This is a genomic window from Enterobacter sp. N18-03635 (genome assembly GCF_004006055.1).
In the GTDB taxonomy this organism is placed as follows: domain Bacteria; phylum Pseudomonadota; class Gammaproteobacteria; order Enterobacterales; family Enterobacteriaceae; genus Enterobacter; species Enterobacter vonholyi.
On record NZ_CP034769.1, the window covers coordinates 172,221 to 229,891 of the forward strand.

The 57,671-nt window shown below is 54.9% G+C and carries 48 protein-coding genes and 5 tRNA genes (2 of these 53 cut by a window edge); 34 read left to right on the plus strand and 19 right to left on the minus strand.

All coding sequences use genetic code 11. The annotated features are described in order from the left end of the window. The 4 genes from ELK40_RS01535 to ELK40_RS01550 all read right to left on the minus strand — a co-directional run. Positions 1-637, minus strand: partial view of a collagen-like triple helix repeat-containing protein gene (locus tag ELK40_RS01535; RefSeq protein ID WP_244599398.1) — the 5' portion only. The gene continues 200 nt to the left of window position 1, outside the view; 637 of the gene's 837 nt are visible here — the first part of the coding sequence; the start codon lies at positions 635-637; its stop codon lies off the left edge, out of view. 29 nt (positions 638-666) lie between these two features. After that, positions 667-987, minus strand: coding sequence for a hypothetical protein (locus ELK40_RS22670; RefSeq protein ID WP_164850609.1), 321 nt, complete (start codon positions 985-987; stop codon positions 667-669). A gap of 317 nt (positions 988-1,304) precedes the next feature. Further along, positions 1,305-2,561, minus strand: coding sequence for a valine--pyruvate transaminase (gene avtA, locus ELK40_RS01545; protein WP_127729163.1), 1,257 nt, complete (start codon positions 2,559-2,561; stop codon positions 1,305-1,307). A gap of 183 nt (positions 2,562-2,744) precedes the next feature. After that, positions 2,745-4,775 carry an alpha-amylase gene (locus tag ELK40_RS01550; protein WP_127729165.1) on the minus strand — a complete coding sequence of 677 codons (2,031 nt, stop codon included), beginning with the start codon at positions 4,773-4,775 and terminating at the stop codon, positions 2,745-2,747. 314 nt (positions 4,776-5,089) lie between these two features. Here ELK40_RS01550 and ELK40_RS01555 point away from each other — a divergent pair, with 314 nt between their 5' ends. Beyond that, positions 5,090-5,914: a protein bax gene (locus tag ELK40_RS01555; RefSeq protein WP_111964332.1), complete on the plus strand. Its 825-nt coding sequence runs from the start codon at positions 5,090-5,092 to the stop codon at positions 5,912-5,914. Between the two features lie 39 nt (positions 5,915-5,953). Here ELK40_RS01555 and xylR read toward each other — a convergent pair whose 3' ends face one another. From xylR to xylF, 4 genes are all read right to left on the minus strand, one after another. After that, complete coding sequence (gene xylR, locus ELK40_RS01560; RefSeq protein ID WP_021242460.1) at positions 5,954-7,132, minus strand: D-xylose utilization transcriptional activator XylR; 1,179 nt, start codon at positions 7,130-7,132, stop codon at positions 5,954-5,956. Positions 7,133-7,165: 33 nt separating this feature from the next. After that, complete coding sequence (xylH, locus tag ELK40_RS01565; protein WP_127729167.1) at positions 7,166-8,347, minus strand: xylose ABC transporter permease XylH; 1,182 nt, start codon at positions 8,345-8,347, stop codon at positions 7,166-7,168. After that, complete coding sequence (locus ELK40_RS01570; protein ID WP_127729170.1) at positions 8,325-9,866, minus strand: xylose ABC transporter ATP-binding protein; 1,542 nt, start codon at positions 9,864-9,866, stop codon at positions 8,325-8,327. Before ELK40_RS01570 ends, xylH begins: the two co-directional genes overlap by 23 nt. A gap of 72 nt (positions 9,867-9,938) precedes the next feature. After that, a complete protein-coding gene (xylF, locus tag ELK40_RS01575) occupies positions 9,939-10,931 on the minus strand; it encodes a D-xylose ABC transporter substrate-binding protein (RefSeq protein ID WP_111964335.1) in 993 nt (330 codons plus the stop codon). A gap of 371 nt (positions 10,932-11,302) precedes the next feature. Here xylF and xylA point away from each other — a divergent pair, with 371 nt between their 5' ends. The 4 genes from xylA (at position 11,303) to ELK40_RS01600 (ending at position 15,704) form a co-directional block, all read left to right on the plus strand. Continuing rightward, positions 11,303-12,625: a xylose isomerase gene (gene xylA, locus ELK40_RS01585; RefSeq protein WP_127732712.1), complete on the plus strand. Its 1,323-nt coding sequence runs from the start codon at positions 11,303-11,305 to the stop codon at positions 12,623-12,625. Between the two features lie 61 nt (positions 12,626-12,686). Then, a complete protein-coding gene (gene xylB / locus ELK40_RS01590) occupies positions 12,687-14,141 on the plus strand; it encodes a xylulokinase (RefSeq protein ID WP_127729172.1) in 1,455 nt (484 codons plus the stop codon). 103 nt (positions 14,142-14,244) lie between these two features. Continuing rightward, complete coding sequence (locus tag ELK40_RS01595; protein WP_127729174.1) at positions 14,245-14,784, plus strand: cysteine hydrolase family protein; 540 nt, start codon at positions 14,245-14,247, stop codon at positions 14,782-14,784. Next, on the plus strand, positions 14,784-15,704 hold the full coding sequence (locus ELK40_RS01600; protein WP_127729176.1) for a helix-turn-helix domain-containing protein: 921 nt from the start codon (positions 14,784-14,786) through the stop codon (positions 15,702-15,704). The genes ELK40_RS01595 and ELK40_RS01600 overlap by 1 nt, the downstream gene beginning before the upstream one ends. On the opposite strand, the gene ELK40_RS01605 is transcribed toward ELK40_RS01600, so the two are convergent. Next, a complete protein-coding gene (locus tag ELK40_RS01605) occupies positions 15,697-16,692 on the minus strand; it encodes an acyltransferase (RefSeq protein ID WP_127729178.1) in 996 nt (331 codons plus the stop codon). The genes ELK40_RS01600 and ELK40_RS01605 overlap by 8 nt on opposite strands. Before the next feature lie 182 nt (positions 16,693-16,874). Here ELK40_RS01605 and ELK40_RS01610 point away from each other — a divergent pair, with 182 nt between their 5' ends. The 4 genes from ELK40_RS01610 (at position 16,875) to ELK40_RS01625 (ending at position 22,180) form a co-directional block, all read left to right on the plus strand. After that, complete coding sequence (locus ELK40_RS01610) at positions 16,875-17,180, plus strand: YsaB family lipoprotein (RefSeq protein ID WP_127729180.1); 306 nt, start codon at positions 16,875-16,877, stop codon at positions 17,178-17,180. A gap of 160 nt (positions 17,181-17,340) precedes the next feature. Next, a complete protein-coding gene (gene glyQ / locus ELK40_RS01615) occupies positions 17,341-18,252 on the plus strand; it encodes a glycine--tRNA ligase subunit alpha (protein WP_003860141.1) in 912 nt (303 codons plus the stop codon). Between the two features lie 9 nt (positions 18,253-18,261). Further along, complete coding sequence (gene glyS / locus ELK40_RS01620; protein WP_050871341.1) at positions 18,262-20,331, plus strand: glycine--tRNA ligase subunit beta; 2,070 nt, start codon at positions 18,262-18,264, stop codon at positions 20,329-20,331. A 229-nt stretch (positions 20,332-20,560) separates the two neighbouring features. Continuing rightward, the gene (locus ELK40_RS01625; protein WP_127729182.1) at positions 20,561-22,180 is read left to right on the plus strand and encodes an ABC-F family ATP-binding cassette domain-containing protein; all 1,620 of its coding nucleotides are present in this window, start codon (positions 20,561-20,563) and stop codon (positions 22,178-22,180) included. A gap of 39 nt (positions 22,181-22,219) precedes the next feature. Here ELK40_RS01625 and ELK40_RS01630 read toward each other — a convergent pair whose 3' ends face one another. Then, positions 22,220-22,507, minus strand: a complete 288-nt coding sequence (locus tag ELK40_RS01630) for an HTH-type transcriptional regulator (RefSeq protein ID WP_111964342.1) — start codon at positions 22,505-22,507, stop codon at positions 22,220-22,222. A 331-nt stretch (positions 22,508-22,838) separates the two neighbouring features. Between ELK40_RS01630 and ELK40_RS01635 the strand changes: the two genes are divergently transcribed. Together ELK40_RS01635 and cspA are read left to right on the plus strand one after the other, a co-directional pair. Continuing rightward, positions 22,839-23,549, plus strand: coding sequence for a DUF3053 domain-containing protein (locus tag ELK40_RS01635; protein ID WP_014882044.1), 711 nt, complete (start codon positions 22,839-22,841; stop codon positions 23,547-23,549). 247 nt (positions 23,550-23,796) lie between these two features. Beyond that, positions 23,797-24,009: an RNA chaperone/antiterminator CspA gene (cspA, locus tag ELK40_RS01640; RefSeq protein ID WP_003860775.1), complete on the plus strand. Its 213-nt coding sequence runs from the start codon at positions 23,797-23,799 to the stop codon at positions 24,007-24,009. A 58-nt stretch (positions 24,010-24,067) separates the two neighbouring features. On the opposite strand, the gene ghrB is transcribed toward cspA, so the two are convergent. The 6 genes from ghrB to ELK40_RS01670 all read right to left on the minus strand — a co-directional run bounded on the left by ghrB (position 24,068) and on the right by ELK40_RS01670 (position 30,070). Continuing rightward, positions 24,068-25,042, minus strand: coding sequence for a glyoxylate/hydroxypyruvate reductase GhrB (gene ghrB, locus ELK40_RS01645; protein ID WP_115876665.1), 975 nt, complete (start codon positions 25,040-25,042; stop codon positions 24,068-24,070). Positions 25,043-25,068: 26 nt separating this feature from the next. Continuing rightward, positions 25,069-26,349 carry an MFS transporter gene (locus ELK40_RS01650; protein ID WP_127729184.1) on the minus strand — a complete coding sequence of 427 codons (1,281 nt, stop codon included), beginning with the start codon at positions 26,347-26,349 and terminating at the stop codon, positions 25,069-25,071. Positions 26,350-26,466: 117 nt separating this feature from the next. Beyond that, the gene (locus ELK40_RS01655; protein WP_127729186.1) at positions 26,467-27,405 is read right to left on the minus strand and encodes a sugar kinase; all 939 of its coding nucleotides are present in this window, start codon (positions 27,403-27,405) and stop codon (positions 26,467-26,469) included. Between the two features lie 3 nt (positions 27,406-27,408). Further along, positions 27,409-28,158, minus strand: coding sequence for a sugar phosphate isomerase/epimerase (locus tag ELK40_RS01660; protein WP_127729188.1), 750 nt, complete (start codon positions 28,156-28,158; stop codon positions 27,409-27,411). Positions 28,159-28,261: 103 nt separating this feature from the next. Beyond that, entirely contained in the window at positions 28,262-29,278 is a 1,017-nt protein-coding gene (locus ELK40_RS01665) for a LacI family DNA-binding transcriptional regulator (RefSeq protein ID WP_008502761.1), read from the minus strand. Positions 29,279-29,407: 129 nt separating this feature from the next. Continuing rightward, complete coding sequence (locus ELK40_RS01670) at positions 29,408-30,070, minus strand: OmpA family lipoprotein (protein WP_032650803.1); 663 nt, start codon at positions 30,068-30,070, stop codon at positions 29,408-29,410. A gap of 213 nt (positions 30,071-30,283) precedes the next feature. Here ELK40_RS01670 and ELK40_RS01675 point away from each other — a divergent pair, with 213 nt between their 5' ends. Further along, positions 30,284-32,563 (plus strand): molybdopterin guanine dinucleotide-containing S/N-oxide reductase, encoded by a 2,280-nt coding sequence (locus ELK40_RS01675; RefSeq protein WP_244599420.1) that lies wholly within the window; start codon positions 30,284-30,286, stop codon positions 32,561-32,563. On the opposite strand, the gene ELK40_RS01680 is transcribed toward ELK40_RS01675, so the two are convergent. Then, entirely contained in the window at positions 32,526-32,972 is a 447-nt protein-coding gene (locus tag ELK40_RS01680) for an N-acetyltransferase (protein WP_115876660.1), read from the minus strand. The two genes, ELK40_RS01675 and ELK40_RS01680, sit on opposite strands and share 38 nt — an antisense overlap. After that, a complete protein-coding gene (gene tag, locus ELK40_RS01685; protein ID WP_111964349.1) occupies positions 32,950-33,531 on the minus strand; it encodes a DNA-3-methyladenine glycosylase I in 582 nt (193 codons plus the stop codon). Before tag ends, ELK40_RS01680 begins: the two co-directional genes overlap by 23 nt. 161 nt (positions 33,532-33,692) lie before the next feature. Between tag and ELK40_RS01690 the strand changes: the two genes are divergently transcribed. The 9 genes from ELK40_RS01690 (at position 33,693) to dppF (ending at position 44,258) form a co-directional block, all read left to right on the plus strand. Then, entirely contained in the window at positions 33,693-34,391 is a 699-nt protein-coding gene (locus ELK40_RS01690; RefSeq protein WP_115876658.1) for an autotransporter domain-containing protein, read from the plus strand. Positions 34,392-34,629: 238 nt separating this feature from the next. Continuing rightward, positions 34,630-35,832 (plus strand): MFS transporter, encoded by a 1,203-nt coding sequence (locus ELK40_RS01695; protein ID WP_127729192.1) that lies wholly within the window; start codon positions 34,630-34,632, stop codon positions 35,830-35,832. A 239-nt stretch (positions 35,833-36,071) separates the two neighbouring features. Next, complete coding sequence (gene eptB / locus ELK40_RS01700; protein ID WP_127729194.1) at positions 36,072-37,766, plus strand: kdo(2)-lipid A phosphoethanolamine 7''-transferase; 1,695 nt, start codon at positions 36,072-36,074, stop codon at positions 37,764-37,766. A gap of 91 nt (positions 37,767-37,857) precedes the next feature. Beyond that, positions 37,858-37,934: transfer RNA gene (locus ELK40_RS01705), tRNA-Pro, on the plus strand. 620 nt (positions 37,935-38,554) lie between these two features. Beyond that, positions 38,555-40,162: a dipeptide ABC transporter periplasmic-binding protein DppA gene (dppA, locus tag ELK40_RS01710; RefSeq protein WP_111964353.1), complete on the plus strand. Its 1,608-nt coding sequence runs from the start codon at positions 38,555-38,557 to the stop codon at positions 40,160-40,162. Positions 40,163-40,322: 160 nt separating this feature from the next. Then, the gene (gene dppB, locus ELK40_RS01715) at positions 40,323-41,342 is read left to right on the plus strand and encodes a dipeptide ABC transporter permease DppB (protein ID WP_024909087.1); all 1,020 of its coding nucleotides are present in this window, start codon (positions 40,323-40,325) and stop codon (positions 41,340-41,342) included. A gap of 9 nt (positions 41,343-41,351) precedes the next feature. After that, positions 41,352-42,254, plus strand: coding sequence for a dipeptide ABC transporter permease DppC (gene dppC / locus ELK40_RS01720; RefSeq protein ID WP_111964354.1), 903 nt, complete (start codon positions 41,352-41,354; stop codon positions 42,252-42,254). A gap of 10 nt (positions 42,255-42,264) precedes the next feature. Further along, on the plus strand, positions 42,265-43,248 hold the full coding sequence (gene dppD, locus ELK40_RS01725) for a dipeptide ABC transporter ATP-binding protein (protein WP_008502772.1): 984 nt from the start codon (positions 42,265-42,267) through the stop codon (positions 43,246-43,248). Next, positions 43,245-44,258: a dipeptide ABC transporter ATP-binding subunit DppF gene (dppF, locus tag ELK40_RS01730; RefSeq protein WP_032644494.1), complete on the plus strand. Its 1,014-nt coding sequence runs from the start codon at positions 43,245-43,247 to the stop codon at positions 44,256-44,258. The genes dppD and dppF overlap by 4 nt, the downstream gene beginning before the upstream one ends. Positions 44,259-44,301: 43 nt before the next feature. Here the strand turns inward: dppF and coaA are convergent, their stop codons facing one another. Next, positions 44,302-45,252, minus strand: a complete 951-nt coding sequence (coaA, locus tag ELK40_RS01735) for a type I pantothenate kinase (RefSeq protein ID WP_063145380.1) — start codon at positions 45,250-45,252, stop codon at positions 44,302-44,304. A gap of 317 nt (positions 45,253-45,569) precedes the next feature. Here coaA and ELK40_RS01740 point away from each other — a divergent pair. The 13 genes from ELK40_RS01740 to rpoC all read left to right on the plus strand — a co-directional run. Then, positions 45,570-45,645 (plus strand) — tRNA-Thr (locus tag ELK40_RS01740). An 8-nt stretch (positions 45,646-45,653) separates the two neighbouring features. Continuing rightward, a tRNA-Tyr gene (locus ELK40_RS01745) sits at positions 45,654-45,738 on the plus strand. A gap of 117 nt (positions 45,739-45,855) precedes the next feature. Next, a tRNA-Gly gene (locus ELK40_RS01750) sits at positions 45,856-45,930 on the plus strand. Between the two features lie 6 nt (positions 45,931-45,936). Continuing rightward, a tRNA-Thr gene (locus ELK40_RS01755) sits at positions 45,937-46,012 on the plus strand. 118 nt (positions 46,013-46,130) lie between these two features. Next, the gene (tuf, locus tag ELK40_RS01760) at positions 46,131-47,315 is read left to right on the plus strand and encodes an elongation factor Tu (RefSeq protein WP_023309456.1); all 1,185 of its coding nucleotides are present in this window, start codon (positions 46,131-46,133) and stop codon (positions 47,313-47,315) included. A gap of 228 nt (positions 47,316-47,543) precedes the next feature. After that, positions 47,544-47,927, plus strand: a complete 384-nt coding sequence (gene secE / locus ELK40_RS01765; RefSeq protein ID WP_014068449.1) for a preprotein translocase subunit SecE — start codon at positions 47,544-47,546, stop codon at positions 47,925-47,927. A 1-nt stretch (position 47,928) separates the two neighbouring features. Next, a complete protein-coding gene (gene nusG, locus ELK40_RS01770) occupies positions 47,929-48,474 on the plus strand; it encodes a transcription termination/antitermination protein NusG (protein WP_002438628.1) in 546 nt (181 codons plus the stop codon). 156 nt (positions 48,475-48,630) lie between these two features. Continuing rightward, positions 48,631-49,059: a 50S ribosomal protein L11 gene (gene rplK / locus ELK40_RS01775; RefSeq protein ID WP_008503452.1), complete on the plus strand. Its 429-nt coding sequence runs from the start codon at positions 48,631-48,633 to the stop codon at positions 49,057-49,059. Positions 49,060-49,062: 3 nt separating this feature from the next. Next, positions 49,063-49,767 (plus strand): 50S ribosomal protein L1, encoded by a 705-nt coding sequence (gene rplA / locus ELK40_RS01780; RefSeq protein WP_006810530.1) that lies wholly within the window; start codon positions 49,063-49,065, stop codon positions 49,765-49,767. Positions 49,768-50,058: 291 nt separating this feature from the next. Then, positions 50,059-50,556, plus strand: a complete 498-nt coding sequence (gene rplJ / locus ELK40_RS01785) for a 50S ribosomal protein L10 (protein WP_003862338.1) — start codon at positions 50,059-50,061, stop codon at positions 50,554-50,556. A 66-nt stretch (positions 50,557-50,622) separates the two neighbouring features. Continuing rightward, the gene (gene rplL / locus ELK40_RS01790) at positions 50,623-50,988 is read left to right on the plus strand and encodes a 50S ribosomal protein L7/L12 (RefSeq protein ID WP_002445276.1); all 366 of its coding nucleotides are present in this window, start codon (positions 50,623-50,625) and stop codon (positions 50,986-50,988) included. Positions 50,989-51,307: 319 nt separating this feature from the next. Next, positions 51,308-55,336 carry a DNA-directed RNA polymerase subunit beta gene (gene rpoB / locus ELK40_RS01795; RefSeq protein ID WP_032644498.1) on the plus strand — a complete coding sequence of 1,343 codons (4,029 nt, stop codon included), beginning with the start codon at positions 51,308-51,310 and terminating at the stop codon, positions 55,334-55,336. 76 nt (positions 55,337-55,412) lie between these two features. Next, positions 55,413-57,671: the 5' portion of a DNA-directed RNA polymerase subunit beta' gene (gene rpoC, locus ELK40_RS01800; protein WP_023309968.1), read on the plus strand. Its footprint extends 1,965 nt past the window's final position; 2,259 of the gene's 4,224 nt are visible here — the first part of the coding sequence; the start codon lies at positions 55,413-55,415; the stop codon falls past the right edge of the window.

Genomic DNA, 57,671 nt, shown 5'->3' on the forward strand with positions numbered 1-57,671 from the left:
CTCCGGTGGTTGATGTGGGTTTCACTAGCGTACCGCTATCCGTGACCGTCTGGCCGACATTTTGAACGACCTGACCGACACCGCTAAGCCCGCTATTGCTGCTGCTAATGTTGGTCCCTACGCCGCTGACGGTGCCACCCACCTGGGTCAGCAGACCGTTGACCGGTGTGCCGAGACCCGTTGTGGTGCCTACGGTTTGCGTCACGCCTTGTACTCCGCCCAGCGTCTTGTTAGCCAGGGTCGTGGTATCGGTTGTTACCTGAGTGACTGCAGGGCTGCTTACCGTGTTGGTGAGACCCGTGCCGGTGTTACTGACCAGTTGCCCGGTACTGTTTACCACGCTGCCCGTCAGGCCCGTTACGCCGCTGACCGATGTTCCGGAAGTGGAACTCGCCAGGCCCGTGCCTACCGTTGAAACGGTATTGCCGAGGGAGGTGACCGACGTGGTCACGCCTTTAACCGTTGTACCCACACCGTTCGGGTTGTTTGGATCGCCAACGCCAGTCGTGACGCCTGTCCCCACGGTGGACACGGCACTGCCAACACCGCTGACGGTGGTTGAAACGGTTGATGTGACGGGATTATTTGTTGGAAGCTGGCTTCCGAGGCCATCCACAGTGGATCCGACGCTGGTCACGGTTTTACCTGCATCACCCAGTATCGTATTTACGCCTGAGGTAGTTGTTCCTCCACTGCCCCCTGAGCCTGAGCCTGAGCCTGAGCCTGAGCCTGAGCCTGAGCCAGAACCAGAACCAGAACCAGAACCCGTTCCGCCACCAGCGCCTGTCCCGGTACCCGAACCCGTTCCGTTGCTGCTCGAACCGCCATTGCTCGCGGTTGTGCCACTTCCATCATCTGAGCCGCTGCTGCTTCCCGTTGCAGGGTTATTTTTGGCCGTTGAGTGAGATCCGCCACCGCTTCCACTACAGGCAGAAAGAGAGAACGCGAGCAGTACCGCAACAGCAATAGCGCTGATGCGACTAACATTATTAGGTAGCATATGAATACTCCACGCAAAAGAACGCCGAGCGGCGTATTAGTGAGTATATGCAGTATTTTTAAATATGCATGAAAGTGGCTGAAGAAGGTATTTTTCTTCGGTGTAGGTGGTTATTTAAAATAACAATAAGTTAGGGTGTTTAATCAGTGCTTAATTATTGAGGGAGTAGTTAGTGGGCGTAAATTAAAGGAATATTCCTAAGAAAACTCAATGAGGATGATAAATGAAACGCTACAGGATATATCCTTATTGTAAGATTCAGATCGCGGAAAAATAAGGCTCTTCATTTGAAGAGCCTTATTATTTAACAATTGCCTTCGAGCCAGGCTTTTTCGATTTCTTCGGCGAGAATTTTAACCCCCGCTTCGATTTTTTCCGGGTCGGGGACGTAGTTCATGCGCATGCACTGATGGGTATGCGGCCACGGCTTATCCAGTCCCGGGAAGAAATAATCGCCCGGAACCATCAGCACCCCGCGCTTTTTAAGGCGCTGGTAGAGCAGTTCGGTAGTGATAGGCAAATCCTTAAACCACAGCCACAGGAAAATCGCTCCTTCAGGCTTGTGGATCAGGCAGCGTTCTTCCGGCAAATAGCGGCGAATTGTTGCGATTGTTTCCTGAACTCGCTGGTAATAGAAAGGCTTAATCACGTCATTCGACAGACGCAGCAGGTCCTTGCGTTTAATCATCTCGCACATCATCGCCGGGCCAATGCCGCCCGGTGAAAGGCTGATAATACCGTTCATATTGGTAATGGCGGTGATGATTTTTTCATTGGCGATGATGATGCCGCAGCGGCTGCCCGGCAGTCCCAGCTTAGAGAGGCTCATGCACAGGACAATGTTCGGGTTCCACAGCGGACGTGCTTCGCTGAAGATAATGCCCGGGAACGGTACGCCGTAGGCGTTATCGATTACCAGCGGAATGCCGTGCTGATTTGCCAGTGCATCCAGCTTCATCAGTTCGTCATCGGTGATCACATTGCCCGTTGGGTTAGTCGGGCGCGATACGCAGATCATGCCCGTCTCTTCACCAATATGCAGGTGTTCAAAATCGACGTGATATTTGAACTGGCCTTCCGGCAGCAGCTCGATGTTCGGGCGCGCGGAGACGAACAGATCCTCTTCCAGGCCGGAATCGGCATAGCCGATATACTCCGGCGCCAGCGGGAACAGCACTTTTTTGGTGGTGCCGTCGGCGCGACGCCCTGCGAACAGGTTAAACAAGTAGAAAAATGCGCTCTGGCTGCCGTTAGTCAGTGCAATATTCTGTGGTTCGATATCCCAGCCCAGCTCGTCACGCAGCATTTCGGCGAGGAGTGCCAGCAGTTCGGTTTTACCCTGCGGGCCGTCGTAATTGCAAAGCGCATCGGTTGCTTTGCCGCTTTCCAGCATCTGAGCGAGCAGGGTCTGGAAATAGGTATTCATCTCCGGGATTTGAGCCGGGTTTCCGCCGCCGAGCATGATTGCGCCCGGTGTGCGCAGCCCGTCGTTGAGGTCCTCCATCAGGCGAGTAATGCCTGAATGGCGGGTAAATTTGTCGCCGAAAAGTGAAAACGTCATAGCAGGTGATCTGTCGAGCTTATTTTGAAAGTGGGTAACCATAACGCTAGCACCGTGTTGGTGCAAATCGGGTAGTGTGGTCGGATTTGTTGTTTTATAGGGCGGGAGTGGGTTTGTGTAGTGAATAGTTCTGGAGCTCCTCCCCTCTCCCCATGGGGAGAGGGTTAGGGTGAGGGGTATGATCTACTGATTCCCCGCCCAGACGACCATCACCTTATCGCCATCATGTTCACGTACGAAGCCATACCCCTCTTTCAGCGACAGCGTGGTTTGTTTGCCTTCACCAATCGCCGGGTGGCGGGCGCGGAACTGACCCAGCGTTTGCCAGTGGGCGACGGTTAAGGCCTGCTTGCCCGTGACGTCCTGCCAGTTCATATCCGAGCGGGTGCCCTGCAGCGGGTCGGAGCCTGTCGGCCCGAATGGGCGCTCGGACTCATCCCCGTAATAGATTTGCACGCTGCCCGGTGCGAGCAGAAGCAGCTCCGCCGCGCGCGGGCCCCCTTCGCGGAACAGGCGCGTATCGTGGGATGAGAGATAGCTCAGCACGTTGAAGCTTTGCAGCTTCTCCGCCATCTGCTGCCAGGTGAGATCCATATCGGCCAGACAATCCACCGCTTTTGCCGCCTGCTCCTGATAATCAAAGTTAATCATCGCGTCAAAACCATGGCGGTAATAATCGCTCTGCATGACGCCGTGGCCCCAGGATTCCCCGGTCATCCAGAACGGTGCACTATCGAGCTTTTTATCCGGGTGAGCGCCTTTCCAGGCAGCCAGCGCCTGGCTTGCCTGGTCTTTCAGCTGTTGCCAGGCCGCAAGCTCAACGTGTTTTGCGGTATCCACCCGGAAACCGTCGATGCCGTAGTCACGCACCCACTGGCTGAGCCAGTGGGTCAGGTAGTCGCGCGGGGTATAGCCCGGAATAGCTTTCGCGTGGGTATCGGGCTTGTGTTGATAGAAATTGGGTAACCCGGAAGGGACGGTGGATTCCGTTTTCAGGTCGGGCAAGAACGCCAGCGACATCGTTAAATCGTCGAAGCCGGGATTATCGTAATCACCGATGTCGGTACGGATCCATTTCTTACCCCACCATTTTTCCCATGCGGCCTTGTCGCTGAAGTTGATGTAGTCGTTGAAGCTATGCCAGCTTTGTCCCGCGCCCGGCTTCCAGTCCGTCCAGCGTTCTCCCAGCGTCTTTTTCAGCTCGTCCCCCTGCAGGTACAGGGCTCCAAACTGATACTCCTGCATGTCTGCAAGCGTGGCATAGCCAGCGTGGTTCATAACGATATCGAACAGAATGCGGATCCCGCGCTTGTGCGCTTCGTCGACAAGATGGCGTAAATCATCTTCGGTGCCCATGTTGGCGTCGAGTTTTGTCCAGTCCTGGGTGTAGTAGCCGTGATAGGCGTAGTGAGGAAAATCTCCTTTGGTGCCACCGCCGACCCAGCCGTGGATCTGCTCAAGCGGGGAGCTTATCCAGAGCGCGTTCACTCCCAGCTGCTGCAGGTAGTCGAGCTTGCCGGCGAGTCCCTTGAGGTCACCACCGTGGAAGGTGCCAATCTCCTGCATGCCGTCTTTATGGCGACCGTAGCTGTTGTCGTTACCCGGGTCACCATTCGCATAGCGGTCGGTCAGCACAAAATAGACGGTGGCATTTTGCCAGCTAAACGGCGCAGGCCTGTCGGTTTCGGCGCGCTCAAGCAGCAGCAGGCCGTTACTGTTGACGGCTGGCTGCAGAGTGATGTTTCCATTCTGCACCGTCGCCGTCTGTTTACTGTAGTAGTCGCGCACGACGGAGCCTTCCGGGAAGGTATGGCTGACGTCCAGCGTCAGCGGCTTACCGTCCCACTTCGGACACTGACGGATGACGTTTGCAACCGGCTGTTCTGCGGCGCTCAGAATCGTCAGCAGCAGGGTGGGCGTGCCGGAGCGGGTATCAATCCGTATCTGGTATTCACCGTCGCGGAAAAGGCGCCACTGCGGCGGCGTGCCGTCACAGGGCTTGAGCGACAGCATCTCATTGAGTTTTATCGCGCCTGTAGGCTGCCAGCACGTCTTGTCAAAACTCAGCGTAAGAGGACGCGTACCCTTCGCAAGCTTTGCCTGGCTGGTGAAGACCCCGGTGCCTTCGGCGCTAAATGCGCTAAACCCTGGCGATGACCAGTCGGCATGCGCCAGTGCGGGTAACATCAGAAAGGCTAATGCGGTACGTTTCATTCCTTTTTCCTGTCGCGGCATTTTTGACCAGTGTGCCATCAGACAAGGGGCAAAAACTCATCCCCTGTCGCTTTCCGCCAGGAGGATGCGTGAGGATGAGTGATCTCGCGCAAAATTAGGCAGTTATCTGCGATAGCGCACACAGTTTTTGTGGAATGATGTTTTTATGAGCAAGTTTCAGGTGACATAGTTTCGGAATTGGACTATTTCTATACGTGCTCTTGAAGTCTATTTTTGATATGATTTGAGATTCCGCTCTCAAATTTGTGAAAAAAATAAGGTGTTAGGATGATTACATCCGACCAGGAGACCTAATGATATCGACTCCCATTCGACGATATGGGGCTGCGATACTCATGTTACTCACCACGGCATTTTCGGGTGAGGTGCTTGCGAAGACGCACACGGATACAACGAGTAAGAAAGCCCACGTAATAAAGACGACAAGTAGTAAGGTTAGCAGTAAACAAGAGTATTCTCGCAATAGTGCAAAGAGTAGTTCACTTCCTGATTTGCGAAAATACCCTTCCGGAACACCAAGGAAAAAAGCGTTTCTCCGGACGGTAATGCCTTACATCACGAGTCAAAATGCCGCGATTACTGCGGATCGTAACTGGCTGATTTCCAAACAGTACGATAGCCGCTGGTCGCCATCCGAGCGCGCGCGTCTGAAGGATATCACCAAGCGCTACAAGCTGAGCTGGAACGGTAACACGCGTCGTGTGCCGTGGAATGCTCTCCTTGAGCGTGTGGATATCATCCCAGGCAGTATGGTTGCGACCATGGCTGCAGCCGAAAGCGGCTGGGGGACTTCTAAGCTTGCGCGTAGCAACAACAACCTTTTCGGCATGAAATGCGTGAAAGGCCGTTGTACTAATGCGCCGGGCAAGGTGAAAGGCTATTCGCAGTTTGAATCCGTGAAAGATTCCGTTAGCGCCTATGTGGTGAATCTGAACACGCACCCGGCCTACTCATCGTTCCGGAAATCACGCGCTCAGCTGCGTAAAGCGGACCAGGAAGTGACGGCCAGTACGATGATCCACAAACTGAAAGGGTATTCGACGAAGGGACAGAGCTATAACAACTATCTGTTTGCTATGTACCAGGATAACCAGCGCTTAATCGCCGCCCATATGTAATCGCAAAAAAACGCCTTCCACTGGAAGGCGTTTTCTTTTCTAGATCAGCACCTCGCTGTGGCGATCCCGATACTCTTTCGGCGTGGTGTCATACTCTTTGCGAAACACCGAATAAAAATATTGCAGCGACGGGTAACCGCACATCTGCGAGATTTCGTTGATCGACAGCGATGTGGAGATGAGCAGGCTGCGTGCTTTCTCCAGCTTTTCAGCATGGATGACGGCATGAATAGTTTCGCCCACCTCTTCTTTAAAACGCTTCTCCAGATTCGAACGCGAAATACCCACCGAATCCAGCACCTGATCGACCTTAATCCCTTTGCAGGCGTGGTTGCGAATATAGTGCATGGCCTGAATAACGGCCGGGTCGCTTAAGGAGCGATAATCGGTTGAACGACGTTCTACGACGCGAACAGGAGGCACCAGCAGGCGCTGAAGTGGCAGTGATTCTTTATCGAGCAGGCGATGCAGCAGCTTCGCCGCCTGATAGCCCATCTGACGAGTGCCCTGGGCAACGGAGGAAAGCGCCACGCGGGACAGATAGCGGGTCAGTTCTTCATTATCAATGCCAATCACGCACAGCTTTTCGGGCACCGGAATATGTAAGTGTTCGCAGACCTGCAGCACGTGGCGCGCACGCGCGTCCGTCACGGCAATGATACCGGTTTGCGGCGGCAGCGTTTGCAGCCAGTCAGCGAGGCGGTTTTGCGCGTGCTGCCAGTTTTCCGGCGCGGTTTCCAGCCCCTGATAGACCACGCCGCGATACTTCTCCTGCGCGACCAGCTGGCAAAACGCGTGTTCACGCTCAACGGCCCAGCGCTTGCCGCTGGTGGCGGGTAGGCCGTAAAACGCAAAGCGGTGGACGCCTTTCTCTTTTAAATGGAGAAACGCGGCCTCGACCAGGGCATGGTTATCGGTGGCAATATAGTGAACCGGAGGATAGTGTTCGGGCGAATGGTAGGAGCCGCCGACGCCCACAATCGGAACGTCGACGTCGGTCAGCAACTGTTCGATGACGGGGTCGTCATAGTCGGCGATGACGCCATCGCCCAGCCAGTCTTTGATGTTCTCCAGACGGGTGCGGAAATCTTCTTCAATAAAAATATCCCATTCGGATTGCGACGCCTGCAAATATTCACCCACTCCTTCCACCACCTGACGGTCGTAGGCTTTGTTGGCATTGAATAACAACGTAATGCGGTGACGCTTTTCAAACATGGCTCACTTCCTAATTAAGTCACAATACCGTTATCAGGCCCGTCGCTTGGTGGCCGAATCCATCCAGACTGCCAGTAAAAGAATTGCCCCCTTGACGATATACTGCCAAAACGTCGGGACGTCCATCATACTCATCCCGTTATCCAACGACGCCATAATAAATGCCCCCATGACCGCGCCCGCCACGCTACCGATACCCCCTGCGAGGCTGGTACCGCCAATGACGCAGGCGGCGATAGCATCCAGCTCGGCGATGTTCCCGGCGGAGGGAGAGCCGGCGCCCAGACGCGAGCTGAGGATCAGCCCGGCGATAGCGACCATCAGGCCGTTAATGGCGAAGACCGCGAGTTTGGTGCGTTCGACGTTAATACCTGAAAGCCGAGCAGCCTCAAGGTTGCCGCCGATGGCATAAATACGGCGGCCAAACGCGGTGCGCGTCGCCATAAACATACCGCCCAACAGTAAAAGTGCCAGCAGCAGGACGGGTGTCGGGACACCGCGATAGTCGTTTAAAAGCCAGATGGCGCCCAGCACAATGACCGCCGTGAGCGCCTGACGCCCCACCACCGACGTTGACGCCGGAGAAGCGAGCCCCAACGCCTGACGGCGCATGCGTCCACGCCACTGCCATGCGACAAACGCCAGCAATCCCACCACGCCGATGGTAAAGCCCACGCTATCTGAGAGGTAACTCTGGCCAATCTGCGACATGGCTGCACTGGTCGGGGAGACGGTGGTGCCGTTAGTGATGCCGATTAAGATCCCGCGGAAGGCCAGCATCCCCGCCAGGGTGACAATGAACGACGGCACTTTACGATAGGCTACCCACCAGCCGTTCCAGGCCCCCAGAACCAGACCCAGCACCAGCGTGACCGCTACGGTCAGCGGCAGAGGCCAGCCGAGCCATACGTCAAAAATCGCCGCCACGCCGCCGAGAAGTCCCATCATCGACCCGACCGACAGATCGATCTCCGCGGAGATAATCACGAACACCATGCCCACGGCCAGGATGCCGGTGATGGCGGTCTGGCGGAGCAGGTTGGAGACGTTTCGCGCGCTTAAGTACGAGCCATCGGTCATCCAGGTAAAGAACAGCATGATGACGATAATGGCCGCGATCATTACGAAGACCTGCAGGTTCAGCGCTTTTAGCCCTGCGAACGCACCGGGCGTCGGAACGGCGACTTTGATATCAGACGGATTGCTTTTCGACATGACGTTCGCTCCTTAAAGCGGCTTCCATCACCTGCTCCTGCGTCAGGTTCTGGTTAATCAGGTTGGCTTTCAGTTTCCCCTCATGCATGACCAGCACGCGGTCGCTCAGGCCGAGCACTTCGGGTAACTCAGACGAAATGACAATGACGGCAATCCCTTGCTGTACAAGCTGATTAATCAGTTTGTAGATTTCATATTTGGCACCGATATCAATCCCGCGCGTCGGTTCATCAAGGATTAATATGCGTGGATTGAGCAGCAGGCAGCGCGCCAGAATGGCTTTTTGCTGGTTGCCGCCGCTCAGGCGACCAATCGCCAGTTCCGGAGAGGAGGTTTTGACCTTCAGACGGGCGAGTGACTGGAGGATGCACTGTTGCTCTGCGGCATCGTCCAGGCTGCTCAGCGTGCCGGAGAAGCGATCGAGCGCCGCCAGCGTAATGTTTTTTCCCACCGCCATGACCGGCACGATGCCGTCTTTTTTGCGATCTTCCGGCACCATGGCAATGCCGCGGGCGATCGCCTGCTGGCAGTTGTCGATTTTCACCGGCTGGCCGTCGATATAAATCGTGCCCTCCCAGCGCCCCGGCCACACGCCAAAAAGACACTGTACGGCCTCCGTGCGCCCGGCGCCGACTAACCCGGCAATACCGAGAATTTCGCCGCTGTGCAGAGAAAACGAGACGTTATTGACGCGCCTGATGTGGCGGTTAACGGGGTGCCACGCGGTCAGGTTTTCCACGCGCAGCACTTCATCACCTTTGGTGTGAGGCTCATTCGGGTAGAGCGCCGTCAGCTCGCGCCCTACCATCATGGTGATGATGTCATCTTCGCTCATCCCGGCGGCTTCACGCGTGCCGATGTGCTGCCCGTCGCGGATCACGCAGATGGTATCCGAAATGGCTTTAACCTCGTTCAGCTTGTGTGAAATGTAGATGCAGGCGATGCCGTGGTTTTGCAGATCGCGGATGATATTGAGCAGAACCGCGGTTTCCTGTTCGGTGAGCGAGGCTGTAGGCTCATCGAGGATCAGCAGCCTGACCTGTTTATTGAGCGCTTTCGCTATTTCGACCAACTGCTGTTGCCCAAGGCCCAGGTCGCCCACGCGGGTATCCGGTGAAATGCTGAGGCTCACCTGCGCCAGCAGCTTTTCACAGCGGAGCGTCATGGTGTCGTAATCCAGCACGCCGTGGCGGGAAATTTCGGCCCCGAGGAAAATGTTCTCCAGCACGGTGAGATGCTTCACCAGCGCCAGCTCCTGGTGGATGATGGCGATGCCTTTACGTTCGGTATCACGAATGTGTGTCGCCTGGATAACTTCACCGGCAAAGACGATTTCGCCTTCGTAGCTGCCGTGCGGGTAGATCCCGCACAGCACTTTCATCAGCGTCGACTTGCCCGAGCCGTTCTCGCCACACAGCGAAACCACTTCGCCGGGGTTCAACCGGAGGCTGACGTTATCGACGGCTTTCACCGTGCCGAAGCGCTTGGTGATGCTTTTCATTTCAAGTAAATAAGGCATAACTGCTCCACATAACCCGAGGGAAGAACAGTACAACGTGATGCGCCCCCGCAAAGCAGGGGACGCGCCGGATTACAGTTCGCTCTTCTTGTGGAAGCCGTCTTTAATGACGGTGGCGTCAATGTTCTCTTTATTGACTTCAATAGGGGTGAGCAGGCGAGCCGGAACGTCTTTCAGCCCGTTATTTAGCGTTGCGTCTGCTTTAGGCTGCTTGCCATTGCCCAGTTCCACGGCGATTTCCGCCGCCGTATTGGCAAGCTCGGTAATCGGTTTGTAGACCGTCATGGTTTGGGTGCCTGCGATGATGCGTTTTACGCCAGCCAGATCGGCATCCTGTCCTGAAATGGCGACTTTACCTGCCAGCCCCTGTGCACTCAGGGCCTGGATAGCACCGCCTGCGGTGGCATCGTTGGAGGCCACAACCGCATCAATTTTGTTGTTGTTGGCCGTCAGCGCGTTTTCCATAATCTTCAGCGCGTTTTCTGGCAGCCAGCCGTCGGCCCACTGATCGCCGACCACTTTAATTTTCCCGTTGTCGATGTACGGCTTAAGGACTTTCATTTGCCCTTCGCGGAACAGCTTGGCGTTGTTATCCACCGGCGAGCCGCCCATCAGGAAATAATTGCCCTGAGGCACTTTGTCGATCAGGCTTTGCGCCTGTAATTCCCCGACTTTTTCATTGTCGAACGAAATATAATAATCAATGTCCGCATTATTAATCATGCGGTCATAGGCCAGGACTTTAATGCCTTCCTGTTTGGCTTCTTTCACCACGTTACTTAATACCTGGCCGTTATAGGGGATAATGACCAGCACATCGACGCCACGGTTAATCATATTCTCAATCTGCGACATTTGTGTTTCTTCGTTGCCGTTAGCCGACTGAACAAACACGCTGGCGCCGAGGGATTCTGCTTTTTTAACAAAAATATCGCGATCTTTTTGCCAGCGCTCCAGGCGCAGGTCGTCAATCGCCATGCCAATTTTGACCTCTTTGGCATGTCCTGCAAAGCTTGCAAGGAGGAGCGTAGTGCAGAGCGTTAGAGTCAGGTTCTTTATCTTCATAATTATTAGGCCTTTTTGTAGGGGTATATGTTGCTGAGATAAAAGAAACATTCACTGCTGGGACGCAGCAAATTTTTAACGCGGAAAGGCGGGCTGGCAATTACAGATTTTTATCTTCGCATTATGATATTTGGTTTATTTCTGAATTTATGACCGTGATCGGATTTTAAAATACGTAACGTCTTAATTACATTTGATTCTGGAATATGCGCCGAAAAATAGTTTGTCTGCGCATTATTTTGCGAGCCAGCGCACAGTTGTGCATTCTCTCAATAGCAGTGTGAAATAACGTAATTGAGCAACCCAAAATGTCTATTCACTATTACTCCTGTATCAACGACTCGCCGCATACCCTGATTATGGAGCTCAATATGCAAGCTTATTTCGACCAACTCGATCGTGTTCGTTACGAAGGCCCGAAAACGACCAATCCTTTAGCATTTCGTCACTACAACCCGGATGAGCTGGTGCTGGGTAAGCGCATGGAAGATCATCTGCGCTTTGCCGCCTGTTACTGGCATACCTTCTGCTGGAATGGCGCCGATATGTTCGGCGTGGGCTCCTTTGATCGCCCATGGCAGCAGCCGGGTGAGGCCATCGAACTGGCAAAGCGCAAAGCCGACGTTGCGTTTGAGTTCTTCCACAAACTGAACGTGCCGTACTACTGCTTCCATGACGTCGACGTGTCGCCGGAAGGCGCATCGCTGAAAGAGTATCTGAACAACTTTGCACAGATGGTGGATGTACTGGCAGCAAAACAGCAGCAAAGCGGCGTAAAGCTGCTCTGGGGCACGGCAAACTGCTTCACTAACCCACGCTACGGCGCGGGTGCGGCAACCAACCCGGATCCGGAAGTGTTTAGCTGGGCGGCCACGCAGGTGGTGACGGCAATGAATGCCACGCATCAGCTGGGCGGCGAAAACTATGTTCTGTGGGGAGGCCGTGAAGGCTATGAAACCCTGCTCAACACCGACCTGCGTCAGGAGCGCGAGCAGATTGGCCGCTTTATGCAGATGGTTGTCGACCACAAGCACAAAATTGGCTTCCGCGGCACGCTGTTGATTGAGCCGAAGCCGCAGGAACCAACGAAGCATCAGTATGACTACGACGTGGCGACGGTGTATGGCTTCCTGAAGCAGTTCGGTCTGGAAAAAGAGATCAAAGTGAACATTGAGGCCAACCACGCCACGCTGGCGGGCCATTCTTTCCACCACGAGATCGCGTCTGCGATTGCGCTGGGCATCTTCGGCTCTGTCGATGCGAACCGTGGCGATGCGCAGCTGGGCTGGGACACCGATCAGTTCCCGAACAGCGTGGAAGAGAATGCGCTGGTGATGTACGAGATCGTTAAAGCGGGCGGTTTCACCACCGGTGGCCTGAACTTTGACGCCAAAGTGCGTCGCCAGAGCACCGACAAATACGATCTGTTCTACGGCCACATTGGCGCGATGGACACCATGGCGCTGGCGCTGAAGGTGGCGGCACGTATGATTGAAGACGGCGAGCTGGATAAACGCGTGGCGAAGCGCTACAGCGGCTGGAACAGTGAACTGGGCCAGCAAATTTTGAAAGGGCAGTTATCGCTTGCGGACATCGCGAAGTACGCTGAACAACATCAGCTGGCGCCGCAGCACCAGAGCGGGCACCAGGAACTGCTGGAAAATCTGGTTAATCACTACCTGTTCGATAAATAACAGCATCCAGGCCCGGTACGCGGAAGCGCCACCGGGCATTTCTGTCAAAGGAGTCACCGCAATGTATATCGGGATTGATCTGGGCACATCGGGTGTGAAAGCCATCCTGTTAAGCGAGCAGGGCGAGGTGTTAGCAATGCAGACAGAAAAGCTGCAGGTTTCACGTCCGCATCCGCTGTGGTCGGAACAGGACCCGGAGCAGTGGTGGCAGGCAACGGATCGTGCAATCAAAGCTTTAGGCGAGCAGCATAGCCTGCGCGACGTTAAAGCGCTGGGGATTGCCGGGCAAATGCACGGTGCTACGCTGCTGGACAGCGAGCATCGCGTGTTGCGACCCGCCATTCTCTGGAACGATGGCCGCTGTGCGGAAGAGTGCGCGCTTCTTGAGGCGCATGTACCCACGTCTCGTGAAATTACCGGCAACCTGATGATGCCCGGCTTTACTGCGCCCAAACTGCTGTGGGTGCAGCGACACGAGCCGGAGATTTTCCGTCAGGTGGCGAAAGTTCTGCTGCCGAAAGACTATCTGCGCTTTCGTATGACGGGCGATTTTGCTTCCGACATGTCCGATGCTGCAGGCACGATGTGGCTCGACGTGGCGAAACGCGACTGGAGCGAGGCGATGCTGGATGCTTGCCATCTAACCCGGGAACACATGCCCGCGCTGTTCGAAGGTAGCGAGGTAACAGGCATGTTGCTGCCGGACGTTGCGGAACGCTGGAATATGTCTGCCGTGCCGGTGGTTGCCGGGGGTGGTGACAATGCCGCAGGGGCCGTGGGCGTCGGCATGGTTGAGGCGGGTCAGGCGATGCTTTCGCTTGGAACCTCTGGCGTCTATTTTGCCGTCAGCGATGGGTATCGTAGTAATCCTGAAAGCGCTGTGCACAGTTTCTGTCATGCGCTGCCTGGGAAATGGCATTTAATGTCGGTGATGCTGAGCGCTGCGTCCTGCCTGGACTGGGCGGCGAAGCTGACCGGGATGGCCGATGTTCCTGCGTTGATTGCCGCAGCACAGCAGGCGGATGAAAATGCCGGTACCGTCTGGTTTTTACCGTATCTTTCCGGCGAACGTACGCCGCACAACAACCCGGAAGCGAAAGGGGTGTTTTTTGGCTTAACCCATCAGCATGGTCCGGCAGAACTGGCGCGTGCAGTTCTGGAAGGGGTGGGCTATGCGCTGGCCGACGGGATGGGCGTGGTGCACGACTGCGGCCTGAAACCGACGAGCGTCACCCTGATTGGAGGAGGTGCGCGAAGCCCTTACTGGCGACAAATGCTGTCGGATATCAGCGGGTTGCAGCTGGATTTCCGCACGGGAGGGGATGTTGGCCCCGCGCTCGGCGCCGCGCGTCTGGCGCAGATTGCTGTGAACCCGGAAAAACCGCTTTCACAACTGCTGCCGCAGCTTACCCTTGAGCAGGCGCATTTCCCGAACGCGGTGAACCATGCGCGGTACGCGGAAAGGCGCGCGGTATTCCGTAAAATCTACCAGCAGCTGCTGCCGCTGATGTCGTAAATATGCTTGTCCGGGAGAGGCACGAGGATGTCCTTTTTTGGTCTGTGCGTGCCTTCCTTTCCTTGCCAGTATGGTGTCACACCCACCGGCGAGGAGATTCATCATGTCACGTATTGCACTCATCAATATTGATACTCAGCAGTCCTTCCATCACCGCAATTACTGGCAGGAAAGCGAGATCCCTGCCTTTCAGCAGGCGATTCTGGGGCTGATTGAAGGCTGCCAGGCGCGCGATATTCCGGTCGTTGATATTTTCCATGTAGATGAAGACGGCCCCTTCACGCTGCAAAGCGGCTTTGTTAAACCTATGGCCTTTTTACGTCATCAGCCGGATGTGGTTTTTCAGAAACACGTCCATAATGCCTTCACGGATACCGGGCTTGACCGCTGGCTGCGCGAGCGTGATATCAACCAGCTGATTATCTGCGGCATTCGCACTGAACAATGCTGTGAAACCACCGCCCGGGTGGCATCCGATCTGGGTTATGCTGTGACCTTTGTAAGCGAGGCGACGCTGACGTTTCCCATGACGTACAAAGGGATAACCCTTAGCGCAGCGGAAATTCGCCACCGTACCGAAACGGTACTGTCCGGGCGTTTTGCCGAAATTAAAACGGTAGCGGAGACGCTGGAGTCACTGTAATGAGCATCGACGTCTGGTTCGTCATGTTGCCCGGGGTGCTGTCATTAGATATGACGGGCCCGGCAGAGACCTTTGTGCTGGCTGGCGACGCGTTTCGTCTGCATTACATTGGGCCGCAACCGGACGTTCCGACGTCGATAGGCCTGACGATGAGCGGCATTCAGCCGCTGCCGGAACGTCTCCCGGAAGGCAGCCTGCTGGTGCTGCCGGGGGTGAACGACTCCCGCTATCAGTTTTCGACACCACAGGCGTTACGGATACAGCACTGGCTGATGCGCCTGCAGCCGGCCATTCAGCGCCGGGATATCACGGTGATGTGCGTCTGTTCAGGGGCGCTGCTGGCGGCGAAATCGGGTTTGCTGAACAACCGGCAGTGTACAACCCACCATGACGTTATCAGCCGTTTACGCACCGCAGCCCCCTCGGCGACGATTAAAGAAAACCGCATATTTGTGCAGGATGAGAACATCTGGACCAGCGCGGGGATCACGTCGGGCATCGATCTGGCGCTGCATATGATTAACCGCCTGTGCGGTCCCGAAAAGGCGCTGAGTGTGGCGCGTGAGATGGTGGTCTGGTTCCGCCGTTCCGGTGACGATCCCCAGCTATCCCCGTGGCTGCGCTACCGCAATCATCTTCATCCGGCGATCCATCGGGCGCAGGATGCGCTCACCGCCGAGCCGCAAAAAGCGTGGCGCTTGCCTGACATCGCCGCGCTGGCGCACGTCAGCCCGCGCCATCTCACCCGGCTTTTCCAGACTCATTTAGGCATTAGCGTTCGCGATTATCTGGAGCAGCTGCGTCTGGCGGTGGCGGAACAGTGGCTATTGCAGGGGCGCGGCGTGGAGCAGGCTTCGCTGGCGGCAGGGTTTTCCTCCCCGCGCCAGTACCATCGCGCGCGGCAGCGCAGCGTTAGCTGACGAAGCGGCGAACGTCTATTTTTTGCAGCAGCATCGACAGCAGCAGGCTGATCGCCAACGTGGCGGCAAAAATCCAGACCATATCCAGCACCGGCCAGCTTTTTAGCTCAATGCCTCTCGTGCGCAGCGCGTGGATCACCAGCGCGTGAAAACCGTAAATCCCGAGAGAGTGTCGTGAAATGACGCTCAGTACGGGAAGGGGACGCGCATTCAGGGTGTTTTTGGCGAGCGTGAGCAGCGATACGGCACAGATAAAGACCATCGGCCCGCAGTAGAGATACCAGGTATCGGCAAAATTACCGCGCCACTGCAGCTCATGCAGCGTCCCGCGTGAAATCACCGCCACGCCAGCGATAAACAGCGCCCCGCAGAGCCAGCTCAGACCGCGTTTTTGCGTGTCCATCATCCCGATGGCGCGCCCCAGCATGCCGTAAAGCACGTAGTAAAAGGTATCGCCGTTGATATAGAGGTTCACCGGCAGCCACTCAAACCCGTCGATTTTCTGCGAAACCGTATTCGGGTTGGCGATGATGCCAATCACCACCATCAGGGCCAGGAGCATTTTCCCGCTGACGTTTTTCACCTGAATGAGCGGGGAGACCAGATAGATAACGATAATGGCGAAGAAGAACCACAGGTGGTAGAACACCGGTTTTTGCAGCACGTATTTCAGCGATAGTCCGGCGTTTATTGAGGTAAACAGGGTGATATAGAGCAGGGCAACGGCGCTGTAAAACCCCAGGCAGGCCGCAATGCGGATGAAGTGCCGCGGCTGCGCGCTGCGCTCGCCAAAAAAGAGAAAGCCGGAAATCATAAAGAACAGCGGCACGCTGACGCGCGACGCAGAGTTGAGAATATTGGCGATATCCCAGTTAACGGGGCTGATGCTGTGGGCATTCGTGACGTACCAGGTCGTCGTGTGGATCATGACCACCATCAGACACGCTATTCCTCGCAGGTTATCAATCCAGTTAATTTTTGACGGCATCAGTTCCTCGTATTCCCTGTAAATTGAGTGTGACTCCCATTGTCCAAAAGTCTTCGTTTGGAAAATTCTGAGTTTTATGCGCAGGCTTGCCGGGAGACCGCGAGATTCGCAGAATGGCAGTCCTTAATCTATAAAAGTGTTGATACTAAAAATAACAGCCGCTGACCGGGACGGTAATAAAAATGATGATGAAGCGTGTGGCGTCACTCTTTCTGCTGTTGATCCTGGCGGGATGCAGTGCGCCGCAAGAAGCACCAGTGCAAAAAGCCCAGCAGGGCAAAATGAGCCCGGAACGTTCGCTGAATATGGAGTCACTCTGCAAGGACCAGGCCGCACGCCGCTATAACTCGGACGTGCAGAACATCAACGTCACCGGGTTTGAGCGCTTTCAGGGCAGCTACGAGCTCAAGGGCTATACGGCGCGTAAAGAGGGCTTTGTCTGCTCGTTTGATGCGGACGGTCAGTTTTTACACCTCTCCATGCGCTAGCCTGCTCGTATAATCAGCAGCCAGACGCCGTCAGCGTTCTGGCCGGAAGGCTTATTTCCCAATTTTCCCTAAACAACCCCGTTTCGTACTGTATATCTTGCAGCCAGCGGGTATACTGGTCCCTTCCATTTAAAACCACACGTATCCAGCACGAAATACTATGCAAAAGTTTGATACCAAGACCTTCCAGGGCCTGATCCTGACCTTACAGGATTACTGGGCTCGTCAGGGCTGTACCATTGTTCAACCTTTGGACATGGAAGTCGGCGCCGGCACTTCACACCCGATGACCAGTCTGCGTGCGTTGGGGCCAGAGCCAATGGCGACCGCGTATGTGCAGCCTTCCCGTCGTCCGACCGATGGTCGTTACGGTGAGAACCCGAACCGTCTGCAGCATTACTATCAGTTCCAGGTGGTGATTAAGCCATCACCCGACAATATTCAGGAACTGTACCTCGGGTCGCTGAAAGAGCTGGGTATGGATCCAACCATCCACGACATCCGTTTCGTGGAAGATAACTGGGAGAACCCAACGCTGGGTGCCTGGGGTCTGGGTTGGGAAGTGTGGCTTAACGGTATGGAAGTGACCCAGTTCACTTACTTCCAGCAGGTGGGGGGTCTGGAATGTAAGCCGATCACCGGTGAAATCACCTACGGTCTGGAACGTCTGGCGATGTACATTCAGGGCGTAGACAGCGTTTACGACCTGGTCTGGAGCGACGGCCCGCTGGGTAAAACCACCTACGGCGACGTGTTCCATCAGAACGAAGTGGAGCAATCCACCTATAACTTCGAATACGCGGACGTGGACTTCCTGTTCACCTGCTTCGAGCAGTACGAGAAAGAAGCGCAGCAGCTGCTGGCGCTGGAGACTCCGCTGCCGCTGCCTGCCTACGAGCGTATTCTGAAGGCCGCCCACAGCTTCAACCTGCTGGACGCCCGCAAAGCCATCTCCGTGACTGAACGTCAGCGCTACATTCTGCGTATTCGTACCCTGACCAAAGCCGTTGCAGAAGCTTACTACGCGTCCCGTGAAGCCCTTGGCTTCCCGATGTGCAACCGAAACAAATAAGAGGCGGCCATGTCTGAGAAAACTTTCCTGGTGGAAATCGGCACCGAAGAGCTGCCACCAAAAGCCCTGCGCAGCCTGGCTGAATCTTTTGCTGCGAACGTGACCGCCGAGCTGGATAACGCTGGCCTGGCGCACGGTAAAATTGAGTGGTTTGCTGCACCGCGCCGTCTGGCGCTGAAAGTGGCAAATCTGGCTGCGTCTCAGCCGGATCGCGAAGTCGAAAAACGTGGCCCGGCGATTGCCCAGGCGTTTGACGCTGAAGGCAAGCCGAGCAAAGCGGCGGAAGGCTGGGCGCGCGGCTGCGGCATCACCGTCGATCAGGCCGAGCGTCTGACCACGGATAAAGGCGAATGGCTGTTGTACCGTGCGCATGTGAAAGGTGAAAGCGCAGAAGCGCTGCTGCCGGACATGATTGCCACGTCTCTGGCGAAGCTGCCTATTCCTAAGCTGATGCGCTGGGGCGCGTCTGATGTGCACTTTGTGCGTCCGGTTCACACCGTGACCCTGCTGCTGGGCGACACCGTTATTCCGGCTACCATTCTGGGCGTGGCGTCCGATCGCGTGATCCGCGGCCACCGCTTTATGGGCGAGCCAGAGTTCACCATCGACAATGCCGACCAGTACCCGCAGATCCTGCTGGAGCGCGGCAAGGTCATTGCTGACTACGAACAGCGTAAAGCCAAAATCAAAGCGGACGCGGAAGACGCGGCGCGCAAGATTGGCGGTAAAGCCGATCTGAGCGACAGCCTGCTGGAAGAAGTGACCTCGCTGGTGGAATGGCCGGTTGTGCTGACCGCGAAGTTTGAAGAGAAATTCCTGGCCGTTCCGGCTGAAGCGCTGGTGTACACCATGAAGGGTGACCAGAAGTACTTCCCGGTCTATGCCAACGACGGCAAGCTGCTGCCAAACTTTATCTTCGTGGCAAACATCGAATCGAAAGATCCGAGCCAGATTATATCCGGTAACGAAAAAGTAGTGCGTCCGCGTCTGGCGGATGCCGAGTTCTTCTTCAACACCGACCGCAAAAAGCGTCTGGAAGATAACCTGCCGCGCCTGCAGACCGTACTGTTCCAGCAGCAGCTGGGGACGCTGCGCGACAAGACCGACCGTATTGCGGAACTGTCCGGCTGGATTGCCCGTGAAATCGGTGCGGACGTCAACCACGCAACGCGTGCTGGCCTGCTGTCTAAATGCGACCTGATGACCAACATGGTGTTCGAATTTACCGACACCCAGGGCGTGATGGGTATGCATTACGCGCGTCACGATGGCGAAGCGGAAGACGTGGCCGTGGCCCTGAACGAGCAGTATCAGCCGCGCTTTGCGGGTGACGAACTGCCGTCCAACCCGGTTGCCTGTGCCGTGGCGATCGCCGATAAGATGGACACCCTGGCGGGTATCTTCGGTATCGGTCAGCATCCAAAAGGCGACAAAGATCCGTTTGCGCTGCGTCGTGCCGCGCTGGGCGTGCTGCGTATCATCGTTGAGAAGAACCTGAACCTGGATCTGCAGACCCTGACCGAAGAAGCGGTGCGTCTGTACGGCGACAAGCTGACCAACGCGAACGTGGTGGATGACGTGATCGACTTTATGCTCGGTCGTTTCCGCGCCTGGTATCAGGATGAAGGTTACACCGTCGACACCATTCAGGCGGTGCTGGCGCGTCGTCCGACCCGTCCGGCTGATTTCGATGCGCGTATGAAGGCGGTTTCCCACTTCCGTACGCTGGAAGCGGCATCTGCTCTGGCGGCGGCCAACAAGCGTGTATCCAACATTCTGGCGAAATCCGACGAGACGCTGAACGAGCGTGTGAACGCCGCGACGCTGAAAGAGCCGGAAGAGATCGCCCTGGCGATGCAGGTTGTGGTGCTGCGCGACAAGCTCGAGCCGGTCTTCGCGGAAGGTCGCTACCAGGAAGCGCTGGTGGAGCTGGCCGAGCTGCGTGACGTCATTGACGCCTTCTTCGAGAAAGTGATGGTGAACGTAGAAGATAAAGAGCTGCGTATTAACCGTCTCTCTATGCTCGAAAAACTGCGTGAGCTGTTCCTGCGCGTAGCGGATATTTCGCTGCTGCAGTAATGTGCCCGTTGTGACAAATGCTAAAAACCCGCTTCGGCGGGTTTTTTTATGGTGTGTTGCTGAAAATTTAACCTTGAAACCGTCAACACATTACCGCTATCCTTATCCCCGTTAACTTACTCGCGCTGGAGTGCCCCCCAAAAATGAACAAACACGACTGATGAATTTCGATCCTTGCTAAACGCCACCGCGTCGGCAGGGGATGTTTTGATTTCATTCAGGAGTGCTTATGGCTCATTTTGCGCAGTCCCCTTCTTTTATTCTGCATCAGGTTACCTGCCAGTTTCCGACGGGCGATACCCTTTTTGGCCCGCTGAATCTCACGCTGGAACCCTCTCTGTGCGCGCTGGTTGGCCGCAACGGCAGCGGAAAAACGCGTCTGCTGCGTCTGCTGGCGGGGCTGGACGAACCGGCTACCGGTCATATTGAACGCTTTGGCTCGCATGTCTTTGTGGCGCAGCAGCACGTTATTTCTTCGCAGACGACGCTGGCTGAACTTCTCGGATATGATGCGATTTTTACTGCGCGTAAGCGCATCGACAGCGGTGATTACCAGCCTGACGATCTGGCGTTGCTCGACGGCTACTGGGATGTAGCCGAGCGACTGAGCGAGGCGTTTATCAATGCGAAGCTCCCGGCGTTTGATCCGGATAAGCCTGCCCAGGAACTCAGCGGCGGCGAGCGCATCCGCGCCCTGCTGTGCGGGGCGTTTACGGCTGAAGCGGATTTCATGCTGCTGGACGAACCGACTAACCATCTGGATCGACAAGGTCGGGCGTGGTTCTACGACCAGTTGAGTCGCTATCAGGGCGGCGTGCTGGTGGCCTCTCATGACCGCGAACTTCTGGAGCAGGTGCCGCGTATTCTTGAGCTGAGCGCCTCGGGTCTGCGCAGCTACGGCGGAAATTATGCGGATTATCAAGCCCAGCGCGATGCCGAACAGCAGGCTGCCCGCGCGGCGCTGGAACATGCGGCAACCGAGCGCAAACGCACCCGCGCGCGCATGCAAAAAGAGCATGATGACAGCCAGCGGCGGTCGGCAAAGACGTTACGCACCGTCGATACCCTGAATATCGCATCGTTTGAGCGTGTCAAATACAAAGGCGCGGCAAAGGAGCGGATCGGCTCATGGAAAAAACAGCACAGCGAGCAAAATGAAGCCCTGAACGCCGCGGTAAACAAGGCGCGTGAACGCGTTGAAGAAGATAACCCGGTCATGTTCACCCTGCCGGGAAGTCAGGTCCCGGAAGGGAAACAGGTACTGGTTCTGGAGGATCTGGTGTTGCCGCATGTGCCTGTCCCACCCATCACATGGCGTATGGACGGACCGATGCGCGTGGCGTTAAAGGGACCGAACGGCTGTGGGAAATCGACGTTGTTAAAAACCATCCTCGGCGAGGTTACTCCCCGTTCGGGTGCCTGTAAGGTATCCGTCAGCTGTGCTTATCTCGACCAGCATCTGTCGCAACTCGATCTCACGCAGTCGGTCATGACGCATCTCAATTTGAGTCATACCCCTCTGGAAGAGGGGGTATTGCGAACCCGTTTAGCACAGCTTCAACTGGGGGCCGACAAAGTGAAGCTCCCATTGGCGGCGCTCAGCGGCGGCGAGCGTCTTAAGGCTGCCCTGGCCTGCGCGCTGTGGCGTGCGGAGGCCACGCAGCTTCTTCTGCTGGATGAACCGACCAACCATCTGGATCTGGCTTCAGTCCAGGCCATTGAAGCGGCGCTGGCCGGTTTCCCTGGAGCTCTGCTGGTGGTATCACACGATGAGGTTTTTTTAAGAGGCCTGGCGTTAACGCATGAGCTGGTATGGGAAGAGGCGGGTTGGCGTTGTGATAGCCTGTAAAACACAAGCCCCCGCAACGGCGGGGGCATTCAATCTTCACTACGCTATCTGTTTGCTGAGTGCAGGGTTGGCCTGAATCAGGCGCATCAGCCGTAACTCGGTTGGGGTGGGTTTCTCACGTTTTGACTCCCACTCCTGCACCATAGCCACGCTGACACCCATCGCTCTGGCGAATTCTTCGGTTTTCAGTCCTGTCCCTTTGCGCAATTGCTCGTATTCTGTAAAGGGATTGGATTTTTGTTGCAGGGTAATCATCTGCGGTACATCTTTAAAAATGATCTGTTCCAGACTGCTCAGCAGTTCAAACTCAGGATCTTTATATTCCATTGAGGACTCCTCTTAAATCTCACATCGTGATCAAGAACATCAGAGAGCCAGTTAAGAATAGTCCCTAATACCAACCCAGGATCGTCACGGGTGTGATTAATTGTGCGGTAACGATCGCTGTATCCGATTCAGCAATATGGATAGTTATGCTAATTCCCTGATTAGTCATAGGTCGGCTTCGCCAGGTATTTTTTTGTAAATGATAAGAAATAAATCGGCAATAGCCGTTTTGCATGAAAAGAGTATCTTGCAAGGCTGACCTGGACTATCCTTGTCAGCGTCGGGCACGCGTGTGCCGGTGTGCGCTTTTTTGGGTGAAAGGAGTAATAAAATGGCGACAGGAAAGTCCTGCTCTCGCTGGTTTGCGCCTATTGCGGCGTTGTTGATGGTTGTTAGCCTGAGTGGGTGTTTTGATAAAGAAGGCGATCAGCGCAAAGCGTTTATCGATTTTCTGCAGAATACAGTGATGCGCAGCGGCGAGCGGTTGCCGACGCTGACTGCGGATCAGAAAAAACAGTTTGGTCCCTTCGTATCCGATTACGCCATTCTTTATGGTTATTCACAGCAGGTGAGCCAGGCGATGGATTCCGGTATCCGCCCGGTAGTGGATAGCGTGAACGCCATCCGCGTTCCACAGGATTATGTGACGCAGCGTGAACCACTGCGCCAGTCCAACGGTGCGCTTGGCGTGCTGAGCCAGCAGTTGCAAAATGCGAAAATGCAGGCTGACGCGTCACGTTCTGCGCTCAAGCAAGGTGACGATCTTAAACCGGTCTTCGACAAAGTGTATGAGAAAGTGGTGACCAAGCCTTCTGAAGCGCTGCAACCGCTGATTCCGGCTGCGCAAATCTTCACGCAGCAACTGGTTCAGGTGGGTGACTTTATCGCCCAGCAGGATACGCAGGTGAGCTTTGTTGCCAACGGTATTCAGTTCCCGACCTCGCAGCAGGCAAGCCAGTATAATACGCTGATTGGGCCGCTGGCCTCCCAGCATCAGGCCTTTAGCCAGGCCTGGAGTGCGGCAGTCACTGCCACAGAATAAACCGAAAAACCCCCGCTTCTGGCGGGGTTTTTTTATGCCTGTCGAAAATAACGCTTGTCATTCCTCTACCACATCGGTATAACTATTCCCGTCGGTTTGTTACACAGACCTAAAGCAGTTTAGTAAAGCAGTCCAGATTGTTATCCATAGATACCCTTCGTAGTGACCCTTCCTTCATCGCTTAAAAATCTGTAACGCAATCCATCAAGCCGGAAGGCACAATATATTTGTTAATAAGGTAATTTCTATGTCTGCTAAAATGACTGGTCTGGTAAAATGGTTCAACGCTGATAAAGGTTTCGGCTTCATCACTCCTGACGATGGCTCTAAAGACGTGTTCGTACACTTCTCTGCTATCCAGAACGATGGCTACAAATCTCTGGACGAAGGTCAGAAAGTGTCCTTCACCATCGAAAGCGGCGCTAAAGGCCCAGCAGCTGGTAACGTTGTAAGCCTGTAAGCTTCCAACCCAGTAGCAAAGAATTTAAAAACCCGCCTTCTGGCGGGTTTTTTCGTTTCTACCGTTGCACCTGCGGGTTCACGCAGTTTATCTCCACCTTTCCGCTAAGGGCGGCAATTAGATTATCGACCGCCGTGGCCGCCATATTGTAGCGCGTCTCATGGGTGGCTGAACCGATGTGGGGCAGGGCAACCACGTTAGGCAGCGAAAGCAGCGGCGAATCCACCGGCAGCGGCTCCTGCTCAAACACGTCCAGACCTGCTGCATGGATCTGACCGTTTTTAAGGGCCTCAATCAGCGCCTTCTCATCCACCACCGGACCACGACCCGCGTTGATGAAAATGGCTGACGTCTTCATTTTTTCAAACGCCTCTTTGCCAATCAGATGACGGGTTTCGTTCGTGAGCGGCAGAACCAGGCAGACAAAATCGGCTTCCTGCAGCAGGGTATCCAGCTCGCAGTAACGAGCGTTGAAGCGTTCTTCGGCTTCACCGTGATGGCGACGCGCGTTATACAGAATCGGCATGTTAAAACCAAAATGCGCGCGCTGCGCCAGCGCCAGCCCGATACGACCCATACCGACAATGCCCAGCGTCTTGCCGTGAACGTCCACGCCGAACCAGTCCGGACCAATGCTTTTTGTCCATTCGCCCGCTTTGACGCGCTCAGCTACTTCCACCACGCGACGGGCCGTGGTGAGCATCAGCGCCATCAGCGTATCGGCCACGGTTTCCGTCAGGGCATGTGGGGTATGCATCAGCAGGATCTTGCGGGCGTTAAGGGCATCCACGTCGAAGTTGTCGTAACCCACGGAAACGGTTGAGGTAGCACGAAGCTTCGGCATTTTTTCCAGCAGGGCGACATCCACTTTCTCGCTTGAACCCAGCAGGCCTTCGGCGCTGGCGAACGCGTCGGCGTGCTGTGCCACGGTTTCCGGGCTCAGGTTCTTCACCTGCGTGACGGTGAAGTGTTCTTCAAGGCGTTTCTGCAGATCTTCCGGCAGTGCTTTATACAAAATGACGGACGGCTTCATGCTAATCTCCGTTGATTTTTAAGGATTCAGGCGTGGCGAGCGCCGACAGGGTGTTGTTGATTATTAGCAGGCTTAACAATCAGAGTAAGCCACACGGAGGCGAAAAGCGCCACCCCCATAAAGATGTACGATGCGGACGGGCTGCCGGTGGCACCGTTCAGGTAGCCGACGAACCAGGAGCCGCAGAACGAGCCCAGCGCACCCATGCTGTTAATTAACGCCATTGCGCCACCCGCAACGTTACGCGGGAGCATCTCCGGGATGATGGCAAAGAACGGTCCGTAAGGGGCGTACATGGCCGCACCGGCAATCACCAGCAGGGTGTAAGAGGCCCAGAAATGGTTTGCGCCCACGGCCCAGGAGCCAATAAAGGCGAAGGCAGCAATCAGCAGCAGCGGCCAGACAAACAATTTACGGTTCTGCAGCTTGTCCGATGCCCAGGAGACGACGATCATGGCGATGGTTGCCGCCAGATATGGTACGGATGACAGCCAGCCTACTTCGACCATGCCGAGGTTCTCGCCGCCGCTGCGGATAATGGACGGCAGCCACAGCACAAAGCCGTACACGCCAATGCTCCAGGTAAAATACTGCGCGCAGAGCAGGAGCACGTTACGCGAGCGGAAGGCTTCGCCGTAGTTACGTACCGCCTTCAGGCCCTGCTGTTCTTTGTCCAGCTGCGCCTGCAGCGCCGCTTTCTCATCTTCAGAAAGCCATTTCGCCTGGGCTGGTTTATCTTTCACCAGCACCCACCAGCAGAAGGCCCAGATAATCGCCGGCACCCCTTCAATGATAAACATTTCGCGCCAGCCGAAGGACTGGATCAGGTAGCCGGACACCACTGACATCCACAGTACCGTTACCGGGTTACCGAGGATAAGGAAGGTATTCGCGCGCGAGCGTTCAGATTTGGTAAACCAGTTGCTGATGTAGATCAGCATCGCCGGCATAACCGCCGCCTCAACGACGCCGAGGATAAAGCGAATGGCGGCCAGGGCAGGAATATTGTTCACCATGCCGGTCAGTGACGCGCAGGCGCCCCACAGGATCAGACAGATGAAGATCAGCTTACGCACGCTGCGGCGTTCCGCATAAATCGCGCCGGGGATCTGGAAGAAGAAGTAGCCCAGGAAGAAAAGGGCACCCAGCAGGGAGGAGATACCTTTGGTGATGCCAAGGTCCTCTGTGATCCCTGCCGCAGACGCGAAGCTGAAGTTGGCACGGTCAAGGTACGCCAGGCTGTACGTGATAAACACGATTGGCATGATGTACCACCAGCGTTTTACTGCATTGGTCGAACTGTTCATAGGCTTGCCTCTGTTGTTGAGGTTGTTACCGCCGTTGTCTGTAGGGTACACGGTGGCTTAATTATTTGGTGCGGCTTGCTGCCCTCACCCTGGCCCTCTCCCACAGGGAGAGGGAATTTAAACGCCGAGCTGTGCTCGCGTTGGTAATCCTTCGCTGTCGCCCTGCACCTGAATGGCCAGCGAGCCAATCTTGTTGCCTCGCGCGACGGCCTGCGGCAGCGTTTTGCCTTCCAGCAGTGCGCTAATCACGCCCACGGCAAAGCCGTCGCCCGCGCCGACGGTGTCGACTACGTTCTCGACCTTCACCGCCGCGACCGCGCCCTGTTCGCCGTCGGCCGTTTTAAACCATGCGCCATCAGCACCGGTTTTCAGCACCACCGCTTTTACCCCTTTATTCAGATAGAAATCGGCAATGCCTTCCGGCGTGCTTTCGCCGGTGAGGATCATCCCTTCTTTCAGGCCTGGCAGAACCCAGTCCGCCCTGAACGCCAGACGGTTCAGTTTCTCCACCATTTCCGCTTCGCTTTTCCACAGCACCGGGCGCAGGTTGGGGTCGAACGATATGGTTTTCCCCTGGGCTTTCAGGGTGGCTGCCGCATGATCCAGCAGCTCATACGAGCTGGCAGACAGCGCGGCCGCCACGCCGCTCAGGTGCAGATGGCGCGCGGAGGCAAAGTAATCTGCGTGGTAATCCGCGACAGACAGGTGGCTTGCGGCCGATCCTTTACGGAAATACTCCACGATGGGATCGGTTCCATTTTCAACCTTAGATTTAAGCTGAAAGCCGGTAGGGAAGCGTCCGTCGAGGGTGACGCCTGCGGCATCAATCCCCTCTTTTTTCAGCGAATCGAGAACGAAATGGCCAAAGCTGTCATCCCCCACGCGGCTGACCCAGCCCACGTTCAGGCCAAGACGCGCCAGGCCGGTTGCGACGTTGAGTTCAGCGCCTGCGACGCGTTTAATAAAGTGCTCTACCGCGCTCAGCTCGCCCGTTTCGGTGGCGACAAACATCGCCATGGCCTCGCCGATCGTGATGACATCCAGCGTCTTGTTCATGGTTTACTCCTCGCGCAGCAGGTTGACGTAATGGCGGGTAACGGCGGTTAAATCCGCCCCTTCCAGCGGGAACTCGATACCGCGCGGGGCATCGGCAGGCAGCTGGCCGAGCAGATCCAGCCAGCGCGCATCGGCGCGGTCCGGCGCCACGGCGCGGAAGTTATCTTTGTGCGGCACGGCGGCCTTCACGTGGATATAGCTCACCGCAGGGGCCAGATGACGCGCGGCCTCTTCGGGGGAATCGCCAACCCATAGCCAGTTGCCCATGTCGAAGGTTAGCGTGACGGGTAAAGCCATTTCCCGACAGGCGGCCTGGAAGCGCTGCATGGGGGCGAGCTGCCCGCAGTCGGTCTGATCGTTCTCCACGACCAGCGCCATACCGCTTGCATTAAGCAGGCTACGCAAGTCGTCAAGAGGCTGCGCGTCGCGGAAATGGCCCAGGGAAACCTTCAGCCACAGGGCGTTCAGGGTGTTGGCTTCAGAAAGATAGCGGGGCAGGTCCGGGTTGAGGTTGCCGTCGGGCATAAACAGGGCGGCGGGGGCGGAGTAGCACGCCAGCAGGCCCAGCAGCTCAATGGATTCACCCAGCGCAGGCAGTGCCAGCAGCTCTTCGCTGTTGAACAGTTCCCGGCGGATCTCCACGCCGTCTGCCCCTGCGCCTGCAATAACGGGAAGCATCGCCCGCTGACCGCCTGCCTGTCGCACCTGTTCCGCACCGTACGCGGCGGTGACCACCATAATTTTCCTGCCCATCTTCGGACTCCATCGCAACATATCAATACTATTACGCTAGATGGAACCGGTTCCAAAGAAAAGGTCAGGATGTTGAATTTATGATCGCTATCACAAGGGAAATTTAACGCGCGGTGGAGCCACGAACGATCAGCTCGCCGGAGAAGACCTGCTCGCGAACGGCATCGCTGGTGCCTTCAATACGACGAACCACTTGTTCAACAGCAGCATAGCCAATTTGCCAGGTGGGCTGCTTGAGGGTGGTAATGCCTACGCCAGCCAGTTCCGCCCACTCCAGTTCATCAAACCCCAGCAGACCGATGTCGCTGCCCCAGTGGAGGCCAATGCGCTTGAGCGAGCGGGCGACCTGAAGCGTCAGCGCCCCGTTGGCCGAGATAACGGCTTTGCGCATCCCGCGATGGCGCGTGTGGAACTGACGCAGGGTGTTGTCGAGCTGCCCGGCTTCGTGAAGCGGCGTTTCGGCATTTTCGGCGATCACGCCGGGATATCGCTCCAGCGTGGCGCGAAATGCACTCAGGCGCTCGCGACGGGTATTGACCATCCCCAGCGGTTCACTCAGAAACAGAATAGCCTCGAAGCCCTGTTCAATGAGATGTTCGGTAGCGGTCGTGGCGGCCTGGGTGTTATCCAGCCCGACGACATCGCAGGCAAATTCAGGGATTTTACGGTCGATGAGGACCATAGGCAGAGAGGACTGCTGCAGGCGGTTTAACCCCTCTTCACGCATGCCTACCGCGTTGACCACAATCCCTTCCACCTGATAGCTGCGCAGCAGGTCGAGATAGTGCAGCTCCTGGTCGACTTCATTATTGGTATTACAGACCAGTGGCGTGAACCCCTTCTCGCGACAGGCGGCTTCGATACCGCTGAGCACGTTAACGGAGTAGGGATTAGTGATATCGGCGATGATAAGTCCGATAAGACGGGTGCGACCGCGTTTTAGCCCGCGCGCCATGAGGCTGGGACGGTAGTCGAGATCGGCAATGGCCTGTTCAATTCGCGCCAGCAACGCATCGGACAGCAGGTGTTTTTCACCGTTAAGGTAGCGCGAAATACTGGTTTTACCGGTTTTGGCGGCTTTCGCCACGTCGCTGATGGTGGCCCGGGCTGGTTTGCTCATCGCTGATTTCCCTGAATTTAGTGAGAATACCTTAGCGGGAAAATCAACGATGGCAAGTGGTTCATGCCGGGGTGTGCGGCTTGATGCCCTCACCCCGACCCTCTCCCACTGGGAGAGGAGGAAATGCAATTACTGAATCGGGCTCAACGTAATCTCAACGCGGCGGTTCTGCGCTTTGCCTTCCGCCGTGCTGTTGCTGGCGATAGGGTTGGCAGGGCCCATGCCGCTGGTGCGGATGCGGTTTGCTTCAACGCCCTGAGTGATGAGCGAGCTGGCCACGGCGTCGGCGCGCTGCTGGGACAGACGCATGTTCAGCTCCTGGCTGCCGGTGCTATCGGTATAGCCCATCACGTTCACGGCAGTCTTGTTGTACTCTTTCAGCACCATTGCCACGCCGGTGAGCGTGTTCGCACCTGCTGGTTTCAGCGTTGCGCTGCTGCTGTCGAAGGTCACGTTGTTCGGCATGTTCAGGATGATGTTATCGCCGCTGCGCGTCACGCTCACGCCGGTTCCCTTCATTTTGTCGCGCAGCTTCGCTTCCTGCACGTCCATGTAATAACCAACGCCGCCGCCCAGCGCCGCGCCCGCCGCTGCGCCAATCAGAGCGCCTTTGCCGCGGTCTTTCTTCGAGGAGGAGAGCGCCCCAACGCCTGCGCCGACCAGCGAGCCGATACCCGCGCCAATGCCGGATTTACCCGCTTCGCGTTCACCGGTGTAAGGGTTGGTTGTGCAGCCAGAAACAGCCAGGGCACCGCTCACCAGAGCGGCAATAACGAGTACGCGTTTTTTCATCTTCTTTCCTTAATCCTTTTTATTCTTTGCCACGGCGAGCGTGGCAGTTGATTATGACGTCCAGATACGGAGAAAATTCCGGATATAACTCTGAAATTTGTGACAAACCATAAACTGCCTCAGCAAAGAAGGCCGTAAAACCTGCACGCAACCAGGAGCGCACGCTTGAGCACCTCAACGAAAACCATTCTGACCGCCGCCCACTGGGGTCCGATGCTGGTCGAAACCGATGGCGAAAATGTTCTGTCGTCCCGCGGGGCACTGCCAACCCAACATCCCAACTCGTTACAGACCGTCGTTCGCGATCAGGTGCACAGCAAAACGCGCGTGCGCTGGCCGATGGTGCGTAAAGGTTTTCTGGCCTCGCCGGACAAGCCGCAGGGTATTCGCGGTCAGGATGAGTTTGTTCGCGTGAGCTGGGATGACGCGCTGGCGCTGATCCACGCCCAGCACAAGCGTATCCGCAACAGCTACGGTCCGTCGTCCATTTTCGCCGGGTCCTACGGCTGGCGTTCAAACGGCGTGCTGCACAAAGCCTCGACGCTGCTGCAGCGCTACATGAGCCTGGCGGGAGGCTATACCGGTCATCTGGGGGATTACTCCACCGGCGCGGCGCAGGCGATCATGCCGTACGTCGTGGGCGGGAACGAAGTGTACCAGCAGCAGACCAGCTGGCCGCTGGTGCTGGAGCATACCGATGTGGTCGTGCTGTGGAGCGCTAACCCCCTTAACACGCTGAAAATTGCATGGAATGCCAGCGACGAGCAGGGCATTGGGTATTTCGACGCGCTGCGCAAAAGCGGCAAGCGCATCATCTGCATTGACCCGATGCGTTCTGAAACCATGGATTTCTTTGGCGACAGCGCCGAGTGGGTTGCCCCGCATATGGGCACCGACGTGGCAATGATGCTGGGTATCGCCCATACGCTGGTGGAGAACGGCTGGCACGATGTTGAATTCCTGACGCGCTGTACCACCGGTTTCGATAAATTCGCCGACTACCTGACGGGTCAATCCGATGGGATTGCGAAAACGGCAGAGTGGGCGGCAAATATTTGTGGCGTTCCTGCGGAGAAAATCCGCGAACTGGCGGCGTTGTTCCATAAAAATACCACGATGTTAATGTCCGGCTGGGGAATGCAGCGCCAGCAGTTTGGCGAGCAAAAACACTGGATGCTGGTGACCCTTGCTGCGATGCTTGGGCAGATCGGTACGCCGGGCGGTGGTTTTGGTCTCTCCTATCACTTTGCTAACGGCGGCAACCCCACGCGTAAAGCGGCGGTGCTGGCGTCTCTGCAGGGCTCGGTGCAGGGCGGCGTGGATGCCGTGGATAAAATCCCGGTGGCGCGTATTGTTGAAGCCCTTGAAAACCCCGGTGGTTTTTATCAGCACAACGGTCTGGACCGCCATTTCCCGGACATTAAATTTGTCTGGTGGGCTGGCGGGTCGAACTTCACGCACCATCAGGATACCAACCGCCTGATCCGCGCCTGGCAAAAGCCGGAGCTGGTGGTGATTTCCGAGTGCTTCTGGACCGGTTCGGCTAAGCATGCAGATATCGTGCTGCCGGCGACCACCTCGTTTGAGCGTAACGATCTCACCATGACCGGTGACTACAGCAACCAGCATATGGTTTCGATGAAGCGCGTAGTGGCCCCGCGAGATGAAGCACGTGATGATTTTGATGTGTTTGCTGAACTGAGCGAACTGTGGGAAACGGGCGGCCGCGAGCGTTTTACCGAAGGGAAAAGCGATCTGCAATGGCTGGAGACCTTCTACCAGATTGCCGGACAGCGCGGCGCAGCGCAGGGCGTGACGCTTCCGCCATTCGCTGAGTTTTGGGAGGCGAACCAGATTGTCGAGATGCCGGAGAGCGAGCAGAACGCGAAGTTTGTCCGTTTTGCCGATTTCCGTCGCGACCCCGAGAACCACCCGCTGAAAACAGAGAGCGGAAAGATCGTGATTTACAGCGAGCGCATCGCCAGCTTTGGCTATGCCGACTGCCCGCCGCACCCTACCTGGCTCGAGCCGGATGAGTGGCACGGCAACGCCCAGCCGGAACAGCTACAGGTGTTGTCTGCGCATCCCGCGCACCGTCTGCACAGCCAGCTTAACTATACGTCCCTGCGCGAGCGGTATGCGGTCGCCGGGCGAGAGCCCATCACGCTGAATACCCATGATGCGAAAGCGCGCGGGATTGCCGACGGTGACGTGGTGCGCGTCTGGAACTCGCGCGGGCAGGTGCTGGCAGGGGCGGTGGTGAGCGACGGAATTAAACCGGGCGTGATCTGTATTCATCAGGGCGCATGGCCCGACCTTGAGCCCGCCGAGGGCGGTATCTGTAAAAACGGGGCGGTTAACGTGCTGACCAAAGATCTCCCCAGCTCGAAGCTGGGGAATGGTTGCGCAGGGAACACGGCGCTGGCCTGGGTCGAGAAATATGAGGGGCCCGAGCTTACCTTAACGGCGTTTGATCCGCCTGCCAGCTCATGATCCATGTCGGGTGCTGAGTATCATCCTGCCAGGCGCTGTCTTCAATGCGAAAGCCATGAGCATGATAGAAATTCACCGCCCGGACATTTTTCTGGTACACCTCCAGAGTTAAGTGCGGGAAGCGCTGTTGAACATGGTTCAGCAGCGCGCGCCCGATGCCTTTCCCGATGCATGACGGCGCCACAAACAGGGCGCCGACAAACTGAGACTGCATCACGCTGATAAATCCGTAAGGTTCGCCATCCTGTTCCCAAACCCAGGTTTCCGCCGACGGCAGGTAAACGTCCCGCACCATGGCCTCGTTCTCTTTCCAGTAACCCGGCTCGATAAACGGATGCGCTTCCGTGGTGCTTTCAAGCCACAGGCTCAAAAGCGGCGCGGTATTTTCATTTTGCCATTTGCGGATCATGATGGCCTCCCGGATGACAGAAGCAGCCGGTAACGTGGTCATTGACCAGGCCACAGGCCTGCATAAAGGCGTAGCAGATGGTGGAGCCGACAAACTTAAAGCCGCGTTTTTTCAGTGCTTTCGAGAGCGCATCCGAGGCCGGGGTGGAGGCCGGGATTTCCGCGAGCGTGGCGGCCTGAGTGAGTTGCGGTTTGTTGTTCACAAACGTCCAGACAAAATCTGAAAATGATTCGCCGTTTTGCTCCATCGCCAGGTAAGCGCGTGCGTTGCCGATGATGGCCTGGATCTTACCGCGATGGCGGATGATGCCGGCGTCCTGCACCAGCCGCTCCACGTCCTCATCGGTCATCGCAGCGACGGCGACAGGATCGAACTGATGGAAAGCGTTGCGGTAATTTTCACGTTTTTTCAGTACCGTAATCCATGATAACCCCGCCTGCTGGCCCTCCAGGCAGATCATCTCGAAGAGCTTTTTGCCATCCCTTTCCGGCACGCCCCATTCCCGATCGTGATAGTCGATATAAAGCTGATCCTGGCTTACCCAACCGCAACGTTCCATCCGTCATCTCCCTTATTGATACTGATTTCGCAAAATTTCGTTCTGACTGGCTTGACGTGTTTACTATAAAGACAATAGTTAATACAGGGCCATATGCTCTCTAAGCTCTTCCTGAATAACGACAAATATCGCCGAATTCGGCTCTCTCTGGGGTCGCGTTGATGATGATAAAAAAAATCAGTGGTCGCCATGCTGCTTCTGGCCTGGTGGGAATTTCAGCCTGCCTGTTCTTTTGTAATACAGCGTCTGCCTGGCAACAGGAATATATCGTTTCAGACGCCCAGAATAATACGGCGGAACGCTATACATGGGACGCGGATCACCAACCGCGTTATGAGGATATTCTGGCTGAGCGTATTCAGTCTTCGCAGAACGCGCCGGGACTGGCCCTGAATATACCGTCTGGCAGAACGACGGAGGGGGCAATGAGCGTGGGCTGGAATTTTCCCGTTTCAGCACGCATCACCACCGGCCCGGTGGTGGCATGGCGGTACGACGGCACGACTCCCATGATGATCAACGAGTTTGGTGATAGCGCGTCGACGCAAGCAATCACCGACCCGCTCTGGCATGCCAGCGTCAGCACGCTGGGGTGGCGCGTGAATACCCAGTATGGCGATCTCCGTCCGTGGGCGCAGATTAGCTATAACCAGCAGTTTGGTGAAAACCAGTGGAAATCGCAGTTTGGCATGCCGCAAACGCCAGCCCCTGCCCAAAACGGTAGCTGGATGGATGTAACCGTGGGAACGGATATTCCCTTTAACACGCGTATGGCGGCCTATGCGTCGCTGGCTCAGGGGGAGCACACCACCACCGGTGAGGAGTTTTTATACACACTCGGCGTCAGCGCAAATTTCTAGAGTTGTTACTTTTTTAAACGTTACGGTAACATCTCGAATACAATAACCACGGGCTTTACAGCGATAGCAGATACTAACATGCTATCGCTTTATTCCCGTGCCAGGTCATTCATTCCCGATTCCAGGCATTTCATTCCGTTCCGCCTGCATTTCATGCCGTTTTACCCCAGGTGTTTTAAGGTTTTGTTTATCGTTGTCCTCAGCGAACTTCCTTAATTTCTCTTGCAGGACAACTGCCATGAACACATCAACCTATAACCGCACGCGCTGGCTCACGCTCTTTGGCACCATCGTCACTCAGTTTGCATTGGGGTCGGTCTATACCTGGAGCCTGTTCAACAGCGCGCTTTCCGACAAACTCGGCGCGCCGGTCAGCCAGGTCGCGTTCTCCTTTGGTTTGCTGAGCCTGGGTCTGGCGATTTCATCTTCCGTCGCGGGTAAGCTGCAGGAGCGTTTTGGCGTGAAGCGCGTGACCATGGCGTCCGGCATCCTGCTGGGTCTGGGCTTTTTCCTGACGGCGCACTCCAGCAACCTGATGATGTTGTGGCTGAGCGCCGGCGTGCTGGTGGGTCTGGCCGATGGCGCAGGTTACCTGCTGACCCTGTCGAACTGCGTGAAGTGGTTCCCGGAGCGTAAAGGTTTAATCTCCGCGTTTGCCATCGGCTCTTATGGCCTGGGCAGCCTCGGGTTCAAATTTATCGATGCCCATTTGCTGGCGTCCGTCGGCCTCGAAAAAACCTTTATGATCTGGGGCGCAATCGTGCTGGTGATGATTTTGTTCGGCGCCACGCTGATGAACGATGCGCCGCAGCAGGAGGTTAAATCCGTGAACGGCGTGGTGGAGAACGACTTCACCCTCGCGCAGTCCATGCGTAAGCCACAGTACTGGATGCTGGCGGTAATGTTCCTGACTGCCTGCATGAGCGGTCTGTATGTTATCGGCGTGGCGAAGGATATCGCGCAGGGCATGGTGAAGCTGGATGCGGCCACGGCGGCGAACGCGGTGACGGTCATCTCCATTGCCAACCTCTCCGGTCGTCTGGTGCTCGGTATTCTGTCTGACAAAATTGCCCGCATCCGCGTGATTACGATTGGGCAGGTGGTCTCGCTGGTCGGTATGGCGGCGCTGCTGTTCGCTCCGCTGAATGAAGCTACCTTCTTTGCGGCGATTGCCTGCGTGGCCTTTAACTTCGGCGGCACCATTACCGTCTTCCCGTCACTGGTGAGCGAGTTCTTTGGCCTGAACAATCTGGCGAAAAACTATGGGGTTATCTATCTGGGCTTCGGGATCGGCAGTATCTGCGGCTCGCTGATTGCCTCCCTGTTCGGCGGGTTCTACGTGACCTTCTGCGTAATATTTGCCCTGCTGATTATCTCGCTGGCGCTCTCAACCACGATTCGCCAGCCGCAGCGCGAAGTATTCAAAGAAGTGCATGCGTAAGCGGTATGAAAGAGGCCTCTGTGGCCTCTTTTGTCTTTATGCGAGACGCTTCCCGTCTCGATATTTTGTAAAAATTTACACCGATCACACTCTCTGCTGCCACTTTTCTCTCCCGCTGTGGTCTACTTACCGCGCTTGTAGACGTTTCTCATAACGCTTCCTTACGCATTTACTTACTCTGTCCGCTTTCTCTTTGAGATTCGACGGGTCTTTATACCCCTTCCCCCAGGGTTGTTTGCATGAAATACATTAGGTCTCTTACCCAGCAAAGATTGTGTCTGATGCTGGCTGTCTATATCGGATTATTTCTGAATGGCGCGGTACTGTTCAGAAGAGTGGAAGGTTATTTCGAAAACCTTACCGTAAGTAATTGTATTTTTGCCGCAATTGAAGTGTTCGGCTCCGTCCTCGCTACATTCTTCCTCTTACGCCTGCTGTCCCTTTTTGGCCGACGTACCTGGCAAATTTTGGCCTCGCTGGTGGTGATTATTTCTGCCGCCGCAAGCTATTACATGACCTTTATGAACGTGGTCATTGGGTACGGTATCGTTGCCTCGGTGATGACCACGGATATCGATCTCTCGAAAGAGGTGGTAGGGAAAGGCTTCATCGTCTGGACGGTTTTAACCTGTCTGATCCCGCTGTTCTTTATCTGGAACAATACGTGCCGCTATACGCTGTTACGCCAGCTGCGCACGCGTGGACAGCGGATCCGCAATATCGTCGTCGTCCTGCTGGCCGGTCTGCTGGTATGGGCGCCTATCCGCCTGATGGAAACGCAGCAAAAACGCGTTGAAAAAGCGACGGGCGTGGATATGCCAAGCTATGGCGGCGTGGTGGCAAACTCCTATTTGCCGTCTAACTGGCTGTCAGCGTTAGGTCTGTATGCCTGGGCGCAGGCGGATGAATCCGGTGATGTTAAGTCGCTGATCAATCCACTGAAAAAATTCACCTACCAGCCGCCAGCCGACGGGCTTGATGATACGTACGTCGTTTTTGTCATTGGTGAAACGACGCGCTGGGATCATATGGGCATTCTCGGCTATAACCGGGATACCACGCCAAAGCTGGCGCAGGAGAAGAACCTGGTGGCTTACCGGGGTTACTCCTGCGATACCGCGACCAAGCTTTCGCTGCGCTGTATGTTTGTTCGCGAAGGCGGTGCAAGCGATAACCCGCAGCGCACGCTGAAAGAGCAAAACGTTTTTGCCGTGCTGAAGCAGCTTGGATTTAGCTCAGACCTGTTCGCCATGCAAAGTGAGATGTGGTTCTACACCAACACGCTGGCAGATAACATCGCTTACCGTGAGCAGATTGGCGCCGAACCGCGTAACCGCGGTAAAAACGTCGACGACATGCTGCTGCTGGAAGAGATGTCGCAGTCCCTCAAGAACCATCCGCAGGGTAAGCATCTGGTTATTCTGCATACCAAAGGGTCGCATTACAGCTATTACCAGCGATACACGCGTGATTTCGCGAAGTGGCAGCCTGAGTGCGTGGGCATTAATAAAGACTGCAGCAAGCAGGAGTTGATCAACGCCTACGACAACTCAGTGCTGTACGTGGATACCTTCCTGAGTCGGGTGATCGATCAGCTGCGCGATAAGAAAGCGATTGTGATTTATGCGGCAGACCACGGTGAATCCATCAACGAGAAAGAGCATCTGCACGGTACGCCGCGCAAGCTGGCACCGCCTGAACAGTTCCGTGTGCCGATGATCATGTGGATGTCGGATAAGTACCTGGAAAACCCGGAGAAGGCGAAGATGTTTGCTCAGCTGAAGAAAGAAGCGGAGATGAAGGTGCCGCGTCGTCACGTTGAGCTGTACGACACCATTATGGGTTGTCTCGGCTATACCTCACCGAACGGTGGGATTAACGAAAACAACAACTGGTGTAAACTCCCTGCTAACAGCGTAAAAACCGCGCAGTAGCTGCTCTGGCGAGAATATCGCCATTTGAATGGCTTTTTGAAAATAAGGGATTGACGGGGGCGCACCTCAGCAGTAAGATGCGCTCCGCATTCGGCGAGTAGCGCAGCTTGGTAGCGCAACTGGTTTGGGACCAGTGGGTCGGAGGTTCGAATCCTCTCTCGCCGACCACATTCTGAAAAGGGCTAACCGCAAGGTTAGCCCTTTTTGCATTATGACCTTATCCCGTCAGAGTATCCAAAACGCCCCTTAGGTCCGCTTCTTCCTGCCTGTTAACGATTTTGTGACATAATCCATTGTATTTTTTTATATATAGATTGATCTTTTTTCGCGTTGCTTATGGATAACCTCAGCATTTTTCGCTGTGCGTTTTAGCGTTCATGGAATTTAGTGCTCAGATAATCACCATTCTGCAAGAAAATTTACCCATTCTGAATAAAAGTTAATCACTGATTGTTGCGAAATATGAAGAGACTTGTGCTGCAGGATAGCGAGTAGCATAAATTTCCCTGCTGAAAACTGGCATACATAGTTTTTTTAATCTTTGTTTGCGGTTTCTCACACTCAGCGTAAATCCCCGTCACCTGTATTGACGTTTTCACATTCTGTTGACAGATTGTAGGGCATGAGGGGCATTTCAGGGACGATCTGCGCTGCAACTCAAACGCTCTTCTGAAAGGATTCTCCATCCCTTTAAAGCCTTCGGGCATCACCGACCGGACCGGGTAAAAAATAAATAAAGGTCTGGCGGCGTAACACAACAAAGCAAAACATCACATTGGAGCAGAATAATGAGTATTTCCTTGAAGAAGTCAGGGATGCTGAAGCTTGGTCTGAGCCTGGTGGCTATGACCGTGGCAGCAAGCGTACAGGCAAAAACCCTGGTTTACTGTTCTGAAGGCTCGCCGGAAGGCTTTAACCCACAGCTCTTTACCTCTGGTACGACTTACGACGCAAGCTCTGTACCGATCTATAACCGTCTGGTTGAATTTAAAACCGGTACCACGGAAGTGATTCCGGGGCTGGCAGAGAAGTGGGACGTCAGCGAAGACGGCAAAACCTATACCTTCCACCTGCGCAAAGGCGTGAAGTGGCAGGACAGCAAAGAATTCAAACCAACGCGCGACTTTAACGCCGACGACGTTGTATTCTCCTTCGATCGTCAGAAAAACGCGCAGAACCCGTACCACAAAGTGTCTGGCGGCAGCTATGAATACTTCGAAGGGATGGGCCTGCCGGATCTGATTTCTGAAGTGAAAAAAGTGGACGACAATACCGTTCAGTTCGTGCTGACGCGTCCGGAAGCGCCATTCCTGGCTGACCTGGCTATGGACTTTGCTTCAATTCTGTCCAAAGAGTATGCGGACAACATGCTGAAAGCCGGTACGCCGGAAAAAGTCGACCTGAACCCAATCGGTACCGGTCCATTCCAGCTGCTGCAGTACCAGAAAGACTCCCGCATTCTGTACAAAGCGTTCGAAGGCTACTGGGGCACCAAGCCGCAGATCGACCGTCTGGTCTTCTCCATTACGCCTGATGCATCAGTGCGTTATGCAAAACTGCAGAAAAACGAATGCCAGGTTATGCCATACCCGAACCCGGCTGACATTGCCCGCATGAAGCAGGACAAGAACATCAACCTGCTGGAGCAGGCTGGCCTGAACGTGGGCTATCTCTCCTTCAACACCGAGAAGAAACCGTTTGATGACGTGAAAGTGCGTCAGGCGCTGACCTACGCGGTGAACAAAGAAGCGATCATCAAGGCGGTTTACCAGGGCGCTGGCGTTGCAGCCAAAAACCTGATCCCACCAACCATGTGGGGCTATAACGACGACGTTAAAGACTACAGCTACGATCCTGAGAAAGCGAAAGCGCTGCTGAAAGAAGCGGGCCAGGATAAAGGCTTCACCGTCGAGCTGTGGGCGATGCCGGTACAGCGTCCGTACAACCCGAACGCACGCCGCATGGCAGAAATGGTTCAGGCTGACTGGGCTAAGATTGGCGTTCAGGCCAAGATTGTGACCTACGAGTGGGGCGAGTACCTGAAGCGCGCTAAAGCGGGTGAGCACCAGGCGGTAATGATGGGCTGGACCGGTGATAACGGGGATCCGGACAACTTCTTCGCTACCCTGTTCAGCTGCGCGGCGGCGAAAGACGGTTCTAACTACTCTCGCTGGTGCTACAAGCCGTTTGAAGACCTGATCCAGCCGGCGCGTGCGACCGACGATCACAACAAACGTATTGAACTGTACAAGCAGGCTCAGGTTGTTATGCACGATCAGGCTCCGGCGCTGATTGTTGCTCACTCCACCGTGTACGAGCCAGTGCGTAAAGAAGTGAAGGGCTACGTGGTTGATCCACTGGGCAAACACCACTTCGAGAACGTATCTGTTGAATAATAAGTAGGGTGTTTTCCCTCTCCCTCCGGGAGAGGGCAGGGGTGAGGGGCGTGCATGCATCCCCTCACCCTCATCTTCTCTCAAGGGAGAAGAAATTTACATTTGTGAGCAATACAGACGTCACGCCACTGGTCGTGCGTCATCAGAGAGAATCCGGGTTATGTTGCAGTTCATCCTCCGACGTCTGGGACTTGTTATCCCCACGTTTATCGGTATCACCCTTCTCACTTTTGCCTTCGTCCATATGATCCCCGGCGACCCGGTAATGATTATGGCGGGCGAGCGTGGTATTTCCCCTGAGCGCCATGCACAGCTGCTGGCTGAACTCGGTCTCGATAAGCCGATGTGGCAGCAGTATCTCCACTATATCTGGGGCGTGCTGCACGGTGATTTAGGGATTTCGCTGAAAAGCCGTCTTCCGGTGTGGGACGAGTTCGTGCCGCGTTTTAAAGCGACGCTGGAGCTTGGCGTCTGCGCCATGATTTTCGCCACTGCGGTAGGTATCCCGGTTGGGGTGCTGGCAGCCGTTAAGCGTGGCTCTATTTTTGACCATACCGCCGTGGGCCTGGCGCTGACCGGCTACTCCATGCCTATCTTCTGGTGGGGCATGATGCTGATCATGCTGGTCTCGGTGCAGCTTAACCTGACCCCGGTCTCCGGGCGCGTTAGCGATATGGTCTTCCTGGATGATACCAACCCGCTCACCGGCTTTATGCTGATTGATACGGCTATCTGGGGAGAAGAGGGCAACTTCATGGATGCCGTCGCGCACATGATCCTGCCTGCGATGGTGCTGGGCACCATTCCTCTGGCGGTGATCGTGCGTATGACCCGTTCATCGATGCTGGAAGTGCTGGGTGAGGATTATATCCGCACCGCGCGCGCCAAGGGCCTGACGCGTATGCGCGTCATCATTGTTCACGCGCTGCGTAATGCCATGCTGCCGGTGGTGACCGTTATCGGTCTCCAGGTGGGGACGTTGCTGGCGGGGGCGATTCTGACCGAAACCATCTTCTCCTGGCCGGGTCTTGGACGCTGGCTGATTGACGCGCTGCAACGCCGTGACTATCCGGTTGTGCAGGGCGGTGTACTGCTGGTCGCGACGATGATTATCCTCGTCAACCTGCTGGTCGATTTGCTGTACGGCGTGGTGAACCCGCGTATTCGTCATAAGAAGTAAGGGACCATCATGTCACAAGTCACTCAAAATAAAGTGGTCGCTGCACCGGTTCCTATGACGCCGCTGCAGGAATTCTGGCACTACTTCAAGCGCAATAAAGGCGCGGTGGTAGGGCTGGTGTATGTCGCAATCATGATCCTGATTGCGGTGTTTGCGAACTTCCTCGCACCGTATAATCCGGCGGACCAGTTCCGCGATGCGCTGCTCGCGCCACCTGCGTGGCAGGATGGCGGTAGCCTGGCTCACCTGCTGGGTACCGATGACGTGGGCCGCGACGTGCTGTCGCGTCTGATGTACGGCGCGCGCCTGTCGCTGCTGGTCGGCTGCCTGGTGGTGGTGCTCTCCCTGATTATGGGGATCGTGCTCGGCCTGGTTGCCGGTTACTTCGGCGGCATCGTTGATAACATCATCATGCGTATCGTCGACATCATGCTGGCGCTGCCAAGCCTGCTGCTGGCCCTGGTGCTGGTGGCGATCTTCGGTCCGTCGATCGGTAACGCCGCCCTGGCGCTGACGTTCGTCGCGCTTCCTCACTACGTGCGTTTAACCCGTGCGGCGGTGCTGGTGGAAGTGAACCGCGATTACGTTACCGCCTCTCGTGTGGCGGGTGCCGGTGCGATGCGCCAGATGTTCGTGAATATCTTCCCTAACTGCCTTGCGCCGCTGATCGTTCAGGCGTCGCTCGGTTTCTCTAACGCCATTCTTGATATGGCCGCTCTTGGCTTCCTGGGCATGGGTGCGCAGCCGCCAACACCGGAGTGGGGCACCATGCTCTCCGACGTGTTGCAGTTCGCACAAAGCGCCTGGTGGGTTGTCACCTTCCCGGGTCTGGCAATCCTGCTGACGGTGCTGGCATTTAACCTGATGGGTGATGGCCTGCGTGATGCGCTTGATCCCAAACTGAAGCAGTAAGAGGCACGAGATGGCGTTATTAAATGTAGATAAATTATCGGTGCACTTCGGCGACGAAGGCACCCCGTTTCGCGCCGTGGACCGCATCAGCTACAGCGTAAATCAGGGCGAAGTGGTAGGCATTGTCGGGGAATCCGGTTCCGGTAAGTCGGTGAGTTCACTGGCGATCATGGGGCTGATTGATTACCCGGGCCGCGTGATGGCGGAAAACCTACAGTTCAACGGTCAGGATCTGAAGCGCATTTCTGAAAAACAGCGCCGCCAGCTGGTGGGCGCCGAAGTGGCGATGATTTTCCAGGATCCCATGACCAGCCTTAACCCCTGCTACACCGTTGGTTTCCAGATTATGGAAGCGATTAAGGTGCATCAGGGTGGGAATAAGAAAACCCGTCGCCAGCGCGCGATCGATCTGCTGAACCAGGTAGGTATTCCTGACCCGGCATCGCGCCTGGACGTTTACCCGCATCAGCTCTCCGGTGGGATGAGCCAGCGCGTGATGATCGCGATGGCGATTGCCTGTCGGCCAAAGCTGCTGATTGCGGATGAACCGACGACGGCGCTGGATGTGACTATTCAGGCACAAATCATCGAACTGCTGCTGGAGCTGCAGCAGAAAGAGAATATGGCGCTGGTGCTGATTACGCACGATCTGGCGCTGGTGGCCGAAGCCGCGCACAAAATCATCGTGATGTATGCGGGCCAGGTGGTTGAGACCGGAAATTCTCACGATATCTTCCGCGCGCCGCGTCACCCGTATACCCAGGCGCTTTTACGCGCGCTGCCGGAGTTTGCTCAGGACAAAGCGCGTCTGGCGTCGCTGCCGGGTGTGGTGCCGGGTAAATATGACCGTCCGCAGGGCTGTCTGCTCAATCCGCGCTGTCCATATGCGACGGACAAATGCCGGGCGGAGGAGCCAGAACTGAACCAGCTGGCTGATGGTCGTCAGTCGAAATGCCACTACCCACTCGATGATGCCGGGAGGCCAACACTATGAGTACGCAACAGGCCACCACGCAACAGCCGCTGTTGCAGGCCATCGACCTGAAAAAATACTACCCGGTGAAGAAGGGACTGTTTGCCCCTGAACGCCTGGTAAAAGCGCTGGACGGCGTCTCCTTTAACCTCGAACGCGGTAAAACGCTGGCGGTGGTGGGAGAGTCAGGCTGCGGGAAATCCACGCTGGGCCGTCTGCTGACGATGATTGAAGTGCCGACCGGCGGTGAGCTCTATTATCAGGGGCAAGATCTACTCAAGCACGATCCGCAGGCGCAGAAGCTGCGTCGCCAGAAAATCCAGATTGTGTTCCAGAACCCGTATGGTTCGCTGAACCCGCGTAAAAAAGTGGGACAGATTCTGGAAGAGCCGCTGCTGATCAACAGTAATCTGAGCAAAGAGCAGCGCCGTGAAAAAGCGCTGGCGATGATGGCGAAGGTCGGCCTCAAAACCGAGCATTACGATCGCTATCCGCACATGTTCTCCGGTGGCCAGCGTCAGCGTATTGCTATCGCGCGCGGGCTGATGCTCGATCCGGACGTGGTGATTGCCGATGAGCCGGTCTCCGCGCTCGACGTATCCGTACGTGCGCAGGTGCTGAACCTGATGATGGATCTGCAGCAGGAGCTGGGGCTGTCTTACGTGTTCATCTCCCATGACCTGTCGGTAGTGGAGCACATTGCTGATGAAGTGATGGTGATGTACCTGGGGCGCTGCGTGGAGAAGGGGACCAAAGACCAGATCTTTAATAATCCTCGTCACCCGTATACCCAGGCGCTGCTGTCTGCGACACCGCGTCTGAACCCGGACGATCGTCGTGAGCGTATTAAGCTGACGGGTGAACTGCCAAGTCCGCTGAATCCGCCTCCGGGATGTGCATTCAACGCCCGCTGCAGCCGCCGCTTTGGCCCGTGCACCCAGCTCCAGCCGCAGCTGAAGGATTATGGCGGCCAGCTGGTTGCCTGCTTTGCGGTCGATCAGGATGAAAATGGCGAAAAGCCACACGCATAACGAAAAAAACCGGCGCTAAGCCGGTTTTTTTATGTCTGATTGATTATTTCCGCAGGCGAATCTGGTCGACGGCGTGCTTCTCGCTCTTGGTGAGGATCAGGCTCGCACGCTCGCGCGTCGGCAGGATGTTCTCTTTGAGGTTCACGTAGTTGATCTCATTCCATAGCCCCGTCGCCACATTGATCGCTTCTTCTTCAGAAAGCTGAGCATAGTGGTGGAAATAGGAATCCGGATCGGTGAACGCCCCTTCACGGAACTTCAGGAAGCGATTGATGTACCAGTTTTGCAGCAGGTCTTCCGGCGCATCGACATAGATAGAGAAATCGACGAAATCCGAGACGAATACGTGATGCGGGTCGTGAGGATAGTCCATGCCGCTTTGCAGCACGTTCAGACCTTCCAGAATGAGAATGTCTGGCTGAACCACCGTTTTATCCCCACCCGGAATGCGATCGTAGATCAGGTGCGAATAGACTGGCGCGGTGACGTTTGGGGCACCAGATTTAAGGTCGGAAACGAATTTCACCAGACGGTGCATATCATAAGAGAGCGGGAAGCCCTTCTTCTTCATCAGCCCGCGTTCTTTTAACACCTCGTTCGGGTGCAGAAAACCGTCGGTGGTGATCAGCTCCACGCTGCGGTGTTCCGGCCAGCGGCTCAACAGCGCCTGCAGGACGCGCGCGGTGGTACTTTTACCCACGGCCACGCTGCCTGCGATACTAATGATATAAGGAATGCGTTGACCGTTCGTCCCGAGAAACTGCTCCAGCACGGCCTGACGACGCAGGTTTGAGCTGATATAGAAGTTAAGCAAGCGAGAGAGGGGGAGATAAATTTCTGCCACCTCTTCCAGGGACAGATCTTCGTTTATCCCTTTTAACCGTGCGATTTCACCTTCCGTCAGCGTCATAGGGACGGAATCACGCAGGGCAGCCCACTGGCTGCGGTTAAAGTGAAGATAAGGCGTCATTAACGTTTGCTCTTTTTTGCTCATAAGCATGCTTCAGCGAGCCAGCACCACACTGCCGGATCGTGGCTCATCACACAGTTAATTTTGGACAATGGGCAGGAGGTTAACACCAGATGACGGGAATAATAAGAAAAAAGATGGAAAGCGCTGCGTTACGCGGAAGCCGTCACGCTACGGTGAATACGGTGCAAATCACGATGATATGTTGAATATTTGACCTCAAATGGCTACTTTTACAGCGTCCGATACGCTGTTCGCATAAAATGTGAGCGAAAGAACGTTTTATGCAAATTTTTAGTTGCATGACCGCGCAGGTATCCATAGAATGCGCGCTACTTGATGCCGACTTAGCTCAGTAGGTAGAGCAACTGACTTGTAATCAGTAGGTCACCAGTTCGATTCCGGTAGTCGGCACCATCAAGTCCGGTGGGGTTCCCGAGCGGCCAAAGGGAGCAGACTGTAAATCTGCCGTCACAGACTTCGAAGGTTCGAATCCTTCCCCCACCACCACTTTCTGGCAGCGTAAATGCCGCCGGAGCTGGTTGGAAAAATTAGCCAGCTCAAACTGAAAAAGAGAGAAATCTCTTTTTTTGTTACAGAAAGAACTGGGTAGCCGAGTTTCAGGATGCGGGCATCGTATAATGGCTATTACCTCAGCCTTCCAAGCTGATGATGCGGGTTCGATTCCCGCTGCCCGCTCCAATACGTGCTGATATGGCTCAGTTGGTAGAGCGCACCCTTGGTAAGGGTGAGGTCCCCAGTTCGACTCTGGGTATCAGCACCACTTCACTTCTCCTTCCCGTTTCTCTCTGTTTCAATTTTACTGTATTCAACAATTCAGGCATTTCGCCTGGTTGATGTGGTGATATCACCGATTTATCCGTGTCTTAGAGGGACAATCGATGTCTAAAGAAAAGTTTGAACGTACAAAACCGCACGTTAACGTCGGTACTATCGGCCACGTTGACCATGGTAAAACAACGCTGACCGCTGCAATCACTACCGTTCTGGCAAAAACCTACGGTGGTTCTGCTCGTGCATTCGACCAGATCGATAACGCACCAGAAGAAAAAGCTCGTGGTATCACCATCAACACCTCTCACGTTGAGTACGACACCCCGACTCGTCACTACGCACACGTAGACTGCCCAGGCCACGCCGACTATGTTAAAAACATGATCACCGGTGCTGCGCAGATGGACGGCGCGATCCTGGTTGTTGCTGCGACTGACGGCCCAATGCCTCAGACTCGTGAGCACATCCTGCTGGGTCGTCAGGTAGGCGTTCCTTTCATCATCGTGTTCCTGAACAAGTGCGACATGGTTGATGACGAAGAGCTGCTGGAACTGGTTGAGATGGAAGTTCGTGAACTGCTGTCTCAGTACGATTTCCCAGGCGACGATACTCCAATCGTCCGTGGTTCTGCTCTGAAAGCGCTGGAAGGCGACGCAGAGTGGGAAGCGAAAATCATCGAACTGGCTGGCTTCCTGGATTCTTACATCCCAGAACCAGAGCGTGCGATTGACAAGCCATTCCTGCTGCCAATCGAAGACGTATTCTCCATCTCCGGTCGTGGTACCGTTGTTACCGGTCGTGTAGAGCGCGGTATCATCAAAGTTGGCGAAGAAGTTGAAATCGTTGGTATCAAAGAGACTGCGAAGTCTACCTGTACTGGCGTTGAAATGTTCCGCAAACTGCTGGACGAAGGCCGTGCTGGTGAGAACGTTGGTGTTCTGCTGCGTGGTATCAAACGTGAAGAAATCGAACGTGGTCAGGTTCTGGCGAAGCCAGGCTCAATCAAGCCACACACCAAGTTCGAATCTGAAGTGTACATTCTGTCCAAAGACGAAGGCGGCCGTCATACTCCGTTCTTCAAAGGCTACCGTCCACAGTTCTACTTCCGTACAACTGACGTGACCGGTACCATCGAACTGCCAGAAGGCGTTGAGATGGTAATGCCAGGCGACAACATCAAGATGGTTGTGACTCTGATCCACCCAATCGCGATGGACGACGGTCTGCGTTTCGCAATCCGTGAAGGTGGCCGTACCGTTGGCGCGGGCGTGGTTGCTAAAGTTCTCGGCTAATCGCTGATAACATTTGACGCAATGCGCATGAAAAGGGCATCATTTGATGCCCTTTTTGCACGCTTTCACATCAGAACCTGGCTCATCAGTGATTATTTTTGTCATAATCATTGCTGAGACAGGCTCTGCAGAGAGCGTATAATCCATAAAGGGATTAGCGTTTCGATTTGGCTCGCCTCGCAATCGCGGGGTGAAATTATTTGTAGAATTCTTCTGACAGGTTGGTTTATGAGTGCGAATACCGAAGCTCAAGGGAGCGGGCGCGGCCTGGAAGCGATGAAGTGGGTCGCTGTTGCCGTGCTGCTGATTGTGGCAATCGTTGGCAACTATCTTTATCGTGACATGATGCTGCCGCTCCGCGCGCTGGCAGTGGTGATTCTGATTGCTGCAGCGGGCGGTGTCGCGCTGTTGACGACTAAGGGTAAAGCGACCGTTGCTTTCGCTCGTGAAGCACGTACCGAAGTCCGCAAGGTCATTTGGCCGACTCGCCAGGAAACATTGCACACCACGCTGATCGTGGCTGCAGTGACTGCGGTAATGTCACTGATCCTGTGGGGACTGGATGGTATTCTGGTTCGCCTGGTTTCCTTTATTACTGGCCTGAGGTTCTAAGATGTCTGAAGCCCCTAAAAAGCGTTGGTACGTCGTTCAGGCGTTTTCCGGTTTTGAAGGCCGCGTAGCAACGTCGCTGCGTGAGCATATCAAATTACACAACATGGAAGAGTTATTTGGCGAAGTTATGGTTCCGACCGAAGAAGTGGTTGAGATCCGTGGCGGCCAACGTCGCAAAAGCGAGCGTAAATTCTTCCCGGGTTACGTGCTGGTTCAGATGGTGATGAACGATGCGAGCTGGCACCTGGTGCGCAGCGTACCGCGCGTGATGGGCTTTATCGGCGGCACGTCTGACCGTCCGGCGCCAATCAGCGATAAAGAAGTTGATGCGATTATGAACCGCCTGCAGCAGGTGGGTGATAAGCCGCGTCCGAAAACGCTGTTTGAACCGGGTGAAATGGTTCGTGTTAGCGACGGTCCGTTTGCTGACTTTAATGGCGTCGTTGAAGAAGTGGACTACGAGAAGTCCCGCCTGAAAGTTTCTGTTTCTATCTTCGGTCGTGCGACCCCGGTAGAACTGGACTTTGCGCAGGTCGAAAAAGCCTAAGCAGCGATCAAAAAAGCGGCGATTTAATCGTTGCACAGGGCGCGAGATTGGAATACAATTTCGCGCCTTTTGTTTTTATGGGCCCCGGCCCGTAAAACGAATTTTATTCACGGGGAGCCTCCCTGAGGCGCTATCACCCAATCAGAGGATTTTAGAATGGCTAAGAAAGTACAAGCCTACGTCAAGCTGCAGGTTGCAGCTGGTATGGCGAACCCAAGTCCACCAGTTGGTCCAGCTCTGGGTCAGCAGGGTGTGAACATCATGGAATTCTGTAAAGCGTTCAACGCAAAAACTGAATCCCTGGAAAAAGGTCTGCCAATCCCAGTCGTAATCACTGTTTACGCTGACCGTTCTTTCACTTTCGTTACCAAAACCCCTCCAGCAGCTGTTCTGCTGAAGAAAGCGGCTGGTATCAAGTCTGGTTCCGGTAAACCGAACAAAGACAAAGTGGGTAAAATTTCCCGCGCTCAGCTGCAGGAAATCGCGCAGACCAAAGCTGCCGACATGACTGGTGCCGACATTGAAGCGATGACTCGCTCAATCGAAGGTACTGCACGTTCCATGGGCCTGGTAGTGGAGGACTAAGAAATGGCTAAACTGACCAAGCGCATGTCCGTGATCCGTGACAAAGTTGATGCGACCAAACAGTACGACATCAACGAAGCTATCGCTCTGCTGAAAGAACTGGCAACTGCTAAGTTCGTTGAAAGCGTTGACGTTGCCGTTAACCTGGGCATCGACGCGCGTAAATCCGATCAGAACGTTCGTGGCGCAACTGTACTGCCACATGGTACTGGCCGTTCCGTTCGCGTAGCTGTATTTGCTCAGGGTGCAAACGCTGAAGCTGCTAAAGCTGCCGGCGCTGAACTGGTAGGTATGGAAGACCTGGCTGATCAGATCAAGAAAGGCGAAATGAACTTTGACGTTGTTATTGCTTCTCCAGATGCAATGCGCGTTGTTGGCCAGCTGGGCCAGGTTCTGGGTCCACGCGGCCTGATGCCAAACCCGAAAGTTGGTACTGTAACCCCTAACGTTGCTGAAGCGGTTAAGAACGCTAAAGCAGGTCAGGTTCGTTATCGTAACGACAAAAACGGCATCATCCACACCACCATCGGTAAAGTGGACTTTGACGCTGACAAACTGAAAGAAAACCTGGAAGCTCTGCTGGTTGCGCTGAAAAAAGCGAAACCAACTCAGGCGAAAGGCGTGTACATCAAGAAAGTTAGCATCTCCACCACTATGGGTGCAGGTGTTGCAGTTGACCAGGCTGGCCTGAGCGCTGCTGCAAACTAATGCCTTTACGTGGGCGGTGATTTTGTCTACAATCTTACCCCCACGTTTGCTAACAAAAGTTAGCGGCTAAAAGATTTGTTCGTTGGAGCCTGGCCTAATCCAGGCCTCCGTCGAAGACCGCAGGTGTTTCGCAAGAGACTTAATCCCCTGCGTAGACGGTGACAGAACGCTAAGATTATTTTTGGATACTCTGGCTTGTTTCTGCTCACCGTATTAAGACGCTCTTTCCGTTGGGGAGAGTGAAGTGAGTTCCGGAACATGAGTTCCGGCAAACATCCAGGAGCAAAGCTAATGGCTTTAAATCTTCAAGACAAACAAGCGATTGTTGCTGAAGTCAGCGAAGTAGCCAAAGGCGCGCTGTCTGCAGTAGTTGCGGATTCCCGTGGCGTTACTGTAGACAAAATGACTGAACTGCGTAAAGCAGGTCGTGAAGCTGGCGTATACATGCGTGTTGTTCGTAACACCCTGCTGCGCCGCGTAGTTGAAGGTACTCAGTTCGAGTGCCTGAAAGACACGTTTGTTGGTCCGACCCTGATTGCATACTCTATGGAACACCCGGGCGCTGCTGCTCGTCTGTTCAAAGAGTTCGCGAAAGCGAATGCAAAATTTGAGGTCAAAGCTGCAGCCTTTGAAGGTGAGTTGATCCCGGCATCGCAAATCGATCGCCTGGCAACCCTGCCGACCTACGAAGAAGCAATTGCACGCCTGATGGCAACCATGAAAGAAGCTGCGGCTGGCAAACTGGTTCGCACTCTGGCTGCTGTACGCGATGCGAAAGAAGCTGCTTAATCGCAGTTATCTTTATAAAGCATTTGCTTACGTATAAACTTATTCTGATTTTCAGGAACAATTTAAATGTCTATCACTAAAGATCAAATCATTGAAGCAGTAGCAGCTATGTCCGTAATGGACGTTGTAGAGCTGGTTTCTGCAATGGAAGAAAAATTCGGTGTTTCTGCTGCTGCTGCTGTAGCTGTAGCTGCGGGCCCGGCTGAAGCTGCTGAAGAAAAAACTGAATTCGACGTAATTCTGAAAGCTGCTGGCGCTAACAAAGTTGCTGTTATCAAAGCAGTACGTGGCGCAACTGGCCTGGGTCTGAAAGAAGCTAAAGACCTGGTAGAATCTGCTCCAGCTGCGCTGAAAGAAGGCGTGAGCAAAGACGACGCAGAAGCACTGAAAAAATCTCTGGAAGAAGCTGGCGCTGAAGTTGAAGTTAAATAAGCCAACTTTTCTGGTTGCAGCCTGAGTAATTAGGCTGATGGCTGGTGACTTTTTAGTCACCAGCCTTTTTGCGCTGTAAGGCATCAGTAGCATTTCACACTGTTTGACTGCTGATTGTCCTGACAATGCATGTTTCTATCGACGACTTAATATATTGCGACAGGGTGCTCGCTCTGTGTAAATCGCGACGAAATGATTTAAGCGTGATAGCAACAGGTATTGCGGAAAGTATTCAATTTTCCGGTCCACAAAATGGTGTTGCACAAACTGTCCCTTCGTCGGACAGATGGGTCGACTTGTCAGCGAGCTGAGGAACCCTATGGTTTACTCCTATACCGAGAAAAAACGTATTCGTAAGGATTTTGGTAAACGTCCACAAGTTCTGGACATTCCATATCTCCTTTCTATCCAGCTTGACTCGTTCCAGAAGTTTATCGAGCAAGATCCTGAAGGGCAGTACGGTCTGGAAGCAGCCTTCCGCTCCGTGTTCCCGATTCAGAGCTATAGCGGTAACTCCGAGCTGCAGTACGTCAGCTACCGCCTTGGCGAACCGGTGTTTGACGTTCAGGAATGTCAGATCCGTGGCGTGACCTATTCCGCACCGCTGCGCGTAAAACTGCGTCTGGTGATCTACGAGCGCGAAGCTCCGGAAGGCACCGTAAAAGACATTAAAGAACAAGAAGTCTACATGGGTGAAATTCCACTCATGACAGACAACGGTACTTTCGTAATCAACGGTACTGAGCGTGTTATCGTTTCCCAGCTGCATCGTAGCCCGGGCGTCTTCTTCGACAGCGATAAAGGTAAAACACACTCTTCCGGTAAAGTACTGTATAACGCACGCATCATTCCTTACCGTGGTTCATGGCTGGACTTTGAGTTCGATCCGAAAGACAACCTGTTTGTCCGTATCGACCGTCGTCGTAAGCTGCCTGCAACCATCATTCTGCGTGCACTGAACTATACCACTGAGCAGATCCTGGACCTGTTCTTTGAGAAAGTGATCTTTGAAATCCGCGACAACAAGCTGCAGATGGAGCTGGTGCCGGAACGTCTGCGTGGTGAGACCGCGTCGTTCGACATCGAAGCCGACGGCAAAGTGTATGTGGAAAAAGGTCGCCGTATCACCGCGCGCCACATCCGCCAGCTGGAAAAAGATGATATCAAACACATCGAAGTTCCGGTTGAATACATTGCAGGAAAAGTAGCCGCGAAAGATTACGTTGATGAATCAACTGGCGAGCTGATCTGCCCGGCGAACATGGAGCTGAGCCTGGATCTGCTGGCTAAGCTGAGCCAGTCTGGCCACAAACGTATCGAAACGCTGTTCACCAACGATCTGGACCACGGTGCGTATATCTCTGAGACTATTCGCGTCGACCCAACCACCGATCGTCTGAGCGCGCTGGTAGAAATCTACCGCATGATGCGTCCTGGTGAGCCACCAACTCGCGAAGCGGCGGAAAGTCTGTTCGAGAACCTGTTCTTCTCCGAAGACCGCTACGATCTGTCTGCGGTTGGTCGTATGAAGTTCAACCGTTCTCTGCTGCGCGACGAAATCGAAGGTTCCGGTATCCTGAGCAAAGACGACATCATCGAAGTGATGAAGAAGCTCATCGATATCCGTAACGGTAAAGGCGAAGTGGACGATATCGACCACCTCGGCAACCGTCGTATCCGTTCCGTAGGCGAAATGGCGGAAAACCAGTTCCGCGTTGGCCTGGTACGCGTAGAGCGTGCGGTGAAAGAGCGTCTGTCTCTGGGCGATCTGGATACCCTGATGCCTCAGGATATGATCAACGCCAAGCCGATTTCTGCAGCAGTGAAAGAGTTCTTCGGTTCAAGCCAGCTGTCTCAGTTCATGGACCAGAACAACCCGCTGTCTGAGATTACGCACAAACGTCGTATCTCTGCACTCGGCCCAGGCGGTCTGACCCGTGAACGTGCAGGCTTTGAAGTTCGAGACGTACACCCGACGCACTACGGTCGCGTATGTCCAATAGAAACGCCTGAAGGTCCAAACATCGGTCTGATCAACTCCCTGTCCGTGTACGCACAGACTAACGAATACGGTTTCCTTGAGACCCCGTACCGTAAAGTGACCGACGGTGTTGTAACCGATGAAATTCATTACCTGTCTGCTATTGAAGAAGGTAACTACGTTATCGCTCAGGCGAACTCCAACCTGGATGACGAAGGCCACTTTGTAGAAGATCTGGTTACCTGCCGTAGCAAAGGCGAATCCAGCTTGTTCAGCCGCGACCAGGTTGACTACATGGACGTATCCACCCAGCAGGTGGTATCCGTCGGTGCGTCCCTGATCCCGTTCCTGGAACACGATGACGCCAACCGTGCATTGATGGGTGCGAACATGCAACGTCAGGCCGTTCCAACTCTGCGCGCTGATAAGCCGCTGGTTGGTACCGGTATGGAGCGTGCTGTTGCCGTTGACTCCGGTGTTACTGCAGTTGCTAAACGTGGCGGTACTGTTCAGTACGTCGATGCATCCCGTATCGTTATCAAAGTTAACGAAGACGAGATGTATCCGGGCGAAGCAGGTATCGACATTTATAACCTGACCAAATACACCCGTTCTAACCAGAACACCTGTATCAACCAGATGCCTTGCGTGTCTCTGGGTGAGCCAGTTGAGCGCGGCGACGTGCTGGCAGACGGTCCGTCCACCGACCTCGGTGAACTGGCGCTCGGTCAGAACATGCGCGTAGCGTTCATGCCGTGGAACGGTTACAACTTCGAAGACTCCATCCTCGTCTCCGAGCGTGTGGTTCAGGAAGATCGTTTCACCACCATCCATATTCAGGAGCTGGCATGTGTGTCCCGTGACACCAAGCTGGGGCCAGAAGAGATCACCGCTGACATCCCTAACGTGGGTGAAGCTGCGCTCTCCAAACTGGATGAATCCGGTATCGTTTACATCGGTGCTGAAGTGACCGGCGGCGACATTCTGGTTGGTAAGGTTACGCCTAAAGGTGAAACCCAGCTGACGCCAGAAGAGAAACTGCTGCGTGCAATCTTCGGTGAGAAAGCGTCTGACGTTAAAGACTCTTCTCTGCGCGTACCAAACGGTGTTTCCGGTACGGTAATCGACGTTCAGGTCTTCACCCGTGACGGCGTTGAGAAAGATAAGCGTGCGCTGGAAATCGAAGAGATGCAGCTCAAACAGGCTAAGAAAGACCTGTCTGAAGAACTGCAGATCCTCGAAGCGGGTCTGTTCAGCCGTATCTATGCGGTGCTGGTTGCCGGTGGCGTTGAAGCTGAGAAGCTCGACAAACTGCCACGCGATCGCTGGCTGGAACTGGGCCTGACCGACGAAGAGAAACAAAATCAGCTGGAACAGCTGGCTGAGCAGTATGACGAACTGAAACACGAGTTCGAGAAAAAACTCGAAGCGAAACGCCGCAAAATCACTCAGGGCGACGATCTGGCACCTGGCGTGCTGAAGATTGTTAAGGTGTATCTGGCTGTTAAACGTCAGATCCAGCCTGGTGATAAGATGGCAGGTCGTCACGGTAACAAGGGTGTTATCTCTAAGATCAACCCGATCGAAGATATGCCGCACGATGCTAACGGTACGCCGGTAGATATCGTACTGAACCCGCTGGGCGTACCGTCTCGTATGAACATTGGTCAGATCCTGGAAACTCACCTGGGTATGGCTGCGAAAGGCATCGGCGATAAGATTAACGCCATGCTGAAACAGCAGCAGGAAGTCGCGAAACTGCGCGAATTCATCCAGCGTGCCTACGATCTGGGTACCGACGTGCGTCAGAAAGTCGACCTGAACACCTTCAGCGATGAAGAAGTGCTGCGTCTGGCAGAGAACCTGCGCAAAGGTATGCCAATTGCAACGCCGGTATTCGACGGTGCAAAAGAAGCTGAAATTAAAGAGCTGCTGCAACTGGGTGGTCTGCCAACGTCTGGTCAGATTACGCTGTTTGACGGCCGTACTGGTGAACAGTTCGAACGTCCGGTAACCGTAGGTTACATGTACATGCTGAAACTGAACCACCTGGTCGACGACAAGATGCACGCTCGTTCTACCGGTTCTTACAGCCTGGTTACTCAGCAGCCGCTGGGTGGTAAGGCACAGTTCGGTGGTCAGCGCTTCGGGGAGATGGAAGTGTGGGCGCTGGAAGCATACGGCGCGGCATACACCCTGCAGGAAATGCTCACCGTTAAGTCTGATGACGTGAACGGTCGTACCAAGATGTATAAAAACATCGTGGACGGCAACCATCAGATGGAGCCGGGCATGCCAGAATCCTTCAACGTACTGTTGAAAGAGATTCGTTCGCTGGGTATCAACATCGAACTGGAAGACGAGTAATTCTCGCTCAAACAGGTCACTGGTGCCGGGTTAACCCCCGGCACCAGATTGTGCTAACTCCGACGGGAGCAAATCCGTGAAAGATTTATTAAAGTTTCTGAAAGCGCAGACTAAAACCGAAGAGTTTGATGCGATCAAAATTGCTCTGGCTTCGCCAGACATGATCCGTTCATGGTCTTTCGGTGAAGTTAAAAAGCCGGAAACCATCAACTACCGTACGTTCAAACCTGAGCGTGACGGCCTTTTCTGTGCGCGTATTTTCGGGCCAGTAAAAGATTACGAGTGCCTGTGCGGTAAGTACAAGCGCCTGAAACACCGTGGTGTGATCTGTGAGAAGTGCGGCGTTGAAGTGACCCAGACCAAAGTGCGTCGTGAGCGCATGGGCCACATCGAGCTGGCGTCTCCGACCGCTCACATCTGGTTCCTGAAATCTCTGCCGTCCCGTATCGGTCTGCTGCTGGATATGCCGCTGCGCGATATCGAACGTGTTCTGTACTTCGAATCTTATGTGGTTATCGAAGGCGGGATGACGAACCTGGAACGTCATCAGATCCTGACTGAAGAGCAGTATCTGGACGCGCTGGAAGAGTTCGGTGACGAATTCGACGCGAAGATGGGTGCGGAAGCTATTCAGGCCCTGCTGAAGAGCATGGATCTGGAGCAAGAGTGCGAGCAGCTGCGTGAAGAGCTGAACGAAACCAACTCCGAAACCAAACGAAAAAAGCTGACCAAGCGTATCAAACTGCTGGAAGCGTTCGTTCAGTCTGGTAACAAACCAGAGTGGATGATCCTGACTGTTCTGCCGGTTCTGCCGCCAGATCTGCGTCCACTGGTTCCGCTGGATGGTGGTCGTTTCGCAACGTCCGATCTGAACGATCTGTATCGTCGCGTTATCAACCGTAACAACCGTCTGAAACGTCTGCTGGATCTGGCTGCGCCGGACATCATCGTACGCAACGAAAAACGTATGCTGCAGGAAGCGGTAGATGCCCTGCTGGATAACGGTCGTCGAGGTCGTGCGATCACCGGTTCTAACAAACGTCCTCTGAAATCTTTGGCCGACATGATCAAAGGTAAACAGGGTCGTTTCCGTCAGAACCTGCTCGGTAAGCGTGTTGACTACTCCGGTCGTTCTGTAATCACCGTAGGTCCATACCTGCGTCTGCATCAGTGCGGTCTGCCGAAGAAAATGGCACTGGAGCTGTTCAAACCGTTCATCTACGGCAAGCTGGAACTGCGTGGCCTCGCCACCACCATCAAAGCCGCTAAGAAAATGGTTGAGCGTGAAGAAGCTGTCGTTTGGGATATCCTGGACGAAGTTATCCGCGAACACCCGGTACTGCTGAACCGTGCACCAACTCTGCACCGTTTGGGTATCCAGGCATTTGAGCCAGTCCTGATCGAAGGTAAAGCTATCCAGCTGCACCCGCTGGTTTGTGCGGCCTATAACGCCGACTTCGATGGTGACCAGATGGCTGTTCACGTACCGCTGACGCTGGAAGCCCAGCTCGAAGCGCGTGCGCTGATGATGTCTACCAACAACATCCTGTCCCCAGCGAACGGTGAACCAATTATCGTTCCTTCTCAGGACGTTGTACTGGGTCTGTACTACATGACCCGTGACTGTGTTAACGCCAAAGGCGAAGGCATGGTGCTGACTGGTCCGAAAGAAGCTGAGCGTATTTATCGCGCTGGCCTGGCCTCTCTACATGCGCGCGTTAAAGTGCGTATCACCGAATACGAAAAAGATGAAAACGGCGAATTCGTTGCGAAAACCAGCCTGAAAGACACGACCGTTGGCCGTGCCATTCTGTGGATGATCGTACCGAAAGGTCTGCCTTTCTCCATCGTCAACCAGGCGCTGGGCAAGAAAGCGATCTCCAAAATGCTGAACACCTGTTACCGCATTCTGGGTCTGAAGCCGACCGTTATCTTCGCTGACCAGACAATGTATACCGGCTTTGCTTACGCAGCGCGTTCAGGTGCATCTGTTGGTATCGATGACATGGTCATCCCAGAGAAGAAACATGAGATCATCTCTGAAGCGGAAGCCGAAGTTGCTGAGATCCAGGAGCAGTTCCAGTCTGGTCTGGTTACCGCGGGCGAACGCTATAACAAAGTTATCGATATCTGGGCAGCGGCGAACGATCGTGTATCCAAAGCGATGATGGATAACCTGCAGACCGAAACCGTGATTAACCGTGACGGCGTAGAAGAGCAGCAGGTTTCCTTCAACAGCATCTACATGATGGCCGACTCCGGTGCGCGTGGTTCCGCAGCACAGATTCGTCAGCTGGCAGGTATGCGTGGTCTGATGGCGAAGCCAGATGGCTCC

Coding starts and splice junctions, on each gene's coding strand:
- ELK40_RS22670 (WP_164850609.1), bottom strand. CDS start 987: ATGTTAGTCGCATCAGCGCTATTGCTGTTGCGGTACTGCTCGCGTTCT.
- avtA (WP_127729163.1), bottom strand. CDS start 2,561: ATGACGTTTTCACTTTTCGGCGACAAATTTACCCGCCATTCAGGCATT.
- ELK40_RS01550 (WP_127729165.1), bottom strand. CDS start 4,775: ATGAAACGTACCGCATTAGCCTTTCTGATGTTACCCGCACTGGCGCAT.
- ELK40_RS01555 (WP_111964332.1), top strand. CDS start 5,090: ATGATATCGACTCCCATTCGACGATATGGGGCTGCGATACTCATGTTA.
- xylR (WP_021242460.1), bottom strand. CDS start 7,132: ATGTTTGAAAAGCGTCACCGCATTACGTTGTTATTCAATGCCAACAAA.
- xylH (WP_127729167.1), bottom strand. CDS start 8,347: ATGTCGAAAAGCAATCCGTCTGATATCAAAGTCGCCGTTCCGACGCCC.
- ELK40_RS01570 (WP_127729170.1), bottom strand. CDS start 9,866: ATGCCTTATTTACTTGAAATGAAAAGCATCACCAAGCGCTTCGGCACG.
- xylF (WP_111964335.1), bottom strand. CDS start 10,931: ATGAAGATAAAGAACCTGACTCTAACGCTCTGCACTACGCTCCTCCTT.
- xylA (WP_127732712.1), top strand. CDS start 11,303: ATGCAAGCTTATTTCGACCAACTCGATCGTGTTCGTTACGAAGGCCCG.
- xylB (WP_127729172.1), top strand. CDS start 12,687: ATGTATATCGGGATTGATCTGGGCACATCGGGTGTGAAAGCCATCCTG.
- ELK40_RS01595 (WP_127729174.1), top strand. CDS start 14,245: ATGTCACGTATTGCACTCATCAATATTGATACTCAGCAGTCCTTCCAT.
- ELK40_RS01600 (WP_127729176.1), top strand. CDS start 14,784: ATGAGCATCGACGTCTGGTTCGTCATGTTGCCCGGGGTGCTGTCATTA.
- ELK40_RS01605 (WP_127729178.1), bottom strand. CDS start 16,692: ATGCCGTCAAAAATTAACTGGATTGATAACCTGCGAGGAATAGCGTGT.
- ELK40_RS01610 (WP_127729180.1), top strand. CDS start 16,875: ATGATGATGAAGCGTGTGGCGTCACTCTTTCTGCTGTTGATCCTGGCG.
- glyQ (WP_003860141.1), top strand. CDS start 17,341: ATGCAAAAGTTTGATACCAAGACCTTCCAGGGCCTGATCCTGACCTTA.
- glyS (WP_050871341.1), top strand. CDS start 18,262: ATGTCTGAGAAAACTTTCCTGGTGGAAATCGGCACCGAAGAGCTGCCA.
- ELK40_RS01625 (WP_127729182.1), top strand. CDS start 20,561: ATGGCTCATTTTGCGCAGTCCCCTTCTTTTATTCTGCATCAGGTTACC.
- ELK40_RS01630 (WP_111964342.1), bottom strand. CDS start 22,507: ATGGAATATAAAGATCCTGAGTTTGAACTGCTGAGCAGTCTGGAACAG.
- ELK40_RS01635 (WP_014882044.1), top strand. CDS start 22,839: ATGGCGACAGGAAAGTCCTGCTCTCGCTGGTTTGCGCCTATTGCGGCG.
- cspA (WP_003860775.1), top strand. CDS start 23,797: ATGTCTGCTAAAATGACTGGTCTGGTAAAATGGTTCAACGCTGATAAA.
- ghrB (WP_115876665.1), bottom strand. CDS start 25,042: ATGAAGCCGTCCGTCATTTTGTATAAAGCACTGCCGGAAGATCTGCAG.
- ELK40_RS01650 (WP_127729184.1), bottom strand. CDS start 26,349: ATGAACAGTTCGACCAATGCAGTAAAACGCTGGTGGTACATCATGCCA.
- ELK40_RS01655 (WP_127729186.1), bottom strand. CDS start 27,405: ATGAACAAGACGCTGGATGTCATCACGATCGGCGAGGCCATGGCGATG.
- ELK40_RS01660 (WP_127729188.1), bottom strand. CDS start 28,158: ATGGGCAGGAAAATTATGGTGGTCACCGCCGCGTACGGTGCGGAACAG.
- ELK40_RS01665 (WP_008502761.1), bottom strand. CDS start 29,278: ATGAGCAAACCAGCCCGGGCCACCATCAGCGACGTGGCGAAAGCCGCC.
- ELK40_RS01670 (WP_032650803.1), bottom strand. CDS start 30,070: ATGAAAAAACGCGTACTCGTTATTGCCGCTCTGGTGAGCGGTGCCCTG.
- ELK40_RS01675 (WP_244599420.1), top strand. CDS start 30,284: ATGCTGGTCGAAACCGATGGCGAAAATGTTCTGTCGTCCCGCGGGGCA.
- ELK40_RS01680 (WP_115876660.1), bottom strand. CDS start 32,972: ATGATCCGCAAATGGCAAAATGAAAATACCGCGCCGCTTTTGAGCCTG.
- tag (WP_111964349.1), bottom strand. CDS start 33,531: ATGGAACGTTGCGGTTGGGTAAGCCAGGATCAGCTTTATATCGACTAT.
- ELK40_RS01690 (WP_115876658.1), top strand. CDS start 33,693: ATGATGATAAAAAAAATCAGTGGTCGCCATGCTGCTTCTGGCCTGGTG.
- ELK40_RS01695 (WP_127729192.1), top strand. CDS start 34,630: ATGAACACATCAACCTATAACCGCACGCGCTGGCTCACGCTCTTTGGC.
- eptB (WP_127729194.1), top strand. CDS start 36,072: ATGAAATACATTAGGTCTCTTACCCAGCAAAGATTGTGTCTGATGCTG.
- dppA (WP_111964353.1), top strand. CDS start 38,555: ATGAGTATTTCCTTGAAGAAGTCAGGGATGCTGAAGCTTGGTCTGAGC.
- dppB (WP_024909087.1), top strand. CDS start 40,323: ATGTTGCAGTTCATCCTCCGACGTCTGGGACTTGTTATCCCCACGTTT.
- dppC (WP_111964354.1), top strand. CDS start 41,352: ATGTCACAAGTCACTCAAAATAAAGTGGTCGCTGCACCGGTTCCTATG.
- dppD (WP_008502772.1), top strand. CDS start 42,265: ATGGCGTTATTAAATGTAGATAAATTATCGGTGCACTTCGGCGACGAA.
- dppF (WP_032644494.1), top strand. CDS start 43,245: ATGAGTACGCAACAGGCCACCACGCAACAGCCGCTGTTGCAGGCCATC.
- coaA (WP_063145380.1), bottom strand. CDS start 45,252: ATGAGCAAAAAAGAGCAAACGTTAATGACGCCTTATCTTCACTTTAAC.
- tuf (WP_023309456.1), top strand. CDS start 46,131: ATGTCTAAAGAAAAGTTTGAACGTACAAAACCGCACGTTAACGTCGGT.
- secE (WP_014068449.1), top strand. CDS start 47,544: ATGAGTGCGAATACCGAAGCTCAAGGGAGCGGGCGCGGCCTGGAAGCG.
- nusG (WP_002438628.1), top strand. CDS start 47,929: ATGTCTGAAGCCCCTAAAAAGCGTTGGTACGTCGTTCAGGCGTTTTCC.
- rplK (WP_008503452.1), top strand. CDS start 48,631: ATGGCTAAGAAAGTACAAGCCTACGTCAAGCTGCAGGTTGCAGCTGGT.
- rplA (WP_006810530.1), top strand. CDS start 49,063: ATGGCTAAACTGACCAAGCGCATGTCCGTGATCCGTGACAAAGTTGAT.
- rplJ (WP_003862338.1), top strand. CDS start 50,059: ATGGCTTTAAATCTTCAAGACAAACAAGCGATTGTTGCTGAAGTCAGC.
- rplL (WP_002445276.1), top strand. CDS start 50,623: ATGTCTATCACTAAAGATCAAATCATTGAAGCAGTAGCAGCTATGTCC.
- rpoB (WP_032644498.1), top strand. CDS start 51,308: ATGGTTTACTCCTATACCGAGAAAAAACGTATTCGTAAGGATTTTGGT.